General features: G+C 71.5%; 52 protein-coding genes, 1 tRNA gene and 2 pseudogenes (1 of these 55 running past the window's edge). 24 read left to right on the top strand and 31 right to left on the bottom strand.

Going from position 1 to position 52035, the window contains the following annotated elements; all coding sequences use genetic code 11:
• Window positions 1-128: 128 nt before the first annotated feature.
• Window positions 129-473, bottom strand: a complete 345-nt coding sequence (locus ACZ6BB_RS06705) for a GroES family chaperonin (RefSeq protein ID WP_005486682.1) — start codon at window positions 471-473, stop codon at window positions 129-131.
• A gap of 65 nt (window positions 474-538) precedes the next feature.
• Window positions 539-868, bottom strand: coding sequence for a DUF3618 domain-containing protein (locus tag ACZ6BB_RS06700; RefSeq protein WP_471614234.1), 330 nt, complete (start codon window positions 866-868; stop codon window positions 539-541).
• Between the two features lie 105 nt (window positions 869-973).
• On the opposite strand from ACZ6BB_RS06700, the gene bcp reads away from it, so the two are divergent.
• Together bcp and ACZ6BB_RS06690 are read left to right on the top strand one after the other, a co-directional pair.
• On the top strand, window positions 974-1441 hold the full coding sequence (gene bcp, locus ACZ6BB_RS06695) for a thioredoxin-dependent thiol peroxidase (RefSeq protein WP_318814923.1): 468 nt from the start codon (window positions 974-976) through the stop codon (window positions 1439-1441).
• Window positions 1442-1572: 131 nt separating this feature from the next.
• Window positions 1573-2213 (top strand): annotated as a pseudogene (locus ACZ6BB_RS06690) (HNH endonuclease signature motif containing protein).
• Here ACZ6BB_RS06690 and ACZ6BB_RS06685 read toward each other — a convergent pair.
• Window positions 2201-2635 carry a hypothetical protein gene (locus tag ACZ6BB_RS06685; protein ID WP_471614233.1) on the bottom strand — a complete coding sequence of 145 codons (435 nt, stop codon included), beginning with the start codon at window positions 2633-2635 and terminating at the stop codon, window positions 2201-2203. The pseudogene ACZ6BB_RS06690 and the gene ACZ6BB_RS06685 overlap by 13 nt on opposite strands.
• On the opposite strand from ACZ6BB_RS06685, the pseudogene ACZ6BB_RS06680 reads away from it, so the two are divergent.
• Window positions 2528-2818, top strand: a pseudogene (locus tag ACZ6BB_RS06680) (HNH endonuclease); the annotation flags it as partial. The gene ACZ6BB_RS06685 and the pseudogene ACZ6BB_RS06680 sit on opposite strands and share 108 nt — an antisense overlap.
• 83 nt (window positions 2819-2901) lie before the next feature.
• Window positions 2902-2984: transfer RNA gene (locus ACZ6BB_RS06675), tRNA-Leu, on the top strand.
• A 43-nt stretch (window positions 2985-3027) separates the two neighbouring features.
• Here the strand turns inward: ACZ6BB_RS06675 and rdgB are convergent.
• From rdgB to ACZ6BB_RS06645, 6 genes are all read right to left on the bottom strand, one after another.
• Window positions 3028-3630, bottom strand: a complete 603-nt coding sequence (rdgB, locus tag ACZ6BB_RS06670) for an RdgB/HAM1 family non-canonical purine NTP pyrophosphatase (protein ID WP_471614232.1) — start codon at window positions 3628-3630, stop codon at window positions 3028-3030.
• A gap of 34 nt (window positions 3631-3664) precedes the next feature.
• Window positions 3665-4063 (bottom strand): hypothetical protein, encoded by a 399-nt coding sequence (locus ACZ6BB_RS06665; protein ID WP_471614231.1) that lies wholly within the window; start codon window positions 4061-4063, stop codon window positions 3665-3667.
• Window positions 4064-4218: 155 nt separating this feature from the next.
• A complete protein-coding gene (rph, locus tag ACZ6BB_RS06660; RefSeq protein WP_471614230.1) occupies window positions 4219-4956 on the bottom strand; it encodes a ribonuclease PH in 738 nt (245 codons plus the stop codon).
• 84 nt (window positions 4957-5040) lie between these two features.
• Window positions 5041-5274: a PTS sugar transporter subunit IIB gene (locus ACZ6BB_RS06655; RefSeq protein ID WP_037729483.1), complete on the bottom strand. Its 234-nt coding sequence runs from the start codon at window positions 5272-5274 to the stop codon at window positions 5041-5043.
• Window positions 5275-5393: 119 nt separating this feature from the next.
• A complete protein-coding gene (locus ACZ6BB_RS06650) occupies window positions 5394-6668 on the bottom strand; it encodes an MFS transporter (protein WP_471614229.1) in 1275 nt (424 codons plus the stop codon).
• Between the two features lie 175 nt (window positions 6669-6843).
• Entirely contained in the window at window positions 6844-7683 is an 840-nt protein-coding gene (locus tag ACZ6BB_RS06645; protein WP_471614228.1) for a class I SAM-dependent methyltransferase, read from the bottom strand.
• Window positions 7684-8100: 417 nt separating this feature from the next.
• Here ACZ6BB_RS06645 and ACZ6BB_RS06640 point away from each other — a divergent pair, with 417 nt between their 5' ends.
• The 12 genes from ACZ6BB_RS06640 to ACZ6BB_RS06585 all read left to right on the top strand — a co-directional run bounded on the left by ACZ6BB_RS06640 (window position 8101) and on the right by ACZ6BB_RS06585 (window position 23978).
• Window positions 8101-10038 (top strand): RiPP maturation radical SAM C-methyltransferase, encoded by a 1938-nt coding sequence (locus tag ACZ6BB_RS06640; RefSeq protein WP_471614227.1) that lies wholly within the window; start codon window positions 8101-8103, stop codon window positions 10036-10038.
• A 133-nt stretch (window positions 10039-10171) separates the two neighbouring features.
• Complete coding sequence (gene botA, locus ACZ6BB_RS06635; RefSeq protein WP_005486703.1) at window positions 10172-10306, top strand: bottromycin family RiPP peptide; 135 nt, start codon at window positions 10172-10174, stop codon at window positions 10304-10306.
• A 63-nt stretch (window positions 10307-10369) separates the two neighbouring features.
• Complete coding sequence (locus ACZ6BB_RS06630; protein WP_471614226.1) at window positions 10370-11665, top strand: hypothetical protein; 1296 nt, start codon at window positions 10370-10372, stop codon at window positions 11663-11665.
• Window positions 11616-12950 (top strand): YcaO-like family protein, encoded by a 1335-nt coding sequence (locus ACZ6BB_RS06625; RefSeq protein WP_471614706.1) that lies wholly within the window; start codon window positions 11616-11618, stop codon window positions 12948-12950. Before ACZ6BB_RS06630 ends, ACZ6BB_RS06625 begins: the two co-directional genes overlap by 50 nt.
• Window positions 12947-14962, top strand: a complete 2016-nt coding sequence (locus ACZ6BB_RS06620) for a RiPP maturation radical SAM C-methyltransferase (RefSeq protein ID WP_471614225.1) — start codon at window positions 12947-12949, stop codon at window positions 14960-14962. Before ACZ6BB_RS06625 ends, ACZ6BB_RS06620 begins: the two co-directional genes overlap by 4 nt.
• Window positions 14949-15818, top strand: coding sequence for an alpha/beta fold hydrolase (locus tag ACZ6BB_RS06615; RefSeq protein ID WP_471614224.1), 870 nt, complete (start codon window positions 14949-14951; stop codon window positions 15816-15818). Before ACZ6BB_RS06620 ends, ACZ6BB_RS06615 begins: the two co-directional genes overlap by 14 nt.
• Complete coding sequence (locus tag ACZ6BB_RS06610) at window positions 15815-17236, top strand: amidohydrolase family protein (protein ID WP_471614223.1); 1422 nt, start codon at window positions 15815-15817, stop codon at window positions 17234-17236. Before ACZ6BB_RS06615 ends, ACZ6BB_RS06610 begins: the two co-directional genes overlap by 4 nt.
• A 79-nt stretch (window positions 17237-17315) precedes the next feature.
• Window positions 17316-18452: a cytochrome P450 gene (locus tag ACZ6BB_RS06605; RefSeq protein ID WP_471614705.1), complete on the top strand. Its 1137-nt coding sequence runs from the start codon at window positions 17316-17318 to the stop codon at window positions 18450-18452.
• A 7-nt stretch (window positions 18453-18459) separates the two neighbouring features.
• A complete protein-coding gene (locus ACZ6BB_RS06600; RefSeq protein WP_471614222.1) occupies window positions 18460-20418 on the top strand; it encodes a RiPP maturation radical SAM C-methyltransferase in 1959 nt (652 codons plus the stop codon).
• Window positions 20419-20537: 119 nt separating this feature from the next.
• The gene (locus ACZ6BB_RS06595; protein WP_471614221.1) at window positions 20538-21110 is read left to right on the top strand and encodes a DUF2087 domain-containing protein; all 573 of its coding nucleotides are present in this window, start codon (window positions 20538-20540) and stop codon (window positions 21108-21110) included.
• Between the two features lie 4 nt (window positions 21111-21114).
• Complete coding sequence (locus ACZ6BB_RS06590) at window positions 21115-22557, top strand: leucyl aminopeptidase family protein (protein ID WP_471614220.1); 1443 nt, start codon at window positions 21115-21117, stop codon at window positions 22555-22557.
• Window positions 22558-22727: 170 nt separating this feature from the next.
• Entirely contained in the window at window positions 22728-23978 is a 1251-nt protein-coding gene (locus ACZ6BB_RS06585; protein WP_471614219.1) for a PTS transporter subunit EIIC, read from the top strand.
• 74 nt (window positions 23979-24052) lie between these two features.
• Here ACZ6BB_RS06585 and ACZ6BB_RS06580 read toward each other — a convergent pair whose 3' ends face one another.
• Window positions 24053-24805 (bottom strand): MBL fold metallo-hydrolase, encoded by a 753-nt coding sequence (locus ACZ6BB_RS06580; protein ID WP_184893507.1) that lies wholly within the window; start codon window positions 24803-24805, stop codon window positions 24053-24055.
• A gap of 338 nt (window positions 24806-25143) precedes the next feature.
• Between ACZ6BB_RS06580 and ACZ6BB_RS06575 the strand changes: the two genes are divergently transcribed.
• Window positions 25144-25608 carry a type II toxin-antitoxin system PemK/MazF family toxin gene (locus ACZ6BB_RS06575; protein ID WP_471614218.1) on the top strand — a complete coding sequence of 155 codons (465 nt, stop codon included), beginning with the start codon at window positions 25144-25146 and terminating at the stop codon, window positions 25606-25608.
• 234 nt (window positions 25609-25842) lie between these two features.
• On the opposite strand, the gene ACZ6BB_RS06570 is transcribed toward ACZ6BB_RS06575, so the two are convergent.
• The 8 genes from ACZ6BB_RS06570 to clpS form a co-directional block, all read right to left on the bottom strand.
• A complete protein-coding gene (locus ACZ6BB_RS06570; RefSeq protein WP_471614217.1) occupies window positions 25843-26793 on the bottom strand; it encodes a PLP-dependent cysteine synthase family protein in 951 nt (316 codons plus the stop codon).
• 6 nt (window positions 26794-26799) lie between these two features.
• Window positions 26800-27078, bottom strand: coding sequence for a MoaD/ThiS family protein (locus ACZ6BB_RS06565; protein WP_351415199.1), 279 nt, complete (start codon window positions 27076-27078; stop codon window positions 26800-26802).
• A 112-nt stretch (window positions 27079-27190) separates the two neighbouring features.
• Window positions 27191-27286 carry a putative leader peptide gene (locus ACZ6BB_RS06560; RefSeq protein WP_309474684.1) on the bottom strand — a complete coding sequence of 32 codons (96 nt, stop codon included), beginning with the start codon at window positions 27284-27286 and terminating at the stop codon, window positions 27191-27193.
• Between the two features lie 109 nt (window positions 27287-27395).
• Window positions 27396-28463 (bottom strand): LacI family DNA-binding transcriptional regulator, encoded by a 1068-nt coding sequence (locus ACZ6BB_RS06555; protein ID WP_471614216.1) that lies wholly within the window; start codon window positions 28461-28463, stop codon window positions 27396-27398.
• An 85-nt stretch (window positions 28464-28548) separates the two neighbouring features.
• Window positions 28549-28971 carry a M67 family metallopeptidase gene (locus ACZ6BB_RS06550; protein ID WP_471614215.1) on the bottom strand — a complete coding sequence of 141 codons (423 nt, stop codon included), beginning with the start codon at window positions 28969-28971 and terminating at the stop codon, window positions 28549-28551.
• A 99-nt stretch (window positions 28972-29070) separates the two neighbouring features.
• On the bottom strand, window positions 29071-30516 hold the full coding sequence (locus ACZ6BB_RS06545) for an amino acid permease (RefSeq protein ID WP_471614214.1): 1446 nt from the start codon (window positions 30514-30516) through the stop codon (window positions 29071-29073).
• A gap of 452 nt (window positions 30517-30968) precedes the next feature.
• Window positions 30969-31571 (bottom strand): DUF2017 domain-containing protein, encoded by a 603-nt coding sequence (locus ACZ6BB_RS06540; RefSeq protein WP_471614213.1) that lies wholly within the window; start codon window positions 31569-31571, stop codon window positions 30969-30971.
• Window positions 31572-31582: 11 nt separating this feature from the next.
• Window positions 31583-31900, bottom strand: a complete 318-nt coding sequence (gene clpS, locus ACZ6BB_RS06535; protein ID WP_013003244.1) for an ATP-dependent Clp protease adapter ClpS — start codon at window positions 31898-31900, stop codon at window positions 31583-31585.
• Window positions 31901-32011: 111 nt separating this feature from the next.
• Here clpS and ACZ6BB_RS06530 point away from each other — a divergent pair, with 111 nt between their 5' ends.
• Window positions 32012-33340: a nicotinate phosphoribosyltransferase gene (locus tag ACZ6BB_RS06530; protein ID WP_471614212.1), complete on the top strand. Its 1329-nt coding sequence runs from the start codon at window positions 32012-32014 to the stop codon at window positions 33338-33340.
• Window positions 33341-33574: 234 nt separating this feature from the next.
• Window positions 33575-34162 (top strand): isochorismatase family protein, encoded by a 588-nt coding sequence (locus ACZ6BB_RS06525; RefSeq protein WP_471614211.1) that lies wholly within the window; start codon window positions 33575-33577, stop codon window positions 34160-34162.
• A gap of 22 nt (window positions 34163-34184) precedes the next feature.
• Here the strand turns inward: ACZ6BB_RS06525 and ACZ6BB_RS06520 are convergent, their stop codons facing one another.
• Both ACZ6BB_RS06520 and ACZ6BB_RS06515 read right to left on the bottom strand, forming a co-directional pair.
• Window positions 34185-34538: a hypothetical protein gene (locus ACZ6BB_RS06520; protein ID WP_471614210.1), complete on the bottom strand. Its 354-nt coding sequence runs from the start codon at window positions 34536-34538 to the stop codon at window positions 34185-34187.
• Between the two features lie 123 nt (window positions 34539-34661).
• Window positions 34662-37016, bottom strand: coding sequence for an immune inhibitor A domain-containing protein (locus ACZ6BB_RS06515; RefSeq protein WP_471614209.1), 2355 nt, complete (start codon window positions 37014-37016; stop codon window positions 34662-34664).
• A 466-nt stretch (window positions 37017-37482) separates the two neighbouring features.
• Between ACZ6BB_RS06515 and ACZ6BB_RS06510 the strand changes: the two genes are divergently transcribed.
• On the top strand, window positions 37483-37773 hold the full coding sequence (locus ACZ6BB_RS06510) for a hypothetical protein (protein WP_471614208.1): 291 nt from the start codon (window positions 37483-37485) through the stop codon (window positions 37771-37773).
• Between the two features lie 81 nt (window positions 37774-37854).
• Here ACZ6BB_RS06510 and ACZ6BB_RS06505 read toward each other — a convergent pair whose 3' ends face one another.
• Together ACZ6BB_RS06505 and ACZ6BB_RS06500 are read right to left on the bottom strand one after the other, a co-directional pair.
• Window positions 37855-38547, bottom strand: a complete 693-nt coding sequence (locus ACZ6BB_RS06505) for an RDD family protein (RefSeq protein ID WP_471614207.1) — start codon at window positions 38545-38547, stop codon at window positions 37855-37857.
• Window positions 38548-38658: 111 nt separating this feature from the next.
• On the bottom strand, window positions 38659-40278 hold the full coding sequence (locus tag ACZ6BB_RS06500) for an RDD family protein (protein ID WP_471614206.1): 1620 nt from the start codon (window positions 40276-40278) through the stop codon (window positions 38659-38661).
• A gap of 263 nt (window positions 40279-40541) precedes the next feature.
• On the opposite strand from ACZ6BB_RS06500, the gene ACZ6BB_RS06495 reads away from it, so the two are divergent.
• A complete protein-coding gene (locus tag ACZ6BB_RS06495) occupies window positions 40542-40955 on the top strand; it encodes an SsgA family sporulation/cell division regulator (RefSeq protein ID WP_471614205.1) in 414 nt (137 codons plus the stop codon).
• Between the two features lie 31 nt (window positions 40956-40986).
• Here the strand turns inward: ACZ6BB_RS06495 and ACZ6BB_RS06490 are convergent, their stop codons facing one another.
• Window positions 40987-42393: an FAD-binding oxidoreductase gene (locus ACZ6BB_RS06490; RefSeq protein WP_471614204.1), complete on the bottom strand. Its 1407-nt coding sequence runs from the start codon at window positions 42391-42393 to the stop codon at window positions 40987-40989.
• Window positions 42394-42485: 92 nt separating this feature from the next.
• Between ACZ6BB_RS06490 and ACZ6BB_RS06485 the strand changes: the two genes are divergently transcribed.
• Entirely contained in the window at window positions 42486-43883 is a 1398-nt protein-coding gene (locus ACZ6BB_RS06485; protein ID WP_471614203.1) for a tetratricopeptide repeat protein, read from the top strand.
• A 49-nt stretch (window positions 43884-43932) separates the two neighbouring features.
• Here the strand turns inward: ACZ6BB_RS06485 and hppD are convergent, their stop codons facing one another.
• Entirely contained in the window at window positions 43933-45087 is a 1155-nt protein-coding gene (gene hppD / locus ACZ6BB_RS06480; protein ID WP_471614202.1) for a 4-hydroxyphenylpyruvate dioxygenase, read from the bottom strand.
• A gap of 122 nt (window positions 45088-45209) precedes the next feature.
• Here hppD and ACZ6BB_RS06475 point away from each other — a divergent pair, with 122 nt between their 5' ends.
• A complete protein-coding gene (locus ACZ6BB_RS06475; protein WP_471614201.1) occupies window positions 45210-45722 on the top strand; it encodes an Lrp/AsnC family transcriptional regulator in 513 nt (170 codons plus the stop codon).
• Between the two features lie 15 nt (window positions 45723-45737).
• Here ACZ6BB_RS06475 and ACZ6BB_RS06470 read toward each other — a convergent pair whose 3' ends face one another.
• Together ACZ6BB_RS06470 and ACZ6BB_RS06465 are read right to left on the bottom strand one after the other, a co-directional pair.
• Window positions 45738-46538, bottom strand: a complete 801-nt coding sequence (locus ACZ6BB_RS06470) for a S16 family serine protease (RefSeq protein WP_471614200.1) — start codon at window positions 46536-46538, stop codon at window positions 45738-45740.
• Window positions 46539-46618: 80 nt separating this feature from the next.
• On the bottom strand, window positions 46619-47095 hold the full coding sequence (locus ACZ6BB_RS06465) for a MarR family winged helix-turn-helix transcriptional regulator (protein ID WP_471614199.1): 477 nt from the start codon (window positions 47093-47095) through the stop codon (window positions 46619-46621).
• 108 nt (window positions 47096-47203) lie between these two features.
• On the opposite strand from ACZ6BB_RS06465, the gene ACZ6BB_RS06460 reads away from it, so the two are divergent.
• Complete coding sequence (locus tag ACZ6BB_RS06460) at window positions 47204-48070, top strand: alpha/beta fold hydrolase (protein WP_471614198.1); 867 nt, start codon at window positions 47204-47206, stop codon at window positions 48068-48070.
• 49 nt (window positions 48071-48119) lie between these two features.
• Here ACZ6BB_RS06460 and ACZ6BB_RS06455 read toward each other — a convergent pair whose 3' ends face one another.
• The 5 genes from ACZ6BB_RS06455 to ACZ6BB_RS06435 form a co-directional block, all read right to left on the bottom strand.
• Window positions 48120-48761: an IclR family transcriptional regulator gene (locus tag ACZ6BB_RS06455; RefSeq protein WP_275458136.1), complete on the bottom strand. Its 642-nt coding sequence runs from the start codon at window positions 48759-48761 to the stop codon at window positions 48120-48122.
• Between the two features lie 303 nt (window positions 48762-49064).
• Window positions 49065-50858, bottom strand: a complete 1794-nt coding sequence (locus ACZ6BB_RS06450) for a DEAD/DEAH box helicase (protein ID WP_471614197.1) — start codon at window positions 50856-50858, stop codon at window positions 49065-49067.
• A gap of 159 nt (window positions 50859-51017) precedes the next feature.
• Complete coding sequence (locus tag ACZ6BB_RS06445; protein WP_471614196.1) at window positions 51018-51404, bottom strand: type II toxin-antitoxin system death-on-curing family toxin; 387 nt, start codon at window positions 51402-51404, stop codon at window positions 51018-51020.
• Entirely contained in the window at window positions 51404-51601 is a 198-nt protein-coding gene (locus ACZ6BB_RS06440) for an Arc family DNA-binding protein (RefSeq protein ID WP_013003224.1), read from the bottom strand. The genes ACZ6BB_RS06445 and ACZ6BB_RS06440 overlap by 1 nt, the downstream gene beginning before the upstream one ends.
• A 46-nt stretch (window positions 51602-51647) precedes the next feature.
• A protein-coding gene (locus ACZ6BB_RS06435) for an MFS transporter (RefSeq protein WP_471614195.1) crosses the window boundary here: on the bottom strand, window positions 51648-52035 show its 3' end. The gene runs 1079 nt beyond the window's last position; the window shows 388 of its 1467 coding nt (coding positions 1080-1467); its start codon lies off the right edge, out of view — the gene reads right to left on this strand; its stop codon occupies window positions 51648-51650.

Here is a 52035-nt window from a genome sequence, read left to right as displayed (position 1 = left end):
TGGGGTTTTCTTTTCTTTTCGACTCCCCTGACCTCCCTTTCTTTCTGTTCCCCCAAAAGACAAAAAAAACGGGTGGGGGGGCTTGGAACCCATCCCCCCCTCCCCCCCACACCTGTGAAGGCAATGATTCAGAGGTACAGGCCCGTGGAGTCCTCCGACCCCTCGAACCGGTCCGCGGCCACGGCGTGCAGGTCGCGCTCGCGCATCAGGACGTAGGCGACGCCCCTGACCTCGACCTCGGCGCGGTCCTCGGGGTCGTAGAGGACACGATCACCGGGCTCGACGGTCCGGACGTTCTGGCCGACCGCCACGACCTCGGCCCAGGCGAGGCGCCGGCCGACGGCCGCCGTCGCGGGGATCAGGATGCCGCCACCGGAACGCCGCTCGCCCTCGGCGGTGTCCTGCCGCACGAGCACACGGTCGTGCAGCATCCGGATGGGCAGCTTGTCGTCGTGCTGGGTCTTCTCGCTCACGCCCCGAACCTACCTGCTTCGTCCCTGTCCTCGTCCCCGTGTCCTGGTCCGCGTGGCGGTCCGCGTCAGGCCCTGCGGCGCCGGGTGCCGAGGGCGAGGAGACCGACGACGCCGACGACCACGAGGGCGACGGGCACGATGCGATCGACCCGGGGCGCCCCGTCCTCGTCGACGAACTGGCCCCTGACGTCGCCGACCACACGGTTGACCGAGACGTACGCCTTGCCGAGGGTGTGGTCGATGTTCGAGACGACCTTGGCCTTGGCGTCGCCCACGATCGTTCTGGGGTGCACACGGACGCCGATCTCGTCGAGCGTCTCGGCGAGGTTGTCGCGGCGGCGCTTGATGTCCGCCTCGATCTCGGCCGGGGTTCTGGTGTCCGAGGTCTCCGCCACCGCGCGGCCTCCCGTTGTCGGTTGTCGGTGAAATCTCTTCGTCGCGGACAGTCTGTCAGCTCCACCCGGCACCGCACCGTCAGGGCCCGCCATTACGCTGGACCGATGAGCGAGCGACTCCAGCCCGGCGACGTGGCCCCCGCCTTCACCCTCCCGGACGCCGACGGCAACGAGGTGTCCCTGTCCGACCACAAGGGCCGCAAGGTCATCGTCTACTTCTACCCGGCCGCCCTGACCCCCGGCTGCACCAAGCAGGCCTGCGACTTCACCGACAACCTGGAGCTCCTCGCGGACGCCGGGTACGACGTCATCGGCATCTCCCCCGACAAGCCCGAGAAACTCGCCAAGTTCCGCGAGAAGGAGTCCCTGAAGGTCACCCTTCTCGGCGACCCCGACAAGACGGTCCTCGACGCCTACGCGGCCTTCGGCGAGAAGAAGAACTACGGCAAGACCTACATGGGCGTCATCCGCTCCACGATCATCGTCGACGAGGAGGGCAAGGTCTCCCACGCCCTCTACAACGTCCGCGCGACGGGCCACGTGGCGAAGATCATCAAGGACCTGGGCATCTGAGCCACCCCCCTTCGCCGCCCGAGAACGGCTCGTACCGGAGCGCCCCGGTAGGAGCCGTTCCGCATATCGGGCGTGACGGTCGGATCACTCCGTACGAGCCACGAACGCGTGGCCGGAGCGCAGGGGATTCGATCGTGGCCAGTGCGTACCCGAAGGAGCGACTGGAGGAGGCGGCTCAAAGTTCGCAGACGCTATCGGAAGCCTTGAGGAGACTGGGGGTGGATCCGAAGAGTTCCACGCGGCGTTACCTCTTCCAGCGGATGAAGAATCTGGGTGTGGACGTCTCGCACTTCGAGCAGGAGGGCGTCAGGTGGACGCGGGGGATCCTTCAGGAGGCTGTCACGGCGTCGACGAGCATGTGCGAAGTCCTGCGGCGCCGCGGGCTTGAGGTCGTCGGCGGGCACCACACGCACATCAGCCGCCGGATCAAGGCGTACGACATCGACACCTCGCACTTCCAGGTGCGGACCCAGCAGGGCAAGGCATGGCGTCCCCGAACACCAGAGGGCCTGCTCGTCGAGCAGCGGAGCGGCCAGGCCCGACGCATCCCGAGCGATCGGCTCAGGTGGGCGATGACGGCCACAGGCGTACCAGAGCGATGCGCCATGTGCGGCACGGACCCGGTGTGGCGAGGGCGCCCGCTCCCCTTGGAGGTGGACCACATCGACGGCAACTGGCGCGACAACCGCATCGAGAATCTGCGCTGCCTGTGCCCCAACTGCCACTCGACGACGGCCGGTACCGGGGGCGCGGCAAGCCTCACACCTCATGAGCAGCGGTGCGCAATACACCCGGGATCGGATGATGGAAGCAGCAGCACAGTGCTCCGCGAACGAGGAAGTCATCGCCTTCTTCGGCACCCGGCCCTACGGCCGACTGCGCCGCCATCTCTTCCGGCGATTCGACCACTTCGGGATCGATGTGTCGCACATTCCCCATCGGAAGCGAACGCGCCCAGCGCCCGCCAGACCGACCGCCGACGAACTGCGCCGAGCGGTCGAGGGAGCGGCTTCCATCGCGGATGCGCTCCGCGCTCTGGGGAGAGAGCCTTACAGCACTACGTCGCGGGCCCAGTTCCGCTTCTGGGTGGCCGAGGAGGATGTCGACACCTCCCACTTCCTGGGGCAGGCGCATCAACGGGGTGGGCCGGGCACCGCACCTCGCAGGCGTGCCGAAGACATCCTGGTCCAGCATGACGGCACCCGTCGGACGAGGACGCACCTGCTACGCAGGGCCCTGCCGGAAGTAGGCGAACCCGAGAAGTGCGCCGAGTGCGGAAGCGGACCCGAATGGCTCGGGAAGCCCATGACCCTGGAGGTCGATCACATCAACGGGAACTGGAGCGACGACCGGCGCGAGAACCTGCGGTTGCTGTGCCCAAACTGCCACGCGATCACGAGCACATGGTGCCGAGGTGGGCGTCGGCCGCGGGCCTGGCCCGCTACCATGGCTGACATCCTGCGGCCGTTGCTGAATGGTATAAGCAGAGGTTTTAGGTGCCTCGGGGCATTTGCCCATGTGGGTTCGACTCCCATCGGCCGCACACACCGAGGGGCCGCCTGGCCAGGCGGCCCCTCTCCCATGCCTCAGCCCAGCAGCTCCCGCAGCACCGGCACCAGACCCCGGAACGCCTTGCCCCGGTGGCTGATCGCGTTCTTCTCCTCCGCCGTCAGTTCGGCGCAGGTTCGGGTGTCGCCGTCCGGCTGGAGGACGGGGTCGTAGCCGAAGCCGTTCGTGCCCACCGGTGAGTGCCGCAGTGCGCCCCTGAGCTGTCCCTCGACCACCCGCTCCGTGCCGTCCGGCAGAGCCAGGGCCGCCGCGCAGGTGAAGTGGGCGCCCCGGTGCTCGTCGGCGATGTCGCCGAGCTGGGCGAGCAGGAGGTCGAGGTTGGCCTTGTCGTCGCCGTGGCGGCCGGCCCAGCGGGCGGAGAAGATGCCGGGGGCGCCGCCCAGGACGTCGACGCAGAGGCCGGAGTCGTCGGCGATGGCGGGGAAGCCGGTGGCGCGGGCCAGGGCGTGGGCCTTCAGCAGGGCGTTCTCGGCGAAGGTGACGCCGGTTTCCCTGACGTCGGGGATGTCGGGGTAGGCGTCCGCGCCGACGAGGTCGTGGGCGAGGCCCGCGTCGGCGAGGATGGCCTTCAGCTCGGTGAGCTTGCCGGCGTTGCGGGTGGCGAGGATCAGGCGGGTCATGCCCACCAGTATCGCCACCCGCTCGCGGGGGCCGTTACGAGGTGCAGACCTTCGTCAGCTCACCCGCCGCGTCCGTGATGCCGCTGATGTCGGGGGTCGCGTCGCCGTTCTCCACGGCGGTACGTGTGTCGGTGACGGCCTTCTGGAGGGAGTCGACAGCCTTGTTGACGTCGGTGTTGTCGGTCTTGTCGCCGATCTCGTCCAGGTTCTTGTCGATGGAGGCGAGGGACTCCTCCAGCTGCGTGGGGTCGTCCGCCGCGTTCTGCACGGCCTGCTGGAGGTCGTTCACGCTCTGGGCGATGGCGTCGGCGGTCTGGACGCAGTCCAGGGCCTTGTTCACGGCGTCGCAGCCGGTGGTGAGCCCGGCTGTCAGGGCGACGGCGGCTAGGGCTCCGGCGATGGTGGTCGTGCGACGTCGGCGACTCGCGGCCATGGAAAGGTCCTCCTCCTGGTGGCAGGCCTGACGGCCCCGGGTACGGCTGGCGCCGTGTGGCCGGGCGCACGGTGGTGTGCCGTGCGCCCGTATGGACAAGGACGCGGGCGGGGCCGCCGTGGTTGCCGGCGGCGGCCGCGCTCTTGGGGCGCCCTTTACCTTTCGAGGACCGTATCAAGCGCCTTGCGCTGCAGGGCGGCCAGCTCCGTGCAGCCCGAAACGGCCAGGTCGAGCAGGGAGTTGAGTTCCTCGCGGGCGAACGGCTCGGCTTCGGCGGTGCCCTGGACCTCGACGAAGCGGCCGTCGCCGGTGCAGACGACGTTCATGTCGGTGTCGGCCTTGACGTCCTCCTCGTAGCGGAGGTCGAGGAGGGGGACGCCGCCGACGATCCCGACGGAGACCGCGGCGACGGTGCCGGTGAGGGGCTGACGGCCGGCCCTGATCAGCTTTTTGCCCTGGGCCCAGGTCACGGCGTCGGCCAGTGCGACGTACGCGCCGGTGATGGCGGCCGTGCGGGTGCCGCCGTCGGCCTGGAGGACGTCGCAGTCCAGGACGATCGTGTTCTCGCCGAGCGCCTTGTAGTCGATGACGGCGCGCAGGGAGCGGCCGATGAGGCGGGAGATCTCGTGGGTGCGGCCGCCGATCCTGCCGCGTACGGACTCGCGGTCGCCGCGGGTGTTGGTGGCGCGGGGCAGCATGGAGTACTCGGCGGTGACCCAGCCCTCGCCGCTGCCCTTGCGCCAGCGGGGGACGCCTTCGGTGACGGAGGCGGTGCAGAAGACCTTCGTGTCGCCGAAGGAGACGAGGACGGAGCCCTCGGCGTGCTTGCTCCACCCGCGTTCGATGGTGACCGGGCGGAGCTGTTCGGGGGTGCGGCCGTCGATTCGAGACATGGCGCTGAGCCTATCGGCACATACGGAGGGGGCCCCTCCCCCGGCGGTCCGGGAGAAGGGGCCCCTGTCGTGAGCGCGCGTGGCTCACATCATGTCCTCGATCTCCGCGGCGATGGGGTCGGCGTCCGTGCCGATGACGACCTGGATCGCGGTGCCCATCTTGACGACGCCGTGGGCGCCGGCGGCCTTGAGGGCGGCGTCGTCCACGAGGGAGGGGTCGCGGACCTCGGTGCGCAGGCGCGTGATGCAGCCCTCGACCTCTTCGATGTTGTCGAGGCCGCCGAGTCCGGCGACGATCTTCTCAGCCTTACTGGCCATGGCCACTCTCCCTGTCTTCCCCGGCGGAACGGGGTGCGGAACCGTACGCGGACAGTCTGCGGGACTGTTCGCAGATGGTCTACACCACTGGGGATCCGGTCGCCAAACGCACCCGCGGCTCAGCCCGGTTTCGACCGGGCGGCCTCGGATCCCTGGCCGGGCACGGTGGATCCGGTGCCGGGGGTCCCGGGGGCGGCCCGGTCCGTGTCCAGGTTCCGTAGGGCGGGCAGGGTCAGGATCGCGAGGGTGACCAGGCACCACGCGGCGGCGAGGAGCGCGCCGGTCTGCCGCAGGCCGATCCCGTCCACGGCGAGCCCCGCGGCGAGGGTGCCGAGGGGGACGGCGGTCATGGACACGGCGTTCTGGAGGCCGAGGACGCGGCCGCGCACCTCCTCCGGGATCCGTTCGGTGACGAGGACCAGGAAGAGGGCGGGCAGGGGGCCCGCGCCGGCCCCGGCCAGGACGGCGGCCGCCCACATGACGGGCACCGGGGGCAGGAGCGCGAGTCCGGCGACGCCGATCGTGGAGGTGAGCTGGGCGACGGCGAAGACGGTGCGGCGCGACCAGCGGGTGCCGAGGGCGGCGTAGAGGCCGGCGCCCGCGATGCCGCCGACGGCGAGGAGGGAGACGAGGACGCCGAAGCCGCCGGGTGAGTCCTCTCCCACGAGGTGGACGGGGAGCACCAGGTTCTGCAGGGGGGCGAGGACGGCGACGCTGCCGGCCGAGACCAGGGTGACGGCGGTGAGGACGCGGTCGGCGCGCAGGACGCCGAGTCCGCGGCCGAGGCCGGCGCGCAGGCCGGTGTCCTCGTCCTGGGTGGGGCCTGCGCTCCGGGCGCCGATGGTCTTGGGCAGGGCGAGGGTGACGAGGGCGGCGAGGGCCGAGCAGCCGGCGGTGAGCCAGAGGACGGTCGCCGGGTCGACGAGCATGATCAGTCCGCCGGCGGCGGCCGGGGCGAGGATCACGACGCCGCCGGCGATGCTCTCGCGGAGTCCGGCTAGGCGTTCCATGCCGATGCCGGTGGCTTCGGCGATGTCCGGTGCGAGGGCCTCCCGGGCGGTCATGCCGGGTACGTCGAAGACGGCGCCGGCGACTCCGAGGACGACGAACCAGACGACGGTGAGCCCGAGCAGGCCGTCGACGACGGGGAGCGCGGCGACGCAGGCCGCGGAGGCGAGGTCGGCGCCGATGGAGAGGCGGCGGCGGCCTGCCCGGTCGATGAGCACGCCTCCGGCGACGGCCGACAGCAGCATCGGCAGGGCGCTCGCGGCGGCGACGAGACCGACCGCGGCGGCGTCCCCGGTGCGCAGCAGCACCAGCCAGGGCAGGGCGATGGAGGCCACGGTGTTGCCCAGCAGGGACAGGCCGTGGGAGATCAGGTAGAGCGGCAGCATCGGGGCATTCTGGTCGGGGGGCCTGCGGCCCGTCGGATGGTGGCCCGGCGTCGGGGCCGGACGGCCGGGGGTGTCCCGGCGGTGTGACGTCAGGTGGTGCGGGCCCGGGCGGGGGCTCGCGGGGAACCCGCGGGGAACCCCGCGAAGGCCCTGGCGCTTCGGTGGCCCTGGTGTGTCAGTCCCGCGGGCCGAACGCGAAGCGGGAGATGTGGCCGATGCCGCGCAGCACGGGGAGGCGGGACAGGATCAGGGTGTCGACCCGCATCCGTAGCCGCAGCGCGCGCGGCAGGTGGCGCACGTCGACGCCGGCCGCGGTGGCGTACGCGCTGTCGGTCTCGATCAGCCGCAACCCGGGTACGGCGCGCTCCAGTTCGCGCGGGTCGTCCACGCCCCAGGCCAGCCGGGCGCCCGTCTTCCGGAAGAGGGTCAGGGAGCGGGTGGAGCGGACGGCGAACCGGGAGTAGGTGTCGAACAGTATTTCGCCGCGCGGGAAGCGGGCGACGAGGGTGCGCAGCATGCGGGGGCCCTCGTCGGCGGAGAGGTACATGCTGAGGCCCTCCGCGACCACGAGGACGGGCCGGTCCGTGGGGACCTGGGCCGGCCAGTCGGGTTCGGTGACGGAGGCGGCGAGGGTCTCGTGGCCGGGGCGGGCGGGGTAGAGCTGTTTGCGCAGTTCGATGACGTCGGGCTGGTCCAGGTCGAACCAGCGCACGCCCGGTCCGGGGGCGAGGCGCTCGTACCGGCTGTCCAGGCCGCAGCCGAGGTGGACCACGGTGCACTCGGGATGTGCGTCGAGAAATACTCGGACCCGCACGTCGAAATACCGGGCCCGCAGGGCGACGCCCACGGCGGATGCCTCCCCCATGCCGAGGCGGTCGAAGTCGTAGTCGATTCGGTCGACGAGTTCGGCCGCGATGTGGTCACCGAGCAGGGGATGTACGGACCGGGCGTCGAGCGCGCGGGCACAGAGCGGCGCGAGCAGCGTCTCCGCCGCGCCGGTCAGGGAAATCTTCAAGCGACCTCTCGCCTCTCTGCGCACAGAATCACGGTCGGCGGAAAACACTCTTCGACGGCACATGGGTGAGCGCATGGTAAAGCCCTCGGAAGCGTCTTATCTGCTCGACAGGACGGCCCGCTCCGGCTTCTTTTCCCACATGGAGCACATCATGGAACGAGAAGCACCATACACCGTACAGTGCAATCCCCCGAGCTGTCCACCACGCCTCCCACCTGCATCTATGCGGACCGCCTGGGGTGGCGCCCCCGGATCGAGGAGTTGATCACGAACAGGCCCGCACGCATCACCCCGGAAGTAGATGCCGGGCGAATGTTTTCGGTCAACCTATACCGATGCTTGGTGAACCGTTGACTCGCGTAATCCCCACTCCTACGGTGATTCGAGTTGCCGCAATCGGCTCCGGGGGTTGCTTTCGTGCCTACCGCCTCACACACCGCCAAAAACGTTTCCCTTGTTTCCATGCCTTGGAACAGTGTCATCCGTCCTTCGATTCAGGTCGGTATTCTGCGCTCGCTCGCCGAGAACGAGGGCTGGCAGGTGGACGCCCGATATTCCTATCTGGATTTCTATGGGCTGGCCCAGAGAATGCTCGGGTTCTCCGAGGAGAAGTGGGCGGAGGCTTATGAACTGGTCTCCGAAAAGCTCTATCACCTCTCGGTGGGCGACTGGATCTTCTCGTGCCGCCGGGGCGACGCCGACCGGCGGGAGGACTACTTCGCCCAGCTGCGGGCGCGGCGGGTCGACGACACGTCGATCGAGCTGGTCGACGCGCTGCGCGCGGTGGCGGACCGCCATGTGGAGCGGACGGCCGCGGAGTTGCTGGAGTCCGCCCCCGATGTCATCGGCTTCACCTCGATGTTCAGCCAGAACGGCCCCTCGCTGGCGGTGGCCGAGCGGTTGCGGGAGCTGGGCTACGGCGGAGTGATCGTGCTGGGCGGCAGCAACTGCGAGGGCTCCATGGGCCGCGCCCTGCTCGCCAACTACCCCGCCGTCGACGCGATCGTGGACGGCCCCGGCGAGGACGCCTTCGTCACCCTCCTCCACCAGGTCGAGACCGGCGGCCCACCGCGCTCCCACGGCCGGCTGATCACCCGCCTGCCCGCCGCCCCCGACAGCGCACCGGCGGCGCCGCTCAGCGCCGGCGCCGCCCTGGACGTCCCCACCCCCGACTACGACGGCTTCTTCGAGCAGTTGCGCGCCGCCGGACTGCACACCCTCGAACCCGAGATCACCCTGCCCGTGGAGTTCTCCCGCGGCTGCTGGTGGGGCGCGAAGACCCACTGCACCTTCTGCGGGCTCAACGGCGCGACGATGGCGTACCGCAGCAAGAACCCGGACGGGGTCGCCGACGAACTGCGTCATCTCATGGACCGCTACGGCGTCCTCGACTTCTTCGCCGTCGACAACATCCTCGACCTCAAGTACCTCGACACCGCCCTGCCGCTGGTGGAGAAGCTCAACACCGACCACTCGCTGTTCTTCGAGGTCAAGGCCAACATGGAATGGGCCGACATCCGGGCCGTGCGCCGCGCCGGCGTCCGTTCCGTGCAGCCGGGGATCGAGAGCCTGAGCACGGAGGGGCTGCGCCATCTCAGGAAGGGCGCCACGGCGTACCAGAACATCCGGTTCCTGCTGGGCTGCGCCGAGTACGGCGTACGGGCCGACTGGAACATCCTCACCGGCTACCCCCACGAGACACCGGACTCCCTGACGGCGCAGCTCGACGTCGTCGCGTCGCTGACCCATCTGACGCCGCCGCACATCACGCTGATCCGCTTCGACCGGTTCAGTCCGTACGTCGAGGCGCCCGAGAGCTACGGCCTCACCCTGACCAGCCCGCTGCCGGGCTACCGGTACGCCTATCCCGGTCTCTCGCAGGAGGACCTCTGGGACATCGCGTACCACTTCGAGGGCGACTTCACCGACGACCCCGCCAACGGTCCGGTGCGTCGCCGGCTCGCCGCACGCGTCCGGCTGTGGCGCGCCCATCACGAGTCCGCGCGCTTCTGCTACCGGCTCGGCTTCGACTCGCTCACCCTCACCGACGAACGACCCGGACTGCCGCCGCACACCACCACCCTGCGGGGCGAGGAGGCGCGGCTGTTCCGCGCCGTCGTCGGCGGTACCCGGTTCCGCGACCTCCAAGGGCAGGAGTGGCAGGGGGAACGCTGGGACCAGGCCCTGGACACGCTGCACGCCTGGCACAGGAAGCGGTGGGTCTACATCGAAGGCACGAAGGTCATCGCACTGGCGGTACGCGAGCAGCCCTCGGCCTATCGGACCCCACCGCCCAAGGGCACTCCCCGGCGGGCTCGTCCCCCCGTACCTCTCACGCTCACCGCTCGACCGTAAGGAGGCTGCCCTCACGCGGATCCGGGCCACCGCGTCCCCATCGAGGCAAGAGCGCTGGAACCGAAGGAAGCGCACAGCACCTTCGCACAGCGACCCGGAAGACGGACGAGAACACGGACGAAAGGACCACACCATGGGACCCGTAGTCGTATTCGACTGCATGACCGCGGACTTCCTCAACGACGACCCCAACAACGCGGAGCTGAGCGCGCTGGAGATGGAGGAGCTGGAGTCCTGGGGCGCCTGGGACGGCGAAGCCACCTCATGAGCGTCGGCCGGTGAGTAGCCGGCCGGTGTGAAGTCGGCGCGACGGACTACCGGGAGAGGGAGCATGCTCGAAGCGACGGCGACGGAGTGCGAGCTGCGCGAGGTCGTCCACCGTTCGTATCCCTCGGAGGGAACGGTGACGGTGCGGTGCACCGTGCGCCCCGCCGAGGGCGACGCCCGGGCCGACGGTTACGGCACCGCCACGACCGAGGCCGTGGCACGGGCGAAAGCCCTGTCGGAAGCCGTGGAGCGGCTGGTGGCGTGCACCCCCTTCACCACGGTCGCCCGTCCGCCGACGGCCTTCGCGGACCCCGGAACGGGCTTCGGCCCGGTCCCGCCGTTCCCGGCGGCCGGGGTACGCACCGCGCCGGACGGCTGCGCGGGCCGGGTGTACCGGCCGCTGACCGGCGGCGGACCGCGCCGGGTGCCGCTGTACTGGTCCTCGCCCTGGACGGCCGGCGAGGAGTTGCGGGCGGGCACGCTGACGGCCGCGGAGGCGCGGCTGTCGAGCACGGTGGGCTGGGCCGTCGCCCCGACACCGGAGGCGGCGCTGCGCGGCGCGCTGCTGGAACTGACCGAACTGATCGGCTACGGCGTCTTTCTGCACCGTCGGCTGGCGGGGCCCGCGCGACGGCCGTCGTCGGGTGACCGGACGCTGGTCGTGCCGCTGGGCGGCGTCGGCCGTACGCCGGCCGTGCTCGCCGTGGCGTACGGCCGCGGGCGGCTGATGCCGGCCACCGGGCTGGGCTGCGGGGCGACCCGGGGCGAGGCGACCGACCGGGCGCTGCTGGAGCTGGCGCAGGCCGAGACGATGTGGCGGTCGAACCCCACCGCGGAGCCGGCCGAGCGCTTCTTCCTGCGCCGCTTCGAGCGGTGGCCGCTGCTCGCGCGGTGCGCGACCTTGGACTTCGACCTGACGGACTCGAACGGCCCGCACGACCTGAACGGCCCGCCCGCCCCGAACGACGCGCCCGTTCGGAGGGACCCGGCCGGCCGCCCGGCGCCCTACGACGACGAGCCGCGTCCGGCGTCACCCCTGGAGGAGCTGGAGGCCGGCGGCATCAGTGTGTGGGCCGACTCCGGTGCCGTCGACATCTCAGGCCCGGACATCCCCAGGACCCGTCTCTGCTTCGCCCATGTGGTGTCGGATCCGCAGCCCCTCCTGGGCCTTGTCCGCGCAGGCATCCCCGTGTTCGACACGGGAGAAGTGAGGAGGACCCTTGACCCGTCCCGCCGATCCGCAGACCCGGCCGACCCCGCGGACCGAGCCGCTCCCGCGGACGCCCGCCGAGACCGCCGAGACCGATCCGCTGACCGCGGTCCTGCTCGACGGGGCCGCGAAGGAAGACGTTCCGCCTGAGCGCGAGACGGACCTCCGGCAGGCCCTGGCCTCCGTCGGGGACTGGCTGGCCGCCGAAGGGCTGACGGCCGACATCCGCAAGTACGGCATCGAGTCCGCGCCCACCTACGAGGTACGGCTGTCGGACGCGGCGGGCGCGCTCTGTTCCCGCAGTTCCGGCAAGGGGCTCGGGCACCGGAGCATGGCGAGCGCGCTGTTCGAGAGCGCCGAGCACTACCACCTGGACTGGCGCCGGGATCCCCGCGCGTCGGAGGCGGAGTTCCGGCCGGGGCGGGAGATCGCGGGCCAGGCCACCGCCCGGCGGTCCGCGCTGCTGCGCCGGCTCGGCGGCATCATGCCCGACGCGCCCGTGCTGACCCGGACCTACCGCCCGGTGGAGGAGGCCCTGACCGGGCGTGGGGACGACGGCGACGGCCCGGCCGGGCAGCCGCACCGGCACCCCGTGTTCCTGCGGGACGGGGGGTACCGCAACTGGCCCCATCCGGACGACGACCGGTCGTTCCAGCCGCTGTGGCACTACACCTCCAGCGCCGGTTACGCGGCGGGCGCCACCCGGCACGAGGCGCTGGTGCACGCCGTCAACGAGGTGATCGAGCGGGACGCCTGGTCGTACCAGCTGGCCCGGTCGTACTTCGGCCTGCCCGGCGAGGGCCCCGAGCTGCGGGTGGTCGACCACGGCACGCTGCCCGCCGAACTGCGGGAGCTGACCCGTACGGTCGAGGAGGTCCGCGGCTCCCCGGTCCTGATCGTCGACATCACCTGCGACACCGGCGTACCGGCCTATGTGGTGTGCGACGCGCTGAGCAGGGAGGACGTCCGGCTGATCGGCAGCGGGGCCTCACCGGTGCGGACGTACGCGCTGCAGCGGGCGCTGCTCGAGTACCTCCAGGTGCGCACGATGTTCGAGAACGGGCCGGTGGACGCGGACACGGAGGCCGGGCAGATCGGTTCGGCGCTGGCCCGCTATCCCCGTCATCTGGCCGCGGCCCGGTTCGACATCCACCGGCTGCCGCACGAGAGCCGGGCGTTCGAGGCGGACGACGGGCTGCCCGCGGCCACCGGGCCCGAGCGGCTGCTGCGGCATCTGGTGGACCGGCTGCGGGAGTCGGGCGTCGAGGCGCACCACCGCGTGCTGACTCCGCCGGGGCCGGTCACGGTCGTCGATGTCGTCGTGCCGGGGCTGGAGATGTTCGACAAGGCGCGGGCGGGCTATCCGGTGCTGCCGACCGGGCGTCTGGGCGAGCGGCTGCGACCGCGCGGGGACGGCGGAGGTGCGCGCCGGTGAAGCTCGCGCTCGTGGCACCGCCCTGGAACAGCCTGTACCGCCCGTCCATCCAGATCGCCACCCTCGCGGCGCTGGAGGGTACGGGGGACGGTGACCCGATCACACCGGTGTACGCGTATCTCGACTGGTTCGAGTACGCCGTCGACGCGCTGGAGTGCGATCCGGCGGAGTTCGTCACCGTCTACGACACGATCGGCGAGGAGCTGTACGGGCTCGGCGTCGGGGACTGGATCTTCGGCGGGGTGCTGGACGGCCATGGCCCCGGGGAGGAGGAGGACGCCCGCGGCAGCTACGCCGCCTTCCTGTCCGGGCACGGGGTGGCCGAGGAACTGGTGGGCCGGGTGCTGGCGCTGCGCTCGGTGGCGCCCGGGTTCGTCTCGGAGCTGGCCGGGCGGCTCGTCGCGACCGGCGCGGAGTGCTTCGGGTTCACCACGTCCTTCAGTCAGTTGGTGCCGGCGCTGGCCGTGGCGCGGGCCGTCAAGGACCACGTGCCGGGCCGGCTGGTGCTGCTCGGCGGGGCGAACTGCGACCGGCCCATGGGGCAGGCCGTGATGCGGGCGTATCCGTTCGTCGACGCGGTCGTGCAGGGCGAGGGCGAGGCGGCGGTGGCCGCGGTCCGGGCCGCGCGCGGCACCGCCGACCTCGCGGCGGCCCCGGGGCTCGTCCTGCGGCACGAGGGCGAGCTGCGGGTGTCGCTGCCGGCCGTGCAGCCGGCCGAGTCGGCGCCGGTGCCCCGGTACGCGGAGTACTTCGAGCGGCTGCGGACGCTGCCGCACCGTGCGCTGATCGCCCCGCACGTGGCCCTGCCGTTCCAGATGTCGCGGGGCTGCTGGTGGGGCGAGAAGCTGCAGTGCACCTTCTGCGGGGAGAACGGCAGCGGCATGGTCTACCGCAGCAAGCCGGGCGGGCAGCTGACCGAGACCCTGCGCCGGCTGACCGAGGAGCACGGTGTGTTCGACACGTACGCGGTCGACACGATCCTCGCCCGGAACGACAACGGTCTCGCCGAACTCGCGGCCGCGGAGGTCGACATCACCACGTTCTTCGAGGTGAAGGCCAATCTGGGGCCGCGTGAGGTGGGCGAGATGCGGGCGGCGGGCGTCACCATGGTGCAGCCGGGCATCGAGAGCCTCAGCAGTGGAGCGCTGAAGCTGCTGCGCAAGGGGGCGACGGCCTTCCACAATCTGCGTTTCCTGGTGCTGTGCCAGGAGCTGGGCATCGACGCCCAGTGGAACCTGCTGTCGGCGATGCCCGACGAGACGGCGGCGATGCTGGAGGAGCAGCTGCGGCTGATCCCGTTCATCACCCATCTCGCGCCGCCGTCGACGGTGAGCAAGGTCCGCGTCGACCGGTACAGCCCGTACTTCGAGAAGCCCGGCGAGTTCGGTATCGCGCTGGACGGGCCGGAGGCGAAGTACCGCTTCGTGCACGCCGGCCGGACGGCCGGTGAACGGGCCGAGCTGGCCTACTCGTTCGACCATGTGGAGCTGGCGGACCCGGACGAGACCTCGGCCGCGGAGATGCTCGCGCTGCGACGCCGGCTCGGGGCCCGGGTGGGCCTGTGGAAGAAGCTGCACGAACAGTCGCGGTTCTCCTTCCGGTTCGGTCCGAACATGACCGTGCTGTACGACGGCCGGCCCCATGTCGGCACCGGGCGGCATGTCCTGCGGGGCGGCGACGACCAGTTGTTCCGCTGTCTGGTGCACGGCGGGCGGCTGCACCAGGCCGTCGGCCAGGTCGCCGCGATGACGGGCCGGCCGGAGGAGTCGGTGCACGCGACGGTGCGGGAGTGGGCGGGGCGCGGCTGGATCCATCTGGAGGGCCGGCGCGGTCTCGTGCTCGCGGTGCGCGACGGCATGCGCGACGAGCTGGGACGGGCGGCCGAGCTGAGGGAGGCGGCCGGCGGACCGGAGCGGGCGGCCGGCGGTTCGCAGCGGGCGCCCGACGGTTCGCAGCGGCCGGCCGAGTCGGAGCCGGCCGGTGGAGCGGGGAGGGTCGGTGCGGGACGCTGACGGCACCCGGCGGGGTGCGACGGAGCCCTTCGAGGTGGTCTCCCGCGACGGTACGCCGATCCGCGGCTTCAGCAGGCCCGGACCGGGCGCGCCCCTCGTCCTGGTCCACGGGGTGGCGATGGACCGGCGGATCTGGGCGGAGTCGGGGTTCCTCGACGCCGTCCCGGACGCCCATGTCCTCGCGCTCGACCTGCGCGGACGCGGGGAGAGCGGGCGCGTGGGCACACCGGAGGGGCACGCCCTCGCCCGCTACGTCGAGGACGTCCGCGCGGTCCTCGACGGCTTCGGCCTCGCCCGGTACAGCGTGTTCGGCACCTTCTTCGGCGGGCGGATCGCCCTTCAGGTGGCCGCCGTGGACCCCCGGGTGGTCCGCGCGTTCTCCTTCTGCGCGCACGCCGAGCAGGTGGAGATCCCCGAGGACGCCGTCGAGGAGGAGGCGGTGGCCGTCGAGGGCCCGGGCGGGCACGCCTATCTGCACGACCACTTCACCGGGCGGGGCGCCCCGCCGTGGATGGTCGCGGCCTGCGCCCGCGTCGACCCCGGCGAACTGGGGGCGGCCACCCGGGGTCTGCTGCACGGCTCGGACCGGCGGACCGAGCGCGGTCACGCGGACCAGGAGCTGGTGCTGATCACCGCCGACGGGGACGCGGACCTGGCCCCCTTCCGCGCCGGGGAGCACCGGCTCGGCGCCCGGCTGTGGCTCGTCGAGGCCCCGACCCGTATCAGGGCGGCCGGACGCCTCGCGGAGACCGGCCGGCGGGTGGCGGACGTACTGGCCGGGACGGGACGCGGCGGCGACGAGCCGGGCGGGCCGGGGCCGGCCGAGGGGCGCACGAGCCGGGCGGGGGTCGTATGACGGCCACCGAGGACACCATGTGGCGGCGCCGCCGGGGGCTGCTGCCCGAGGGCGAGCCACTGGTGCGGGCGCTTGAGGAGCTGGCGGAGCGGGGGCGCGGGCATCGGCTGCGGGCGGTGTGTCTCGTCGACCCCGCCACCGGGCGGCCCGGTCCCCCGCACGACCTGACGGTGACCGACGGCACGGTCTCCGCGTGGACGCCGGCCCCGCCCGCCGCCGACGGGAGCCCGGCCGAGCCGTCCTCGTACGCCGTGCCGGGCTTCGTCGACTCCCACGCGCACGTCTCGTCCGCCGCCGACCTGGCCGGCCTGCTCGTCCACGGTGTCACCGGCTTCCGGCAGCTGTGGGGCGAGCCTGCCCATCTGTACGCCGCCGGTGTGCACCGCGCCCGGCACGCCGTCGTGCCCCGGCCCTGGGTGACCGCCGGGGTGGTCGACGGGCCCCGGTCGCGGATCCCGCAGGGGGTCACCGTGGTGGACGGCGCCCGGTCGGTCCGGCAGGTGGTCGAGGACGCGCTGGCCTTCGGTTTCGACGGCGTCAAGGTGTACGACGACGTCGAGCGGCCGGTGTTCGAGATCCTGGTCCGGGCGGCGGAGCGGGCCGGACTGCCCGTCGTGGGCCACGTCCCCGAGGCGGTGCCCCTGGATCTGGCCCGTCGCACGATGCGCACCTCCGAGCATCTGTACGGCATCGTGCCGAATGTCTTCCGGCTGCCGCCCGAGCGGCGCTGGGACGCGCTGGCGGCGGCGCTGCGCGACCGACCGGCACCCGGCGGGGCCCGCCCCGGCCACTTCGTCTGCCCCACCCTCGTCTGCTGGCGGGCCCGCACCGGTGAACGCCGGTACACCCGCCCTTCCCGCACGGCCCTCCAGGCGGTGGACGAGGGCCGCAGCCGGGGCTGGCAGGCGGCGGCCCGGGACGCCCTGCGGCTGGACCCCGGCGAGGCGCGCCGGCGTGGGGGGCTCGTCGACGAACTGGGCCGGATCGCCCGCGCGCTCGACGAGGCGGGCACCCCGCTGCTGGCCGGCACCGACTGCGGCAACCCGTTCGTCCTCGCCGGCCCCTCCTTCCACAAGGAGCTGGCCGAACTGTCCCGCGCGGGGCTCGGCTTCGGCGCCGTACTGCGGGCGGCGACCACCCACGCGTACGCGGCCATGGGGCGACGGGCGGGACCGGTGCCGGGCGAACCGGCCGACCTGGTCCTCTACCGGCGCCCGCCCGGAGGCGAGGTGACGGCTCTGGCCCGGCCCGACGCGGTGCTGGTCGACGGTGTCCTCCTCGACGGCACCGACCTCGACCGGCTGTGGGCGCTCCGGCTGGCCGCGTCCGGACTGGACGCCTCCGACTGGGCCCGGGGCGCCCTCGACCCGCCGGTCACCACCGGCCGACCGACGAAGGAGACAGCCCATGCAGGCTGACCGGGAAACCGACCGCACCGGGCCCGGGGCGGAACGCCCCGCGGGACCCGGCCCCGCCGGACGGGGGGCGAGCTGTCCCGTGGACTTCGACTTCTTCGCCGCCCCGCAGCAGTACCGTGACGCGGCCGCCGCGCACGCGGGTGAGCACGGCGCCTTCTACAGCGACCGGGGCTTCTGGGTGCTGACGACGTACGACGGGATCGTGGACGCCTTCAAGGACGAGGGCACCTTCACCGTCGGCCGGGTCAGCGCGGCGGAGGGCGCCGAGGAGGAGCGCTGGATCCCGCTGACCGTCGAGGGCCGTGAACACACGGCGTGGCGGCAGCGGCTGGGCGCCTGGTTCACCCCGCAGCGGGTGCGGGAGCTGACGCCGACGGTGCGGGCGGGCGCCCGGCGGCGCATCGAGGAGTTCCTGGACAAGGGCGAGGTGTCCTTCAACGAGGACTTCGCCCGGCCGTACGTCCTGGAGAACCTGATGACGGCGGTGGGCTGGCCGCCGGACGGGTTCGACCTGCTCCTCGCCATCGACCGGGCGATGATCGACTCCCGTTCGGCGCCGGATCCCAGGGTGGCGGCGTACGGCGAACTCGGGCTTCCGGCACTGGAGCGGTTCGCCCGTGAGCATGTCGCCCGGCGGCGCGCGGAGCCGGCCGACGATCTCACCACCGCCAGCTTCGGCTGGGAGATCGACGGCACTGCGGTCACCGACGACGACCGTGCCTCCCTGCTGTGCACGCTGTTCCTGGCCGGCGTCGACTCGACGGTCAACCACCTGGCCAACGCGGTCCAGCACCTCGCTCACCACGAGGAGGACCGGCGGCGGTTCCTGGCCGCGCCCGAGGCCCGGCCGCCGGCGGTGGAGGAGTTCCTGCGCGTCAACTCGTGCATGTACCCGGGCCGGCAGGCCGCGACCGGCGGCGCGGGCGGGGTCGCCGACCGGGGCGACACCGTGCTGCTTCCGCTCGCCCTCGCCAACCACGACCCCGAGGTGTTCCCGGAGCCCGGCCGGATCGACTTCGGCCGCCCGCGCAACCCGCACATCGCCTTCGGCACCGGGCCCCACCAGTGCCTCGGCGCGGCCTTCGCGCGGGCGCAGATCCTGGTGGCCCTGGAGGAGTGGCACGCCCTCGTCCCGGACTACGCCCCGCATCCCGGGCAGCGCACCACCGAGCCCCGTTTCCTGCGCAACTCCTACGACCTGAGGCTCGTCTGGTGAGGGCGCCATGACCGGAACAACCCCGACCGGCCCCGCCGCCCCCGGCCGCGTGGCCCTGGTGTCGATGCCGTGGAACAACGTGCGGCGTCCGTCCATCCAGGTGGGCACGCTGCGGTCCGTCGCCCGTGCCGAGCGGTGGCGGGTCGACTCGCACTACGCCTACCTCTCCTTCTACGGCCTGGCCCGCACGGCCCTCGGCATGCGGGACGCCGAGTGGTCGGACGCGTACGAGACGGTGTCCGAGGGGCTGTACCAACTGTCCGTCGGCGACTGGATCTTCGCCTGCCGCGACGGCGGGTCCGCGCCGCGCGAGGCGTACTTCCGGATGCTGCGCGCCCAGGGCGTCGAGGACGGGACGATCGAACTGGTCGACGCCCTGCGCGCGGCGGCGGACCGCCATGTGGAGCGGACGGCCGCGGAGTTGCTGGAGTCCGCCCCCGATGTCATCGGGTTCACCAGCACCTTCAGCCAGAACGGCCCGACGCTGGCGGTGGCCGAGCGGTTGCGGGAGCTGGGCTACGGCGGAGTGATCGTGCTGGGCGGCAGCAACTGCGAGGGCTCCATGGGCCGCGCCCTGCTCGCCAACTACCCCGCCGTCGACGCGATCGTGGACGGCCCCGGCGAGGACGCCTTCGTCACCCTCCTCCACCAGGTCGAGGCCGGCGAACCACCGCGCTCCCACGGCCGGCTGATCACCCGCCTGCCCGCCGCCCCCGACAGCGCACCGACCGCCCTCTCCGCGGGCCAGTCGCTGGAGGTGCCCACCCCCGACTACGACGGCTTCTTCGAGCAGTTGCGCGCCGCCGGACTGCACACCCTCGAACCCGAGATCACCCTGCCCGTGGAGTTCTCCCGCGGCTGCTGGTGGGGCGCGAAGACCCACTGCACCTTCTGCGGGCTCAACGGCGCGAGCATGACGTACCGCAGCAAGAACCCCGACACCGTCGCCGACGAACTCCGCCACCTCATGGACCGCTACGGCGTCCTCGACTTCTTCGCCGTCGACAACATCCTCGACCTCAAGTACCTCGACACGGCGCTCCCCCTGGTCGAGAAACTCGACACCGACCATTCCCTGTTCTTCGAGGTCAAGGCCAACATGGAATGGGCCGACATCCGGGCCGCCCGCCGCGCCGGCGTCCGTTCCGTGCAGCCGGGGATCGAGAGCCTGAGCACCGAGGGTCTACGGCTGCTGAAAAAGGGCGCGACCGCTTTCCAGAACATCCGCTTCCTGCTCGGCTGCGCCGAATTCGGTGTCCTGCCGGTGTGGAACATCCTCACCGGTTTTCCCCACGAGACCCCGGAGTCGATGCTCACCCAGATCGATCTGCTGCCCTCCCTGACCCATCTGGAACCACCCGACAACGACATCCTGGCCGTGCACTTCGACCGGTTCAGCCCGTACGTGGAACACCCGCAGGACTACGGCCTCACCCTGACCAGCCCGCTGCCGGGCTACCGGTACGCCTACCCCCGCCTCTCCCCCGGCGACCTGTGGGATCTCGCCTACCACTTCGAGGGCGACTTCGCCGAGGACCCCCGCAACACCGCCGTCCGCGCCCGTCTCGCGGCGGCGGTCCACCACTGGCGTACCCGTCACCACCAGGCACGTTTCACCTACCGGCTCGGCTTCGACGCCGTGACCCTCGCCGACCGGCGGCCCGGGCTGCCCGCCGGCACCACCGTCCTGCGCGGCGAGGACGCCCGGCTGTTCCGCGCGGTCGTCGGCGGCACCCGATTCCGTGATCTGCAGAGCCTGCCCCGAGGGGACGACCCCTTGGAGAAACTGCACGACTGGCAGGAGAAAAGGTGGGTCTACATCGAGGGCAGCAAGGTCATCGCCCTTCCGGTGCGGGAAACGCCCTCCGCCTATCGCACCCCGCCCCGCAAGGGAACTCCCCGCAGATCCCGAACCGCGGTACCGCTCACGCTCACCCCCGCGCATTCCGCACGGCGGTCTGGCTGAAATCGGCCCCGTACGGTGTTTCCCGATTGCGGTGACCGGGCGTCGGCGCGGTACTCGTAGAGGATCACCGTGCACAGCTCCCGTACAACGCCGCACCACGACCCGGAAGTTGACTCACCATGACCACGGCCCCCACCGAGGACCAGATTCCCGCCGAGGACCGGCCCCGCACCCCGGATCTGCCGCCGTCCTGCCGCGATCTGATCGGCGTCCTCGCCCAGACCGACCGGCGTGACGCCTTCGCCGCCCTCGCGCTCGGCGCGACCTCCGTGGCCGAGGTGGCGGAGCGGGCGGGGCTGCGCCCGGCGGCGGCCGCCGTCGCCCTGCGGAAGCTCGTCGACGGGCGGATCGCCGCGTACGACGCCGACGCGCGCACCTACCGGCTGATCGACGACACCTTCCGGCTGGCCGTCCAGGCGGAGGTACGGATCTCCGGACGGGGCGGCGGTGACGGCGCGGGGGCCTACTTCCGCAAGGGGCGGCTGACGTCGATCCCCGGCAAGGCGGAGATCCGCACCCGGGTCCTGACCGTCGTGGCCGACTCCTTCGAGGCCGGGGTCACCTATGCGGAGGCCAAGGTCAACGCGATCTGCGGGCAGTGGTTCGACGACTGGGTCACCCTGCGCAGGGCGCTCGTGGACGAGGAGCTGCTGCGGCGCGACGAGTCGGGCACCCGGTACGAGCGCGTATGACCGCATGACACGGGTCGTCGCCGAAGACGTCACCGCGGACACGGCGGGCGGGCCGGCCGACGTCGTCGCGTACGGCCGGCACACCGGCGCGGCCGCGGGCGCCTTCAGCCGCCGCCGGGGTTTCGTGGCGCGTCCCGGGCAGGTGGTCGCCGAGCCGTCCGCGGACGGACGCTCGGTGGTGCTGAACGTGGGCCTGGGGCCGGCGGGCGCGGCCACGGCCGCCACGTTCCGTACCGCGGCGGCGGCCGCGGTACGGGCCGCGGGACCCGCCCGCACGCTCCGGCTGGAACTCGCCCTGGCCGACGACGGCGGGGTCCCGGCGGCCGACCGCGCCCGGGCCGTGGCGGAGGGCGCGGTGCTGGGCCTGTACCGCTACGACGAATACCGCTCCGCCCGGGCCGCGAGCCCCCTGGCCGAGGTGGTCGTGGTGACCGGCGAGCGGCGGGCCGTCGCCGAGGGCCTGGCCGCCGCCGAGGCCACCTGCCTCGCCCGCGACCTCGTGAACTGCCCGGCCGGTGCCCTCACGCCCCCGGTGTTCGCCGACCGGATCCGCGAGCTGGCGCGCGCCACCGGCCTCGGCTGCGCGGTGTACGAGTCCGCCGGCCTGACGGAGCTGGGCCTCACGGGCCTGGCCGCCGTGGGCCGGGGCTCGGCGGAGCCGCCCCGGTACGTGGAGCTGGCGTACGACCCGCCGGAGGGCGAGCCGGTCCTCACCGTCGGGCTGGTCGGCAAGGGTGTCACGTTCGACTCCGGCGGGCTGTCCCTGAAACCGTCGGACGAGCGGCACGCGATGAAGGCCGACATGGCCGGCGCGGCGGCCGTCGTGGCGGCCCTGACGGCCCTGCCCCCGCTCGGCCTGCCCCTGCGGATACGCGGCCATCTGCCCCTCGCGGAGAACATGCCGGACGGCGGCGCCCTCCGGGTGGGTGACGTCGTACGCCATCTCGACGGCACGACGACGGAGATCACCCACACCGACAACGAGGGCCGGGTGGTGCTGGCCGACGTGCTGGTCCGCGCGACCGGGCCCGGCCCGCACCGCGCCGACCTGGTCATCGACGTGGCCACCCTCACCTCGGCCGCGGTGCACGCGCTCGGCACCCGGACCGGGGTCCTGTTCACGCCGGACGAGCGCCTGGCCCGGACGGTGCTGGCCGCTTCGGAGCGGGCCGGGGAGTCGTTCTGCCGGCTGCCGCTGCTCGCCCATGAGCGCCGCCATCTGCGGTCCGCCGTGGCGGATCGGGTGAACTGTTCGCACCGGCACGGGGACACCGTGCAGGCCGCGCTCTTCCTCCAGGACTTCGTCGCGGCCGGCGTCCGCTGGGCCCATCTGGACATCGCCGCGCCCGCGTACAACGACGAGGGCCCCTACGCCGAAGTCCCTTATGGCGGTACCGGGTTCGCGGTGCGCACGCTGATCGAGACGCTGCGCGCGCTCTGCGGGTAGTCCCGCGGCCGCGAGCCGGGACCCACGCGAGCCGTCCGTGAGCGGCCCGGGTTCGTCCGTGAGCGGCTCGGGATCCCGTCAGGAATCGAGGGTTCCTGATCCCGTCCCCCATCTGCTACAACAGGTCTACACCACTGAGTGGTGTAGACCACCACCCGATGGAGGAGTCCATGAGCACTGCCACCGCGCCAACGGCGGCCCCCGCGAAGAAGTGGGGATCAGGCCTGATGCAAGGCCTGCAGAAGGTAGGCCGCAGCCTGCAGCTGCCCATCGCCGTGTTGCCGGCGGCGGGCATCCTGCTCCGGCTCGGCCAGGCCGACGTCCAGGAGAAGCTGAACCTGCCCGACAAGGTCACGGCGGTCTTCGCCACGGCCGGTGGCGCGATCTTCGACAACCTGCCGATGCTGTTCTGCATCGGTGTCGCGATCGGCTTCGCCAAGAAGTCGGACGGCTCGACCGCGCTGGCCGCCCTGGTCGGCTTCCTGGTCTACAGCAACGTCCTGAAGGCCTTCCCCGTCACCGAGGCCAAGGTGCAGGCCGGCGCCGACATCGCCGCGACCTACAACAACCCGGGTGTCCTCGGCGGCATCATCATGGGTCTGCTGTCCGCCGTGCTGTGGCAGCGCTACCACCGCAAGCAGCTGGTGGACTGGCTCGGCTTCTTCAACGGCCGCCGACTCGTCCCGATCATCATGGCCTTCGCCGGTACCGCGATGGGCGTCTTCTTCGGTCTGGTCTGGGAGCCCATCGGTGGGGTCATCTCCGACGCCGGCGAGTGGATCACCGGGCTGGGCGCGGCTGGTGCCGGCCTGTTCGGCCTGATCAACCGCGCGCTGATCCCGATCGGCATGCACCAGTTCGTCAACACGGTCTCCTGGTTCCAGATCGGCGACTTCACCAACGCCGCCGGCACCGTCGTGCACGGTGACCTGAACCGCTTCTTCGCCGGTGACCCGACGGCCGGTCAGTTCATGTCGGGCTTCTTCCCGATCATGATGTTCGGTCTGCCGGCCGCCGCGATCGCCATCGCGCACTCCGCCCGCCCCGAGCGCCGCAAGGCCGTGATGGGCATGATGATCTCGCTCGCGCTGACCTCCTTCGTGACCGGCGTGACCGAGCCCATCGAGTTCTCGTTCATGTTCATCGCCCCGCTGCTGTACGTGATCCACGCGGTGCTCACCGCCATCTCCATGGCGGTCACCTGGGCACTCGGCGTCCACGCCGGCTTCACGTTCTCCGCGGGCGTCATCGACTACGGGCTCAACTGGAACCTGGCCACCAAGCCATGGCTGATCATCCCGATCGGCCTGGCGTTCGGAGCGATCTACTACGTCGTCTTCCGCTTCGCCATCGCCAGGTTCAACCTGCCCACGCCGGGCCGTGAGCCCGAGGAGGAGGTGGAGGACCTCACCAAGGCGTGAGAGCGGCGGCCGAACGGCGGCGGGCCCCCGGAGCGTGTCGCTCCGCGGGGCCCGCCGCCGTTCACGTACCGGACTCAGATCTCGTACGACACCCTGGGCACCGCCAGCTCCACCGGGCCGTCGTACACCGCGCGGGCGTCGACGAGGTTGACCTGCGGGTCGGTCCACGGCGGGACGTGCGTGAGGACGAGACGGCGGGCGCCCGCGCGGGCGGCCGTCTCACCTGCCTCGCGGCCGTTGAGATGGAGGTCCGGGATGTTCTCCTTGCCGTGCGTGAAGGCGGCCTCGCACAGGAACAGGTCGGCGTCGCGGGCCAGTTCGTCCAGGGTGTCGGTGACGCCGGTGTCCCCGGAGTACGTCAGGACCCGGCCGCCGTGCTCGATCCGGATGCCGTACGCCTCGACGGGGTGGGCGACCCGTTCCGTGTGGACGGTGAAGGGGCCGATCTCGAACGTGCTCGGCTTGACCGTGTGGAAGTCGAAGACCTCGCTCATGGAGGAGGCGGACGGGGTGTCGGCGTAGGCCGTGGTCAAGCGCTGCTCGGTGCCCTCCGGTCCGTAGACCGGGATGGGGTCGCAGCGGCCGCCGTCATGGCGGTAGTAGCGTGCGACGAAGTACGCGCACATGTCGATGCAGTGGTCGGCGTGCAGATGGCTGAGGAAGATCGCGTCGAGGTCGTAGAGACCGCAGTGGCGCTGCAGCTCGCCGAGGGCACCGTTGCCCATGTCGAGGAGCAGCCGGAAGCCGTCGGCCTCTACGAGGTAGCTCGAGCAGGCCGATTCCGCGGACGGGAACGACCCCGAGCAGCCGACGACGGTGAGCTTCATGAGAGCTGGAACCTCCGCGCTGGCGTGAAGTCGTGACAGTCGTGTCGTGTCAGTCGTGACGTGCAGACGGGTTGCGGATTGCAGATTGCAGTTGGCGGGGTTGCGAAGTTCGGGCGTGGGTGCAACGAGATTGGTGCGGTCCGTTGAGCGTAAGGCGCGAAAGGGTGGGTCGCTCCTCCGCCAGGGGCCGTTGTGGGCGAACTCACCTGTGGTGTCACCGGTTCGGCTGGTCATAGGGCCGTTGGGGCGGGCGTGGGCAGGGGTGAGGCGGTGTCCATGAGCGCGGGAGTGCGCGCCGGGGCGGGTGTTGCGTGGTGCGCGCCGGTACCGTCGTCGCTATGGACACGTCATGGTGGCCGGCGCTCGCGGTGGTCGTGGTGCTGGCCCTGCTCGCCGCGGTGGTCGACGGGTGGGGACGTTCGCGGCGACCGCCGCGCCGAGGTGGGCGGACGCGGCCGCCGGGGCGCCCCGAGCGGGTGCGCGGGCCGGTGCCGAGACCCCGGCCCGCCGAGATCTGGTGGGCGAGCGTGCCCTTCGAGGACGGGCCCGGGGAGAAGGACAGGCCGTGTCTCGTGCTGGCCGTGCGCGGGGGCCGCGCCCGCGTCGCCAAGATCACCAGCCGGTACCGTGCCGAACGGCCCGGCGTGATCCCGCTGCCCCCGGGCGCGGTCGGTGACGCCCGGGGCCGTCCCAGCTACCTGGAGACGGGCGAGCTGCGGGAGGTGCGGTTGCGCGACTTCCGCCGCAAGGCGAGCGAGGCGGACCCGGCCCTGTGGGCCCAGGTCCGCCATCTGTCGAAGTGAGGAGCGGCCGGTTGTTCACCTGCGGGTGAGCGGGGCCCGATCACGCAGTTCCCCCACGGCCCTGCGGGCCCGAAAAGCACGGGGCGCGGCCCCTGCTTCTCAGGGGCGCGGGGAACTGCGCGAGAAGCCCCACCGGACCCGCACCCGACACCCGCACCCCACCGACACCCGACCCGCACCCGACGAACGCCCCCGGCCCCCACCCGGCCAACGCCCCGCCGCGCGCCTACGCGCCTACGCCCAGAGCTGCCCCTGCAACGTCTCGATCGCCTCTTCCGTCGTCGCCGCCGTGTAGACACCCGTCGACAGGTACTTCCAGCCGCCGTCGGCGACGACGAACACGATGTCGGCCGGCTCGCCGGACTTCACCGCCTTGTTCCCGACCCCGATCGCCGCGTGCAGCGCGGCCCCCGTGGAGACGCCCGCGAAGATCCCCTCCTGTTGCAGCAGCTCACGCGTGCGGGTCACCGCGTCGGCCGAACCGACGGAGAACCGGGTGGTCAGCACGGACGCGTCGTACAGCTCCGGCACGAACCCCTCGTCGAGGTTGCGCAGACCGTAGACGAGGTCGTCGTAGCGCGGCTCGGCGGCGACGATCTTGACGTCCGGCTTCTGTTCGCGCAGGAAGCGGCCCACGCCCATCAGGGTCCCGGTGGTGCCGAGGCCCGCGACGAAGTGCGTGACGGAGGGCAGGTCCGCGAGGATCTCCGGACCGGTCGTCGCGTAGTGGGCGCCCGCGTTGTCCGGGTTGCCGTACTGATAGAGCATCACCCAGTCGGGATGCTCGGCGGACAGCTCCTTGGCCACGCGCACGGCCGTGTTGGAGCCTCCCGCCGCCGGGGACGGGATGATCTCGGCGCCCCACATGGCGAGCAGCTCACGCCGCTCCTGGGAGGTGTTCTCGGGCATGACGCAGACCATGCGGTAGCCCTTGAGCTTCGCCGCCATGGCCAGGGAGATGCCCGTGTTGCCCGAGGTGGGCTCCAGGATCGTGCAGCCCGGCGTCAGACGTCCGTCCTTCTCCGCCTGCTCGATCATGTGCAGGGCGGGCCGGTCCTTGACCGAACCCGTCGGATTGCGGTCCTCCAGCTTCGCCCAGATGCGGACGTCGGCGGACGGCGACAGCCGCGGCAGGCACACCAGAGGGGTGTTGCCCACCGCGGCCAGCGGGGAGTCGTAGCGCATGGGTGATCAGGCCATGCCGCCGGCCACAGCCGGCAGGATCGTCACGTTGTCACCGTCGGAGAGCTTGGTGTTGATGCCATCCAGGAACCGGACGTCCTCGTCGTTCAGGTAGACGTTGACGAAGCGGCGCAGCTCACCGCCGTCCACGATGCGCGCGTGGATGCCCGTGTGGCGGCTCTCCAGGTCGGTGAACAGGTCGGCGAGGGTGGCACCGGCTCCCTCCACCGCCTTCTGACCGTCGGTGTACTGGCGGAGGATGGTGGGGATGCGGACCTCGATGGCCATGGTGTGCGGCTCCTGTCGGGAGTGGTGGTCGGTGGCGCGCGGCAGCGCGAAGTGCGTGGTCACACAGGTGAGGGCGCCGCGGCTCACGGCCGTACGGCGGCAGGGATCGGCGTCAACAGATGGCGCTGGCGAGCCTGCACAGGTCGACGTGCAGCCGCGCCACGAGCAGTGCGCCCGGCGTCTTCTCGCTCACGTCGTCAAGAACCATGGGCTCATCGTATCGATTCCCGGTCCGGGTCCCGGAATGTGATCCCACATGCCGGACGGATTCGGGCCGGAGAATGAGACCGAGGGCCCCGCACCTCTCGGACACGAGGTCAGGCCGACTGCCGGAGGACCAGCCGCGTGGGGGTGACCACCGAGGTCGGAGGGCTTCCCGCCCCCCGCTCCCCCGCGCCCGCCAGGTCCTCCGTGTGGCTGAACAGCAGCCGGGCCATCAGCCGGCCCATGCCCTCGATGTCCTGGTGAACGGTGGTGAGCGGCGGGTCGGTGTGCTCGGCGATGGGCGTGAGGTCGTCGAAGCCGACGACGGCCACGTCGTCCGGCACCCGGCGTCCGCGCTCGCGCAGCACCTGGAGCGCGCCGGAGGCCATCAGGTCGGAGGCGACGAAGACGGCGTCCAGGTCGGGGCAGCGTTCCAGGAGCGCGGTCATGGCGGTGACACCACCCTGCCGCGTGTAGTCGGAGTGTTCGATCATCTCGGGCGGCGCGTCCGGCAGGAGGTCTTGGTAGCCGTCCAGGCGGTCGAAGGCGGACGCCTCCCGCTCGACCGGCCCGGTGATCGTCGCGACGCGTTCCCGGCCCAGCGCGAGCAGATGGCGGACGGCCTCGCGGGCACCGCCCCGGTTGTCGGCGTCGACGTACACGCGGTCGTGGACGGGTTCACCGTCGCGGAGCATCGGCCGGCCGCCGAAGACGGCGGGCAGGCCGAGCCGGTCGATCATGCCGGGCAGCGGGTCGTCGGCCCGCAGGGAGAACAGCAGGGCGCCGTCGACGTGGCCGCCGCCCAGGAAGTCGCCGACGCGCGGATACTCCTCGGGCTCCTCCAGGAAGAGGAGGACGGGCTGGGCGCCGTGGGCGACCAGCTCCTTGCGGATGCCCCGCAGGTGCAGGTCGAAGAAGGGGTCGATGAAGAGGCGGTTCTGCGGCTGGCTCGCGACGACGGCGATGGCGTTGTTGCGGCGGGTGACCAGCTGGCGGGCGGCGGAGTTCGGCACGTAGCCCAGTTCGGCGATGACCTCCCGGACCCGTTCGACGACCGCCGCGCGCACCTTGTCCTCGCCGTTGATCACCCGTGACACGGTGGACTTGGACACCCCCGAGCCGCGTGCGACGTCGTCGAGCGTGGGGCGCCGGCCGGGCAGCCGTCGCGTCTGTCGAGTCAAGACCGTCTCCGTGGCGGGCAGTTGTGGGCGTACGTGCGTGCGCGTGCGTACGAACACCGTAGCCGCGAACTTCCTGCGCCGTCGGTCAGTACGCCGCCACGATCCGCACCTCCTCCTCGGTCACCTCGCCCTCGACGATCCGGAACGAGCGGAACTGGAACTCGCCGAGACCGTCGGTGTCGGCGGTCGAGACGAGGACGTAGTGGGCGCCGGGCTCGTTGGCGTAGGAGATGTCGGTGCGGGACGGATGGGCCTCGGTGGCGGTGTGGGAGTGGTAGATGACCACCGGTTCCTCGTCGCGGTCGTCCATCTCGCGGTAGAGCTTGAGCAGGTCGCCGGAGTCGAACTCGTAGAACGTGGGCGACATGGCCGCGTTCAGCATCGGGATGAACCGCTCCGGGCGGTCCGAGCCCGCCGGTCCGGCGACGACGCCGCACGCCTCGTCGGGGTGGTCCTTGCGCGCGTGGGCGACGATCTGGTCGACGAGGTCCTGGGTGATGGTCAGCATGGTCGCCAGGATAAGCAGAAGGGCTGTTCCGTACCGGGGGGTGGTACGGAACAGCCCACATGCCGGGACCAGGGCCTCGCGGACCCTGGCGTGGTCCGGTCAGCCGACCTTCTCGAACTCCGTGTCGCGGCGCTCGGTGACCTCGGGGTTGCGGCTCTTGAGCACGGCCCAGCCGACGCCCAGGGCCGCCGCCCAGCCCGCCATCACGTAGAGGCAGACGCGGGAGTCGGCGTCGTAGGCGATGAGGCCGGTGACGAAGAGCAGGAAGACGATGGCGACCCAGCTGCACTTCGCGCCGCCGGGGGCCGGGAAGGACGAGACGGGCAGGCGGCCGGCGTCCACGGCTCGGCGGTACAGGACGTGGCTGATCAGGATCATCAGCCAGGTCCAGATGCCGGCGGCGGTGGCGACGGAGACGACGTAGCCGAAGGCCTTCTCCGGGACGATGTAGTTCAGGATCACACCGATGCCCATGAAGAGCACGGAGACGGTGATGCCGAACGCCGGGGTCTTCGTCGACGACAGCTTGCTGAAGACGCGCGGGGCCTCGCCGTTGTCCGCGAGGGTGCGCAGCATGCGGCCGGTGGAGTACATGCCCGAGTTGCAGGAGGACAGGGCCGCCGTCAGCACCACGAAGTTGACGATGGCGGCACCCGCCGGGATGCCGATCTTGGCGAAGGCCGCGACGAAGGGGCTCACGCCGGGCGCGAACTCGGTCCACTTCACCACGCACAGGATGACGGTGAGGGCACCGACGTAGAAGAGCGCGATCCGCCAGGGCAGGGTGTTGATGGCCTTGGGGAGGGTCTTCTCGGGGTTCTCCGACTCACCGGCCGTGACACCGACCAGTTCGACGGCGAGGTAGGCGAACATCACGCCCTGGAGGGTCATCAGGGACGAGCCGACGCCCTTGGGGAAGAAGCCGTCGAAGGCCCACAGGTTGGAGACGGCGGCCGTGTCACCGGCGGCGCTGAAGCCGAAGGTGAGGACGCCGAGGCCGATCACGATCATGCCGAGCAGGGCGGTGACCTTGACCATCGAGAACCAGAACTCGATCTCGCCGAAGAGCTTCACGGAGATCAGGTTGGCGCCGAAGAGGACCACCAGGAAGACCAGAGCGGTCACCCACCGCGGGATCTCCGGCCACCAGTAGTTGACGTAGATCGCGGCGGCCGTGAGTTCGGCCATGCCGGTGACGACCCACATCAGCCAGTACGTCCAGCCGGTGAAGTAGCCGAAGAACGGGCCGAGGAACTCGCGGGAGTACTCCGCGAAGGAACCGGAGACCGGGCGGTACAGGAGCAGCTCGCCGAGCGCTCGCATGATGAAGAAGATGATGACGCCGGCGAGGGCGTACATGAAGATCAGGCTGGGTCCGGCCTTGGCGATGTTCGCCCCGGCTCCCAGGAAGAGGCCGACGCCGATGGCGCCGCCGATCGCGATCATCTGGACCTGACGGCTGCCGAGCCCGCGCTCGTACCCCTCTTCGGGTGCGTCGCCGCGCACGGCTTCGTCGCCGTTCTTGTTGACCTGAGCGGAGGTCATGTGTTGTGCGCCTTTCTCCACGCTGGGCCGATCCGGGCCGTTCGTCGGCCCCGGATCGGGTTCCGATCCCCCCGGATGTGATGGAGCTGAGCGGGCTCAACCGCCGAGCCCGCTCGTGCCTGGCCGACGGTCGTCGGCCGGTGGCGCACCCGAGCGGACATGGGTGTCGTCCGTCGAGCGATCGTGCAGATCTATCACGGTCGCAGTCTTGATCCACCGAATGTTCTGTGGCGCACAACACAGGGAGAAGCGGACAAAGAACACCCGCGAGGGCATCCCTCGCGGGCGTGGTGACGCGATCGTTATCCGGATTTGAGTGTCCTCTGAGCGAACGCTGAGCGTCCGTGGAGAAGACGTGGAACGCCCGTGCGGCGGGCATGGAGAGGCCCCGGAACCTCCGGGACCTCCCGGGACCTCCCGAGACCTCGCGGGAGGTCAGAACAGCGGCACCCTCAGGGCATGAGCGTCGTGACGAGCGAGTCCTGGAGGCCGCCCAGCCACAGGTACGCCATCACCATCGGCTTGCGCGGGTCCTCGTCCGGGAGGCGATAGAGGAGGTCGGTGTCCTCCTCGTCGACGACGTCCAGCCGGGAGCCGATGGCGAGCCGCAGGTCGTTGAGACAGCCGAGCCACTGCCGGGAGTCCTCCGCGGACAGCTTCAGCACGGCCCCGCCCTCCCCGGCCGCGGCCAGCGCGTCCAGGGAGTGGATCACCGCGAGGGCCTTCTCGCGCTTGCCGGCCCGCAGATCGTTCTCGGTGAAACGGCGGAACTCCGAGGAGTACGCCCGCTGCTCCTCCGCCTCCCGGGCCGTCGGGGTGCCCTCGGGGTCGCTGTAGGCGTCCGGGAAGAGCCGCTGCAGGACGGGGTCCTTGGGCGGCTCGCTCGGGCCCTCGGCGAAGAGTTCGGCGAGCGGGTCGTCGTCGGCGTCCTCGGCGGGGCCGGGGCCGATCAGCTCCAGGAGCTGGACCGCCAGCGAGCGGATGATGGAGATCTCGACCTCGTCGAGCGCGACGGCCGCGCCGCCGCCGGGGAGCGCTTCGAATTGTCCAGGCATCAGGTGCGTCGCTACTTCCGGTCCTGCTGGAGGGTGGCCCACAGGCCGTAGCCGTGCATGGCCTGTACGTCGCGTTCCATCTCCTCGCGTGATCCGCTGGAGACGACCGCGCGGCCCTTGTGGTGGACGTCGAGCATCAGTTTGTTGGCCTTCTCCTTCGAGTACCCGAAGTAGGCCTGGAAGACGTACGTCACGTAGCTCATGAGGTTCACCGGGTCGTTGTGGACGATCGTGAGCCACGGCACGTCCGGTTCGGGTACGGCGAAGGTCTCCTCCGCCGACTCGGTCTTCTCGATCTCCATGGGAACGGCTGCCGTCACACCGCCCATGCTGCCACCACAGGGGGGTGCCCGCACAAATGCGGCCCTCCGACCAGGGCACACGGGAAACGGCCATCCAGAAATCGTCAGACTGACGAAATGGGAGTACGATCTCTTGCCATGAACACAGCGGACCTCGGTTTGCCGGTCGACGTCCCCTCGACCGCGCTCTTCACGGACCAGTACGAACTCACGATGCTGCAGGCCGCCCTGAAAGCGGGTACGGCCGAGCGGCGTTCGGTGTTCGAGGTCTTCACCCGGCGGCTGCCCGAGGGACGCAGGTACGGCGTGGTGGCCGGCACCGGACGGGTGCTGGACGCGGTCGAGAACTTCCGTTTCGACCCGGCCGTCCTCGGCTTCCTGCGCGAACACTCCATCGTGAACGCGGAGACCCTCGACTGGCTCGCCGGCTACCGCTTCTCCGGAGACGTGTGGGGGTACCAGGAGGGCGAGGTGTACTTCCCGGGCTCGCCGGTCATGCGGGTCGAGGGCACCTTCGCCGAGTGCGTCCTGCTGGAGACCGTGATCCTCTCCATCCTCAACCACGACTCGGCGATCGCGGCCGCCGCCTCCCGGATGTCCAGCGCCGCCGGGGAGCGCCCGCTGATCGAGATGGGCGCCCGGCGCACGCACGAGCTGGCGGCGGTGGCCGCCTCGCGCGCCGCGTACATCGGCGGTTTCACCTCCACCTCGGACCTGGCCGCCGGCTTCCGCTACGGCATCCCGACGGTCGGCACCAGCGCCCACGCCTTCACCCTCCTGCACGACCGCGAGCGTGACGCCTTCCAGGCCCAGGTGGACTCGCTCGGCCGGAACACCACGCTGCTCGTCGACACGTACGACGTCGCCGAGGCCGTCCGGACCGCCGTGGAGATCGCCGGGCCCGAGCTGGGTGCCGTGCGCATCGACTCCGGTGATCTGCTCCTCGTCGCCCACCGGGTGCGCCAGCAGCTGGACGAGCTGGGCGCGCGGGACACCCGGATCATCGTGACCTCGGATCTCGACGAGTACGCCATCGCCTCGCTGGCGGCGGCGCCCGTGGACGCGTACGGCGTCGGGACGCAGCTGGTGACCGGCTCCGGTCACCCCACCTGCTCGATGGTCTACAAACTCGTCGCGAGGGCCGAGTCCGCGGACCCCGCGGCCCCGCTGGTGCCGGTGGCGAAGAAGTCCAGCGGCGGGAAGACGTCCCTCGGGGGCCGCAAGTGGGCGGCCCGGCGGCTGGACGAGCACGGCGTGGCGGAGGCCGAGGTCATCGGCACCGGGCCGGTCCCCGAGGAGCTGCGGGAACGCGAGCTGCTCGTCCGGCTGGTCAAGGACGGCCAGGTGCTCTCCCGGGAGCCCCTGGACGTCGTACGCGCGCGGCACGTGGCCGCCCGGTCGAACCTGCCGCTGTCGGCGACGCAGCTGTCGCGCGGGGAAGCGGTTCTCCCGACGGAGTACGTCTGAGCCTCGGGCGGGCGCACGCTGGGGGGTAGGCCGGAGTGAATCTGTCCGGCGCGCTCTCCCCCGAGCCCCCGAGCGCCCGCTTGACCGGTGCGTGCTCCGGTCCGCGCACCGGGCGAGCGCCGGATGCCCCCTCCCGAACGGCCCCCGGAGTCTCTAGGCTCGGAGGTTCGTAGTCCCCAGCCCGGCCGATCCCACCCACCCCGAAGCACCGAAGAGTCTAAGGACACCGACACCATGCGCCGCGCCTTGATCGTCGTCGATGTACAGAACGACTTCTGCGAGGGAGGCAGCCTCGCGGTGGCCGGTGGTGCCGATGTGGCCGCCGCCGTCACCGAGCTGATCGGCCAGGCGGCCGGCCCGGGCTACCAGCACGTGGTGGCCACCCGTGACCACCACATCGCTCCCGGTGGCCACTTCTCCGACAACCCCGACTACGTCCACTCCTGGCCCGCCCACTGTGTCGCCGGGACGGAGGGGGTCGGGTTCCATCCGAACTTCGCCCCCGTGATCGCCTCCGGCGCTGTCGACGCCGTCTTCGACAAGGGGGCATACTCCGCGGCGTACAGCGGCTTCGAGGGCGCCGACGAGAACGGCGTGACCCTCGCGGACTGGCTGCGCGCCCGCGACATCACCGAGGTCGACGTCGTCGGCATCGCCACGGACCACTGCGTCAGGGCCACCGCCCTGGACGCCACCCGGGAGGGCTTCCGCACCCAGGTGCTGCTGGACCTGACCGCCGGGGTGGCCGAGGAGACGACGGAGCGAGCCCTGGAGGAGCTGCGGGAGGCGGGCGTGGAGCTGTCGGGCAAGCCGGTGGTGTGAGCCCCGGGGGTCACCGCCCGGGTCACACGGGCACCGTGGGCCTCCGCAGCAGCGCTCTGATCGGGTGCCACAGCTCCGGGGCCGTGGCGGCCGGGCAGACCTGTGAGGTACGCCATATCAGGCCGTCGGGATGGTGCAGTACGGCCGTGATCTCGTCCGGGGTCGGGGGCGCCGCGTTGCCGCGGAGGTAGACCGCTCGCATGCCCAGGTTCCGGAGCCGGGTCAGGGCCCTGGCGCGGTTCGCGGCCAGGACGAGCACCCGTACGGAACCGTCGTCCTGCGGCACCCAGGTCGTACCCGGTGCCGCCGCCCCGGACAGGTTCAGGGCGACGACGACATTGCCGTCCGGCAGTTTGCAGAAACCTCCTGCGGCCATGCAGGTCCCACCCCCGTGCGTGTCGGTGTCAATAAGGAAGTCACACCACGCACCTAAACACGTCCGGCCGCGACCCGCCAAGGGGGTCACGGCCGGACGCACTCTGACCTGCGAAAACGCGATCTACTTCACCGCGGGGCCGACCTTGACCGACATCGTGGAGCCGTCCTCGGCCTCCTTGACGATCTCGATCTTGGTGTTGGTGTCAGTGATCTTGACACCGGCCAGCGGGGTGGCCGCGTCGTAGTAGGTGTTGGTCCGGTCGTTGAACACGGACACACCCGCGGACGACGGGATGGTCGTCAGGACGTCGGCCTTGTGCAGCTTCAGACCGTCCGTGCGGTAGAGGCTGAACGGGGAGTCGTACGCCTGGATCCGGCTGCGCATCACCGTGCCGTCGGCCCACTTCAGCGCCGCCGGGTGCGAGTCGACCGGCAGGACCAGACCCGCGCCCGGGTGGACGCTGGTGTTGTTGTCCGCCTGCGAGGTGTCCCACTTCCAGATCAACAGACCGTTCTGGTACGGGAAGTGCTCCACCCAGTCCGGACGCGTGGTCGAGAAGCCGAAGTTGTACGGGCCGACCTTCAGGGTCTCGTCGTACGACACGTACTGACGGTTCTCGGCGATGTAGTACTGCGCGTAGTCGTCCGTGATCGACGCGCCCACGCGGGAGAAGCCCTTGGCGGTCCAGGCCGCGTCCGCGCTCTCCGCGTTGTCCGAGAAGAGGACGGAACCGTCGGCGGTCAGCGCGATGGAGTCGGCCGCGAAGCCCTTCGGGGCCACGCCGCCGTCCGTCTGGTAGCGGAAGCGGAGGTCGAACTTCTTGCCCGCATAGGCGTTCAGGGAGTACGACAGCTTCTTGTACGCGGCGGAGGAGCCGGTCAGCGCGGGCTTGCCGCTGGCGTCGCGCGGGATCGCCGCGCCGTCCACCGTGCCGTCGACGGCGGTCCAGTTGGCGCCGCCGTCGGTCGACACCTCGGTGTAGAGGTAGTCGAACTCGGCCTCGATGTCGTACCAGCCGTCGAGGGTGAGCGCGGCCGAGGACTTGCCCGTGAGGTCCACGGAACGGGTCAGCGTGTTGGAGAGGTTGTCACCGCTGCCGCTCCACCACTGGGTCGAGCCCTGCGCCGGAACGACGATCTCGGTGGAGACCTCCTTCTTCGGCAGCTCGACCACGAGGGCCTGCTTGTCCTTGGAGTTGTACTCCGCGACCCCCAGCTTGTGACGCGACTTCGTCGCCGCCTTCGCCGTGTCGTAGTCCAGCCAGCCGAGCTGCAGCTTGTCCCAGGCGGTCATGTCGCCGGGCAGGTCGCCGATGGCGTCCTTGCCGGTGCCGAGCCACGAACCGGCCGACATCAGCGTCCAGAAGCCGGTGGAGTTGTCGCCGCCGGCGGTGTCGTAGTGGTCCGGCAGACCGAGGTCGTGGCCGTACTCGTGGGCGTAGACCCCGAGGCCGCCGTTCTCCGGCTGGACGGTGTAGTCGCCGACCCAGATGCCGGTGTCACCGATCTTGGCGCCGCCGAGCTTGTTGCCGGCCGGGCCGGTCGCGCCCGCGTCGGTGCCGAACGCGTACCAGCGGTGGGCCCAGATGGCGTCCGTGCCCTGCGCGCCGCCGCCGGCGGACTCGTCCTCACCGGCGTGCACGACCTGGAAGTGGTCGATGTAGCCGTCGGGCTCGTTGAAGTCGCCGTCGCCGTCGAAGTCGTAGCGGTCCCACTGGTCGAACTCGGCGACGTCGGCCTTGATCTCCGCGTCGGTGCGCCCCGCTGCCTTCTGCTGGGCGACCCAGGACGTGAGACCGTCGCTGACCACGTTCCACACGCTGGAGCAGTTGGTCTGCCCGCACTTGTTGTTGCCGTAGCGGGCCTCGTTGTACGGGACCTTGACCCAGTCGGAGACTTCACCCTCGACCGAGTAGCGGCCCGAGGACTGCTTCTCGTAGTACTTCTTCACCGACTCGTCGTTCTTGCCGGTGCCGAAGTAGAGGTCCTGGAAGTACTTCTGGTCGTAGTCCGCCCGCCAGGCCGTGGAGTTGTCCTTGGCCCGGTCCGGCTCGGCGATGGTGTTGTGCAGCGGGCCGGGCGTGCCGCCGTAGCGGCTGTCGACCTGGTCGCCGAACTCGACGAGGATCGTGAAGATCTTGTCGGTCTTCTCGCGGCCGAGCTCGACGTACTTGCTCTTGCCCTTCTTGCTGTCCAGCTTCACGACCTGCGAGCCGTCCCGGTCCTTGACCGTGGCGTCGCCGGATATGACCTGCTGCAGGGCCTCCTCGCGCTGGGCCTCCCGAGTTTTGCTCAGGGGTCCGTCGAGGTCGTGCTCGCCGGCGTGCTCGTGGTCCGCCGGGTCGTGCCGGTCCACAGCCGCGGCCGGTGCGCCGTCGGCGGCCTGCGCCACCGTGAAGGCCGACAGGGTCGCCGCCGCCGTGGCGACCGCGACACCGATGGCCGCAGCTCTGGACGTCCAGGGTCTACTGGTCACTTGAGGTCCTCCCCCGCGTCCGTTTCGCGCGGAGAAGGATGGTCCTGGGTGGAGGAGTCCGCGCGCGGTATACGCGTGTAGTCAAGTGACGCCATTCGACCGGAGTTTCGACTGAAAAAACAGATCTTGACTTGGACAGGTCAATTGCATTATCGGCGTCTACGGGAAGCGCTTGTTCGTTATGCGTCCGTTACGTGCAGCACTCAGACACCTCTCGAACAGGCGCGCATATGCGTCCACTTGCCGGACGCCATGAACCCGTGCGCCCCCTGTGCACCCGGCGCCGTGTGTCAGGTCACGCTTACCTGTCGTTCCACTCGGGCACCCTGGCGAATAGAGTCGATTGGCGGAGCGCCGGAAGTCGGTGAAAGCCAAGTCGGCAGCCTGCTTCACCTTTGATTCGTATCCGCACCCTCCCCATCATCGTGAGAGGCACGGGGAGACTCCACCCGAGGACACGATTGCCATGCCTCGTCCGACGACCGCACAGCTCGCCTACGGTTCCTGCACCGTGATCTTGTCCACCCTCGCCATGCTGCTGCTGTCCCAGACGAGTTCCGGCACGGGCATCGCGGTGATCGCCGTGGCCGCCCTGGGCCTGGGCCTGCTCGTCTCCCTGACCGTGCCGGTGTCCAAGCAGCCGGTGCCCGGTACCGCGGTGCGCCGCGGCCGTGCGACCGCCGCGCCCGCGCCGGTCCCCGCGGCCGCGCGGGCCGAAGCGGTGCGGGAGCCGGTGCACGAGCCGACGGGTTCCTGAACCGGCACGCGGTGACAGTGCGCTGAAACGTTGCGGCGGGCCCGTGTGCGCGCGGTCCCGCCGTCGCCGCGGACCGGGTGCTCAAGCGGTGCTGACCACCACGGTCTTGGCCGCCTTGTCGTGCAGACCCTGCTTGTACGGCTTGTCGAAGAAGCTCCAGCCGCCCGCGATCGCCGTCCAGATGCAGGCGCAGCAGAAGGCGAAGGGGATCCACAGCACGGCCGCGCGGATCAGCGAGGTCTGCGTGGAGGGCGTGGAGCCGTCGTTGAGGTCGGCCACCCGCAGCTTCAGCAGCTTCTTGCCGAGGGTCTGGCCGTTCCTGACGGTGAAGAACGTGTCGTACGCGATGTAGAGGACGGCCGCGAGCGCCTCCTGGGCCAGGGACTTGCCGAACTCGAAGTCGTCCGAGTCCACCGTGTACTGGCTGATCCTGAACGCCCACGCCAGCAGCCAGACCACGATCCCCACCAGGATCATGTCGATGATCCGCGCCAGCACCCGCTTCCCGCTGTCGGCGAGCGGCGGCATTCCCACGAGCGGATCGTTGGGGTACTGCCCGCCTCCGTAGGGGTCCCCGCCGTAGGGCGGGGGCTGACTCCCGTACGGGGGCGGTTGCTTTCCGTACGGGGGCTCCTGTCCGCTTCCCGGCGGCGGCTGCTGGGGCGGCGGGTCGTACGGGGAGCCGCCGCCCTGGTGCGGCGGGGGCGGCTGCTTCCTGAACCGGTCGTCGTCCGGGGACTGACCGGAGCCGAAGGGCGGCGGTTCGCTACTCATGGCCCGAGTCGACCCCGAACTCCCGGACTCCGCATCCGGCACGGGGCCGTACGGGGTACGGGTCCACGTACCCGGCGCGCGGGCGGCCCCGGCCGGGCCGCGCCTGCCCCGCTACCCGCCCGCCACGAAGGTGTGCGCCGCCTTGTCGTGCCAGCACTGGCGCCACGGCTTGTCCCACACGCACCACAGGACCCCGATCACGCCGATGCCGAGGAGCCCGGAGACGGTGTGGACGAGCCAGCGGCGCAGGGAGCGCCCGAACGACGGGGGTTCGTGGCCCTCGATGTCCCGGACGTCGAGGCCGAGCAGCTTCTTGCCGAGGGTGCGGCCCCACCTGGCGGTGGGCAGCACCTCGTAGAGGGCGCTGACCAGGAACAGGACACCGAGGACGATGCCCAGGTAGACGGAGGTCGTGCCGTCGACCAGCCAGACCGTGACCCGCTCGCCGGAGAGTTTGGCCGCGTCGATCTTCTCGTCGATGTGGTCCATCGCCTTGGTGCCGAACGGCACGGCGGCCACCGCCGTGACGCTGCCGACGACGACGCTGTCCACGAGCCGGGCGGCGAACCGTCTGCCGAGCCCCGCGGGCCTGGCCTCCGCCTGCCGCCGCGCCGCCGCCTGGAACGGGTCCTCCACCACCGGCTTCCACGGCGCGACCGGCTGCTCGGCCTCGCCCCCGGCCAGCCGGTGCACCTGCTGCGCCCAGGAGGGCTGCCCGCCACCGAACCCGACGGCCATGGGAGTGTCGGGCGACTGCGGAGCGACGGCGGCCTGCTGGGGCACGCCGGGCGGGGGCGGGGCGATCTGCGGATCGGGTACGGCCGGTGAAGTCGCCGGGGCCTGCTGCGGGAAGGCACCGCCGAACGGGGACTGCGGCGGCTCCGCCTGCGGCGGGGCCGGAGCCACCGGGGCGGCGGCCGGGGCCACCGCCGCCGGCGCCTGCGGGGCGGTGCCCGACTGCGGGCCCTGCTGCGGAGGCTGCGACTGCTGCTGCGGGCCGGACGCCGCGGGAGCGGCGGGCTGCGGGGCGAGGCCGAGGGCCTGCTGGGCGGCGACCTGGGCGGGGGTCAGGGGCACGCCCCCGTCCGGCTGCCCCGGGCTCGTGGAGGAAGGACGGAAGGTCATGGTGCCGTCGGACCGCGGGGGTTCCGCGTTCTCGGCGCTCTGCGGACGCCCGGACGGGGTGGGGCGCCGGAACACCACCGTGCCCGGTGTGGCCCCGGCGTCCTCGCCGGCGTCCGCCGGCGGGATCGTCGCCGTGCCGTCCGTGCTCGCCGTACGCCCGGGGTCGGCGCCGTCGGCGGGGCCGCCGCCCGCGTCCGCGACGAGGGGCACCCGGGGGTCGCGCGGGTCCGGGACGGACGCCGAACCCCAGGACACCCGGCGGTCCTTGTCGCCGCCGAAGCCGGTCTGGCGGGAGCGGTCGGCGCCCCACGCGGAGGCGGGCTCGGGGCGGGAGCCGTGCAGGGCGTTGTCGGAGGCCGGGCGGGCCTGTTCGCCGTCGGCCGCGGGGTCCTCGTCGAAGAAGTGCGGGCCCGTCTCCTCCACGGCGCCGGACGGACCGGAGCCGGGCGGCGGGGCGATCGGCCTGCCGTCGGAGGGAGCCGGACGGCTCGTACCCGGCACCCAGGCCGCGCCGTTCCAGTACCGGACGTATCCAGGAATGGACGGGTCCGGGTAATACCCTTCGCGGGGCCTGTCGTCGCCGGGGGCCGGGGTTGGGGCACTCATGTCCGTCGTCCCGTATCTGCTCGTGGGTTGGGTGGAGGCGTCCAGATCTACCAGACGGCGGCCCGGTCCATGACCGCTGCCTCCGGACCCGCCCCATTCACGCACGGATCTGGTACGGGCCGGCGGGGACGCCGGTCGCCGGGAGCCGGTCGGCGGACTCGTCGGAAAAAGTTTCGCGAACCCGCGTAATGCCCGGGGGTCCTCAGCCCTCTCACTCGTACGGGCCCGCGCCGAGGGCCCGCCACGAGAGAGGAACGATCACCATGCGGCACACCGTCGTGGAGCGCGAGCTGGAACTCGGACTCGTCCTGTCACCCGAGCGCACCCTCCCCGTACCGGCCAAGCTCGGCTTCCGCAGCGACGACCCGTACGCGGTCCACATCACCTTCCACATCAACTCCGACCGTCCGGTGCACTGGACGTTCGCACGGGAGCTGCTGGTGGAAGGGGTGTTCCGGCCGTGCGGGCACGGGGACGTGCGGGTCTGGCCGACGAAGGTGTCGGGCCGGAGCGTCGTCCTGATGGCGCTCAGCTCGCCGGACGGGGACGCGCTGCTCGAAGCCCCGGCCGCCGCCGTGTCGGCCTGGCTGGAGCGGACCCTGCGGGTGGTGCCGCCGGGTGCGGAGTTCGACATGCTGCGCATCGACGACGCCCTGGCGGAACTCCTCGCCCGGTGAGTCGTACGGGAAGGGGCTCGGGTCGCGCGGGTCAGAACAGCTTGCCCGGGTTGAGGATGCCCAGGGGGTCGAAGGCGGACTTCACCGCCCGCTGCATCTCCGTCCCCACCGGGCCGAGCTCCCGCGCCAGCCATTCCTTCTTGAGGATGCCCACACCGTGTTCGCCGGTGATCGTGCCGCCGAGTTCCAGGCCGAGGGCCATGATCTCGTCGAAGGACTCGCGGGCGCGCCGGGACTCGTCGGGGTCTGCCGCGTCGAAGCAGACGGTGGGATGCGTGTTGCCGTCGCCGGCGTGCGCGCAGACCCCGATGGTGAGGTCGTACTTCTCCGCGACGCGCTCCACGCCCTCGATCAGCTCGCCGAGCTTCGAGCGAGGCACGCACACGTCGTCGATCATCGTCGTACCCTTCACCGCCTCCAGCGCGGTGAGGGACATCCGCCGTGCCTGGAGCAGCAGTTCGGACTCGGCCGCGTCGTCCGCCGGGACGACCTGGGTGGCGCCCGCGGCCTCGCACAGCGCCCCGACGGCGGCGAGGTCGGCGGCCGGGTCCGGGGTGTCGAAGGCGGCGAGGAGCAGTGCCTCCGTGGTCTCCGGCAGTCCCATGTGCCCGAGGTCGTTGACGGCCTTCACCGTCGTACGGTCCATGAGTTCGAGCAGCGAGGGGACGTGCCCGCCGGCCATGATCCGGCACACCGCGTCGCACGCGGCGGCGGCCGACGCGAACTCCGCCGCCAGCACCAGCTGCTGCGGCGGCCGCGGCTTCAGGGCGAGGATCGCCCGTACGACGACGCCGAGCGAGCCCTCGGAGCCGACGAAGAGGCGGGTGAGGTCGTAGCCGGCGACGCCCTTGGCGGTGCGCCTGCCGGTGGACATCAGCCGGCCGTCGGCGAGCACGACGTCCAGGCCGAGGACGTACTCGGCGGTCACCCCGTACTTCACGCAGCACAGGCCGCCGGAGGCCGTGCCGATGTTGCCGCCGATCGTGCACATCTCCCAGCTGGACGGGTCCGGCGGGTAGGAGAGGCCGTGTTCGTTGACCGCGCGGGAGAGGGTCGCGTTGACGACGCCGGGTTCGACGACGGCGATACGGTCGACGGGGTTGATCTCCAGGATCCGGTCCATCCTGGTGAGGGACAGGGCGATACAGCCCTCGGAGGCGTTGGCTCCGCCGGAGAGACCGGTGCGGGCGCCCTGGGGGACGACCGGTACGCGCAGTTCGGTGGCGACGCGCATGACGTGCTGGACCTGTTCGACGGTCCGGGGCAGCACGACGACCGCCGGGACCCCCGCCTCGCAGAAGCTCGCCATGTCGTTGGCGTACGAGGCCGTCACGTCGGGATCGACGAGGACCGCCTCCGTGGGCAGCCCGCTGCGCAGACGGTCGACGAGGTTGCCGGCCGTCTCGTCGGCCGGGGCTTCGATACGGCTCATGATCACAGGTTCGCATCCACGGCCATCGGTGTGAACCCGTCGACGCGAGGCTTCCGGGGTACGGGATGTGGTCGTCGTATTGACGCACAGTGAGCGGCATGTCTGTGGAGAACGAGGTGCGGGCGGCGCTGCGCCGGGTCGGCGGATGGGTACGGGGGCCGGGGCGGGGACGCGGAGTGGCGGCGGCTCTCGTCGGGTGCCTGGTGCTCGGGACTGTGCTGATGGGGGTGGAGCCGGACGGGGACGGCAGCGGGGGCACGCGGGCCACCCGGGTGGTGGGTGCGGCCGGGCCCGGGGCGCGGCGGACGGGGGCGGCGATGGTGGCCGGGATGCCCGTCGCGCTGCCCGAGGTCGCGGCGGCCGTCCGGGAACGCGAGGCCCGGGTGCGCGCCCGTCCGCGTGACGACGCCTCGTGGGCGGTGCTCGGCGTGGCGTACACCGAGCGGGCCCGGCGGACCGGCCGGGTCGCCGACTATCCGAAGGCCGAACGGGCCCTGCGCACCTCGCTGCGGCTGCGGCCCGCCGGGAACACGGCCGCCCTCGAAGGGCTGGCCGCCCTCGCGAACGCCCGCCGCGACTTCCGGGCGGCGAAACGCTGGGGCGAGGAGGCCGTTCGGGTGTCGCCGGCGCGCTGGACCTCGTACGCGCTGCTCATCGACGCGTACGACGGGCTCGGCCGGTACAAGGCGGCCCGCGCGACCCTGGACCGGATGCTCGCCGCGCACTCCGGGCCGGCGGCACGGGCGCGGGCCGCGCAGGTCTACTGGGACCGGGGGGCGCGCGAGGACGCGGCGGCGGCGCTCTCGGACGCGGCGGCCTCGGAGACGACGGCCGCGGGGCCGACGGCCGCGGGTGCCCTCTGGTGGACGCGGGCCGGCGAGCTGGCGTGGGAGCGGGGGGAGGCGGAGGAGTCGCTGCGGTACTGCGCGGGCGCGCGCGGCGAGCCGGACGCCGACGCCTGCCGGGGGCGGGCGTTGGCCGCGCTGGGGCGCACGGCGGAGGGTGTGCGCGCCTACCGGGCGGCGCTGTCGCGGCGGCCGTCGGCGCGGGTCGCGCTGCGGCTGGGCGAACTGTACGAGTCGCTGGGGCGGACGAGGGAGGCGCGCGAACAGTACGGCGTGGTGCGTGCGCTGGTGACGCGGTCCGCCGCGGCCGGGGTGAACGAGGCGCTGGTCCTGGGCGCGCTGGAGGCGGACCACGGGAATCCCCAGGTGGCGGTGCGGGTGCTCCGCGCGGAGTGGGGGCGGCAGCCGAGTACCGGGGTGGCCGACGCGCTGGGGTGGGCGTTGCACCGGGCCGGGGCGGACGAGGAGGCCCTGGTGTTCGCGCGGCGGGCGACGGACCGGGCGCGGGGCGGCGAGGTGCGCAGTGCGGTCCGCGCGCATCACCGGGGGGTGATCGAACAGGCGCTGGGGCTGGAGGCACCGGCGCGGCGGCACCTGGCGGAGGCGCGGCGGTTGAACCCGTACGTCTCGGTGGGCGGGCGTCTCGCGTGAGGGGGCGGGGAGTTCGCACCCGAACCCCCGACCCCTGAGGCGCGCGCCCTCACAAGTTGCCGCGCTTCTCCTGCTCCCTCTCGATCGCCTCGAACAGCGCCTTGAAGTTGCCCTTCCCGAAGCCCATCGACCCGTGCCGCTCGATGATCTCGAAGAAGACCGTCGGCCGGTCCTGGACCGGCTTGGTGAAGATCTGCAGCAGATACCCGTCCTCGTCCCGGTCCGCGAGGATCTTGAGTTCGCGCAGGGTGTCGACGGGGACCCGGGTGTCGCCGACCCACTCCCCGAGCGTGTCGTAGTACGAGTCGGGTGTGTTCAGGAACTCGACCCCGGCCGCCCGCATCGTCCGTACGGTCCGCACGATGTCGTTGGTGTTGAGCGCGATGTGCTGGACGCCCGCACCGCCGTAGAACTCCAGGTACTCGTCGATCTGTGACTTCTTCTTGGCGACGGCGGGCTCGTTGATCGGGAACTTGACCTTCAGGGTGCCGTCCGCGACGACCTTCGACATCAGCGCGCTGTACTCGGTGGCGATGTCGTCGCCCACGAACTCCTTCATGTTCGTGAAGCCCATGACCCGGTTGTAGAACTCCACCCACTCGTTCATGCGCCCGAGTTCGACGTTGCCGACGCAGTGGTCGATGGCCTGGAAGGTGCGGTGGGCGGGCGGCTCGACGATGGGGTCGGCGGCGACGTAGCCGGGGAGGTACGGGCCGTCGTAGCCGGAGCGGTCCACGAGGGTGTGCCGGGTCGTGCCGTAGGTGGCGATCGCGGCCAGCACGACCGTGCCGTGCTCGTCCTTCACCTCGTACGGCTCGGCGACGGAACGCGCGCCGTGCTCGATGGCGTAGGCGTACGCGCGGCGGGCGTCCGGAACCTCGATGGCGAGGTCGACGACGCCGTCCCCGTGCTCGGCGACGTGCTCGGCGAGGAAGTGGCCCCAGGGGGTGGTGGGTTTCACGACCGAGGTGAGGACGAAGCGGGCCGAGCCGTTCTCCAGGACGTAGCTCGCCGTCTCGCGGCTGCCGGTCTCGGGGCCGGCGTAGGCGACGAGACGCATGCCGAAGGCGGTGGAGTAGAAGTGAGCGGCCTGCTTGGCGTTGCCCACGGCGAAGACGACCGCGTCCATTCCCTTGACCGGGAAGGGGTCTGCCTGCCGGGCGGTGTCGGGGACGCGCTGTGTGTGCGCGGAGGTGGCTGCCATGGCCGCAGACTCCTCCCGTATCCACAAGGTGCGCAACACATCGCGTTTTGGCTGGACAATCTGTTCAATAGAGAGGGCAGGTCTCTGCTTGTTCTGTACAGGGTGACCATCCGGGAGGGCCGATGGCGATCGATCATCTGGACGGGCGGCTCATAGTCCTGCTCGCGCGCGAGCCGCGGATCGGGGTGCTGGAGATGTCACGGCGCCTGGGGGTCGCGCGGGGCACGGTGCAGGCACGGCTCGACCGGCTCCAGTCGAACGGGGTCATCCGCGGCTTCGGGCCCGAGGTCGACCCGGCAGCACTCGGCTACCCGGTGACGGCGTTCGCGACGCTGCAGATCAGACAGGGGCAGGGCGCCGACGTACGGGCCCATCTGGCGACCGTCCCGGAGGTGCTGGAGCTGCACACGACGACCGGCAGCGGGGACATGCTGTGCCGGCTCGTGGCCCGTTCCAACGCCGATCTGCAGCGGGTGATCGACCGGGTCGTCGGCTTCGACGGCATCGTCCGGGCGGCCACGGCGATCGTCATGGAGAACGCCGTCCCGCTGCGGATCATCCCGCTGGTGGAGCAGGCGGCGCACCGGACGGCTCCGGACCCGGCGGTGACGGAGGGACCCGGGCGGAACGGGTGAGGGCCGGCCCCTCGGTCAGCAGCTCGGGACCTTGCCCTTGCCCGTCTCCAGCGCCACAAGCGAGCCGACCGCGCCCTTCAGCGTGGTCACGGGAATGAGCCGCAGCCCCTCGGGCAGTTCGCTCTGCGCGTCGGCGCACTCGGCCCTGGGGACGAGGAAGACGGTCGCACCGTCGCGGCGGGCCGCCTGGGTCTTCAGCGCGACCCCGCCGACGGGACCGACCCGCCCGTCGGTGGCGATGGTCCCCGTGCCGGCGATGACCCGGCCGCCCGTGAGGTCGCCCCCGCTGCCGTCGCCGTCGAGCTTGTCGACGATGCCGAGGGAGAACAGCAGCCCCGCGCTGGGGCCGCCGACATCGGCGAGCCGCAGGGTGACGTCGATGTCGCCGGAGTCCTCGCCGAGGTAGGCGAGCGCCGCCTCGGTGGCCGTGTCCTGGGACTCCTTCATCTCGGCCTGGTTGTGCTTCTGGATCTGCTCGGTGGTGTCGCCGCTGGGGTAGACCGCGTCGCGCGGCATGACGGCCTGGTCCGTGCGGAACCAGCCGTCGAGCACGTCACCGAGTCCGACACGGGCGTCCGGGCCCGTCGCCTCGATCGTCGTCATCCGCAGCTGGCCGCTGGTCCTCCGGGCCTCCGCGCCGCTGATCGTGATCACCGGCTCCCCCTTGTTCTCGCCCAGCACGTTCGCCGTCATCCCCGGCTGCGCCACGGAGAACGGCAACGGCGCGAACGCCACCGTGACGAGCAGCCCCGCCACGGGCAGGGCGCATACGGCTACGGCCACGGGACGCGAAAGGAGGGAGAGACGTGAGAGCACGGGGTCAATCTACGTGAGGGGCGGTTCCGGCCAGGGGGCGGTGGCACCCGGGGCCCGGGGAGGGCACGGGGCCGGTGCCCTCAGTTGACGTCCACGTCCTCGAAGAGTCCGAGGAGATGCGTCAGCACCCGTACACAGGCGTCGACGTCGGCGCCCGTCAGATCGCCGCCCGCCTGCCGCAGCAGCCCGCGCTCCCGGGCGACCAGTGCGTCGATGGTCGCCCGGCCGGTGTCGGTCAGCCGGATCAGGGAGGACCGCTGGTGCGCCGGGTTCGCGATGGCCTCGACGAGGTCCCGGCCGGCCGCCTCGTTGACCATGCGCTGCACGAACTGCCTGCTCAGCGCCAGCGTCCGGCCCATCTGGGGCACGGTCATGGGGCGTCCGCCCATGCGCAGCAGCTCCAGCACGGCCCGTACGCCGACGGGGAACCCCTCCTTGCGTTCCTTCAGCTCCAGCGCGCGGGTCGTCCGCCGGTAGAGGGGGCCGAGGACGGCGAACACCTCGGACAGCCGCCCGGCGAGCAGATCGGGCGGCAGCGGCTCATCGTTCTCTGTCACGGGCCCATTCTCCGTTCTTGGTCACGCGGGCGGTCACGCTCGGGCTCCACCACGAGCAGAATGACAACCTGGTTGTCACTTCCTCCCCAACATGACACCCTGGTTGTCATGACCGATGCCTCGCAGGTACCCCTGCGCACATTCCCCTCCGACGACGGCCCGCTCGCCTACCAGGACGTGGGCACGGGCGCCCCGCTCGTGCTGCTGCACGGCGGCTTCACGGACCACCGCATGTGGCGCGACCTGGTGCCCGCCCTGGCGGCCGGCCACCGCGTCATCGCGCCGGACGCCCGGGGGCACGGCGCCTCCGCCAACGCGAGCGGGCCGTTCCGGTTCACCGACGACCTCGCCGCGCTGCTGCGCCACCTGGACACGGGCCCGGCCGTCCTGGTCGGCCTGTCGATGGGCGGCGGCATCGCCGTCGACACGGCACTGGAGCACCCCGACCTCGTACGCGCCCTCGTCGTCAGCGGCGTCGGGACCAGCGAGCCCGAGTTCACCGACCCGTGGACCAAGGACAGCACCGCCCGGTACTACGGCGCGCTGATGTCGGGGGACATCGAAGGGTGGCTCGACATCGCCGGCGAGGTCGTGGCGGGCCCGCATCGCAAGGTCGAGGACGTGGACCCCGAGATCGTGCGGCGCGTACGGGAGATGAGCCGCGCCACCGCGGCCAAGCACACCCTCGGCGAGACGGACTGGAACGTCCCGGTGACCGACACCTGGGCCCGCGCCACCACCATCACCGTGCCCACCCTCGCCGTCAACGGCGCCCTGGACGCCCCCGACCTCATCGCCATGGCCGAGCGCCTGACCAGGACGGTCGCGGGCGAGGGCCGGGCCGTCTCCATCGAGGACACCGCGCACTACGTCAACATGGAGAAGCCGGACGCCTTCACCGCCCACCTGCTGGACTGGCTCGGCTCACTGGACGGCCGAGTCGACGGAACCGAGGAAGCCGGCCGAACCCGCTGAACCGGGCGGCCGGTCGAGACGGCGGGGAGGCGCGCGTCACCGCAGCGCGTCACCGCAGCGCGTCGGCCACCTCTCGGGCCGCGTCCATGACACGCGGCCCGACCCGCTCCGGCACCGCGTCCGCCAGCATGACGACCCCCACGCTGCCCTCGACCCCGGACACCCCGAGCAGGGGCGCGGCGGCCCCGCTGGCGCCGGCCTCCAGCTCACCGTGCGTGAGCGCGTACCCGGGCCAGTCCCCCGGCTGCTGCCGGCCGGACAGGATCGCCCGCCCCGCGGCCCCCCGGTCCAGCGAGTGCCGGAAGCCGGCCCGGTACGCCACGTGGTAGTCCGTCCATGTCGGCTCGACGACGGCGACGGCCAACGCCTCGGTCCCGTCGACGAGCGTGAGATGGGCGGTCGCGCCTATGTCCTCGGCCAGCGACCGCAGCGCGGGCAGCGCGGCCTCCCGCACCAACGGATGCACCTGCCGCCCGAGCCGCAGCACGCCCAGCCCGACCCGGGCGCGTCCGCCGAGGTCACGGCGTACGAGGGAGTGCTGCTCCAGGGTGGCGAGCAGGCGGTAGACGACGGTTCGGTTGACCCCGAGCTTGTTGGACAGCTCGGTGACGGTCAGTCCGTGATCGGTGTCGGCCAGCAGCTTGAGGACACGCAGTCCCCGGTCGAGTGTCTGAGAGGTCTCCGCGGTCACGACACCCACTCCTTCTTGGGTGAGGCGGCAACCCCTGTCACGGCTGATGCGTCACCGGTCCCGTCGGCGCCGCGCCACAGAGGCCGCCGATCGGCTGAACCCGGATCATCCGGGCAAAGTCGCTTCACGGCTGCGCTCCGCGGCGGCGCTGCCACGGGGCGTATGCGTAGCGGGACAGTAGACGAGCCGGTTCGCTGAGCGGAAGACTCCGTCCAGAATCCGGGCAGTGACCGGTACGGACTACTTGTATTTGTTGTGAAATGTGCGGGCGCGTCACGCGGGCCACGGCGCGCACGCTCCGGATCACTTCATCCGGGTGGCCCACTCCTGCACCTTGGCGATGCGCTGCCGCAGCTGCCCGGCCGTGGCCTCGGCGCTCGGCGGTCCGCCGCACACCCGCCGCACCTCGGTGTGGATGACGCCGTGCGGCTTGCCGCACTGATGGGAGTACGCGCCGACCATGCCGTTGAGCTGTTTGCGCAGCTCCAGCAGCTCCTTGTGGGTGACGACGGGCCGCCGGTCGGCGGGCAGCTCCACCAGGTCGGCCTCGGAGTCCGGCTTCTTGCGGCTGTGCGCGATCTGCCGCGCCTGCCGCTTCTGGAGCAGCAACTGCACCTGGTCCGGCTCCAGCAGACCCGGGATGCCGAGGTAGTCCTGCTCCTCCTCGCTGCCGGGATGGGCCTGCATACCGAACTCGGCGCCGTTGTACATGACCCGGTCGAACACGGCGTCCGACTCCAGCGCCTCGAACGGCAGCATGTCCTGGTCGCCGGTGTCCTCGTCCTGCTCCCGCTCCGCCTCCGCGAGGAGCTTGTCCTCCTCGGCGTACGGGTCCTCCTCGCCCTCCTTCTTCGGCTTGTCGAGGGCGTGGTCCCGCTCCACCTCCATCTCGTTGGCGAAGGTGAGCAGGTCGGGGATGGTCGGCAGGAACACGGACGCGGTCTCGCCGCGCCGCCGGGACCGTACGAAACGTCCGACGGCCTGGGCGAAGAAGAGCGGGGTGGAGATGGTGGTGGCGTAGACGCCCACGGCCAGCCGGGGCACGTCGACGCCCTCGGACACCATCCGCACGGCGACCATCCAGCGGTCGGTGCCGTGACTGAACTCGTCGATACGGTTCGAGGCGCCGGAGTCGTCGGAGAGGACGACCGTCGCGCTCGTCCCGGTGATCTCACGGATCAGCTTGGCGTAGGCGCGGGCGGAGTCCTGGTCGGTGGCGATGACGAGGGCACCGGCGTCCGGGATGGCCTTCCTGACCTCGGTGAGCCGCTGGTCGGCGGCGCGCAGCACGCTCGGCATCCACTCGCCGCGCGGATCGAGGGCCGTACGCCAGGCCTGGCTGACCGCGTCCTTGGTCATGGGTTCGCCGAGGCGGGCCTCGATCTCGTCGCCCGCCTTGGTCCGCCAGCGCATGTTGCCGCTGTAGGAGAGGAAGATGACGGGCCGCACGACGTTGTCGGCGAGCGCGTTGCCGTAGCCGTAGGTGTAGTCGGCGGACGACCGCCGGATCCCGTCCGCCCCCTCCTCGTACGTCACGAAGGGGATGGGGTTGGTGTCCGAGCGGAAGGGCGTGCCGGTGAGCGCGAGCCGCCGGGTGGCGGGCTCGAACGCCTCCAGGCATGCCTCGCCCCAGGACTTGCTGTCACCGGCGTGGTGGATCTCGTCGAGGATGACGAGGGTCTTGCGCTGCTCGCTGCGGTTGCGGTGCAGCATGGGCCGTACGCCCACACCCGCGTACGTGACCGCGACGCCGTCGTACTCCTTGCTGAGCGGCCCCGCGCTGTACTCCGGGTCCAGCTTGATCCCTATGCGTGCCGCGGCCTCGGCCCACTGCTTCTTCAGGTGCTCGGTGGGCGCCACGACCGTCACCTGCTGCACGACGTGGTGGTGCAACAGCCAGGACGCGAGCGTCAGCGCGAAGGTCGTCTTCCCGGCACCCGGGGTCGCGACCGCGAGGAAGTCCCGCGGCTGCTCCTGGATGTACCTGTCCATCGCCCCTTGCTGCCAGGCACGCAGCTTGCTGGCCGTGCCCCATGGCGCGCGGCCGGGGAAGGCGGGAGAGAGGTGGTGGTTCGAGGAGGTGGCGGTGGTAGTCACGGTCTCCGGTCTGGGGGTCGAGCGGCAGGCGGGTAGCCCCGGACGACTCGCGCAGCGACGCGGACACCCCGGCTACGTATGACAACCGGGCCACCCTACCGGCGGCGGTACCGCGTCAACGCGCGTACGACGCCGGAGCACAGCGGGATGGGACCCACTTCACATCGCCTCGTGCAGCCCCCTCAGTCGCCGGGCGATCATGCCGACTTCCTCAAGGCTTCCGGCGGCCACTTCGATGACGAGCTTGTAGGACTCGTCCTGGTCGACATGGAGCATCTCGGTACCGTTGAAGTCGAGGAAGACGACAGTGCACATCCACGCCATACGTTTGTTGCCGTCGACCAAGGGGCGATTGACGGCGAGCGACTGAAGCAGTCCCGCAGCCTTCTCGAAAAGGTCCGTGTACGCCTCCACGCCGAACATCTGGGACTGCGGACGATGGACAGCGGAGCTGAGCAGACCCAGGTCACGCACGGCAACCCGCGTCTGCTCTCCACACGCCAGCTCCGCCAGGTCCAGAACCTCCTGGACCGTCAGGTACTTCACTACTCCCCCAGCCTGCGCAGCAGATCGGCGTGGCCCGCCGCATACTTGGCCCCCAAGCGGCGCACCGTGGCCCGGTCGGCCTCCTGCTCCAGATACCGATCGATCGCCTGAAGCACTATGGCGTGCATGCTGCGCCCCTCCTCCTCGGCCCGCAGCTTGAGCGCTTCCTGCTGGTCGTCTCGCAGACGAAGATTCATAGCCATACCACCTTGGTACCACCATCGGTACCAAGGTGGTACCAATTCATGAGTCCCGCAGCCGCGTGGTCACCCACGCCCCCACCAGTGCCACCCCCGCCATCGGCAGGAACACCGCGACGAAGGCCGCCGGGTGGGAGGCGGCGCCGGCGGTCGTGGTGGCCGTGTGGCCGACCGCGCCGCCGCCCAGCGCGGCGAAAGCGGCGCCGCCCGCCGCGAGGAGCAGCGCGTTGGTGAGACCGTCGGAGATCTGGAGCGCGGCGGAGTTGGTCCCCGCCTCCTCCGGCGCGGACAGCTGCAGCAGAAGAACGCTGGTGGAGGAGATGACGAGCCCCATCCCGAAGCAGCCGAAGGCCCACGCGACGGCCACGGTCCACACCGGGACCGATTCGGCCAGCACTCCTGGCAGCGTGGTGATCGCCGCCGCGACCAGC

The sequence above is a fragment of the Streptomyces sp. NPDC041108 genome, assembly GCF_055592645.1.
The sequence above is the reverse complement of the archived record's forward strand: the minus strand, read 5'-3'. Positions and strand labels throughout refer to the sequence as shown.

Bases quoted from the DNA above. Each gene is read 5' to 3' on its own strand.
- ACZ6BB_RS06500 (WP_471614206.1), bottom strand. From the start codon at position 40,278: ATGAGTGCCCCAACCCCGGCCCCCGGCGACGACAGGCCCCGCGAAGGG.
- ACZ6BB_RS06590 (WP_471614220.1), top strand. From the start codon at position 21,115: ATGACACGGGTCGTCGCCGAAGACGTCACCGCGGACACGGCGGGCGGG.
- ACZ6BB_RS06510 (WP_471614208.1), top strand. From the start codon at position 37,483: ATGCCTCGTCCGACGACCGCACAGCTCGCCTACGGTTCCTGCACCGTG.
- hppD (WP_471614202.1), bottom strand. From the start codon at position 45,087: ATGGCAGCCACCTCCGCGCACACACAGCGCGTCCCCGACACCGCCCGG.
- ACZ6BB_RS06545 (WP_471614214.1), bottom strand. From the start codon at position 30,516: ATGACCTCCGCTCAGGTCAACAAGAACGGCGACGAAGCCGTGCGCGGC.
- ACZ6BB_RS06525 (WP_471614211.1), top strand. From the start codon at position 33,575: ATGCGCCGCGCCTTGATCGTCGTCGATGTACAGAACGACTTCTGCGAG.
- ACZ6BB_RS06650 (WP_471614229.1), bottom strand. From the start codon at position 6,668: ATGCTGCCGCTCTACCTGATCTCCCACGGCCTGTCCCTGCTGGGCAAC.
- ACZ6BB_RS06540 (WP_471614213.1), bottom strand. From the start codon at position 31,571: ATGCCTGGACAATTCGAAGCGCTCCCCGGCGGCGGCGCGGCCGTCGCG.
- botA (WP_005486703.1), top strand. From the start codon at position 10,172: ATGGGACCCGTAGTCGTATTCGACTGCATGACCGCGGACTTCCTCAAC.
- ACZ6BB_RS06520 (WP_471614210.1), bottom strand. From the start codon at position 34,538: ATGGCCGCAGGAGGTTTCTGCAAACTGCCGGACGGCAATGTCGTCGTC.
- ACZ6BB_RS06630 (WP_471614226.1), top strand. From the start codon at position 10,370: ATGCTCGAAGCGACGGCGACGGAGTGCGAGCTGCGCGAGGTCGTCCAC.
- ACZ6BB_RS06495 (WP_471614205.1), top strand. From the start codon at position 40,542: ATGCGGCACACCGTCGTGGAGCGCGAGCTGGAACTCGGACTCGTCCTG.
- ACZ6BB_RS06475 (WP_471614201.1), top strand. From the start codon at position 45,210: ATGGCGATCGATCATCTGGACGGGCGGCTCATAGTCCTGCTCGCGCGC.
- rph (WP_471614230.1), bottom strand. From the start codon at position 4,956: ATGTCTCGAATCGACGGCCGCACCCCCGAACAGCTCCGCCCGGTCACC.
- ACZ6BB_RS06440 (WP_013003224.1), bottom strand. From the start codon at position 51,601: ATGAATCTTCGTCTGCGAGACGACCAGCAGGAAGCGCTCAAGCTGCGG.
- ACZ6BB_RS06570 (WP_471614217.1), bottom strand. From the start codon at position 26,793: ATGCGCTACGACTCCCCGCTGGCCGCGGTGGGCAACACCCCTCTGGTG.
- ACZ6BB_RS06460 (WP_471614198.1), top strand. From the start codon at position 47,204: ATGACCGATGCCTCGCAGGTACCCCTGCGCACATTCCCCTCCGACGAC.
- ACZ6BB_RS06505 (WP_471614207.1), bottom strand. From the start codon at position 38,547: ATGAGTAGCGAACCGCCGCCCTTCGGCTCCGGTCAGTCCCCGGACGAC.
- ACZ6BB_RS06595 (WP_471614221.1), top strand. From the start codon at position 20,538: ATGACCACGGCCCCCACCGAGGACCAGATTCCCGCCGAGGACCGGCCC.
- rdgB (WP_471614232.1), bottom strand. From the start codon at position 3,630: ATGACCCGCCTGATCCTCGCCACCCGCAACGCCGGCAAGCTCACCGAG.
- ACZ6BB_RS06530 (WP_471614212.1), top strand. From the start codon at position 32,012: ATGAACACAGCGGACCTCGGTTTGCCGGTCGACGTCCCCTCGACCGCG.
- ACZ6BB_RS06550 (WP_471614215.1), bottom strand. From the start codon at position 28,971: ATGCTGACCATCACCCAGGACCTCGTCGACCAGATCGTCGCCCACGCG.
- ACZ6BB_RS06585 (WP_471614219.1), top strand. From the start codon at position 22,728: ATGAGCACTGCCACCGCGCCAACGGCGGCCCCCGCGAAGAAGTGGGGA.
- ACZ6BB_RS06485 (WP_471614203.1), top strand. From the start codon at position 42,486: ATGTCTGTGGAGAACGAGGTGCGGGCGGCGCTGCGCCGGGTCGGCGGA.
- ACZ6BB_RS06685 (WP_471614233.1), bottom strand. From the start codon at position 2,635: ATGCTGGACCAGGATGTCTTCGGCACGCCTGCGAGGTGCGGTGCCCGG.
- bcp (WP_318814923.1), top strand. From the start codon at position 974: ATGAGCGAGCGACTCCAGCCCGGCGACGTGGCCCCCGCCTTCACCCTC.
- ACZ6BB_RS06665 (WP_471614231.1), bottom strand. From the start codon at position 4,063: ATGGCCGCGAGTCGCCGACGTCGCACGACCACCATCGCCGGAGCCCTA.
- ACZ6BB_RS06600 (WP_471614222.1), top strand. From the start codon at position 18,460: ATGACCGGAACAACCCCGACCGGCCCCGCCGCCCCCGGCCGCGTGGCC.
- ACZ6BB_RS06655 (WP_037729483.1), bottom strand. From the start codon at position 5,274: ATGGCCAGTAAGGCTGAGAAGATCGTCGCCGGACTCGGCGGCCTCGAC.
- ACZ6BB_RS06565 (WP_351415199.1), bottom strand. From the start codon at position 27,078: ATGGCCATCGAGGTCCGCATCCCCACCATCCTCCGCCAGTACACCGAC.
- clpS (WP_013003244.1), bottom strand. From the start codon at position 31,900: ATGGGCGGTGTGACGGCAGCCGTTCCCATGGAGATCGAGAAGACCGAG.
- ACZ6BB_RS06610 (WP_471614223.1), top strand. From the start codon at position 15,815: ATGACGGCCACCGAGGACACCATGTGGCGGCGCCGCCGGGGGCTGCTG.
- ACZ6BB_RS06560 (WP_309474684.1), bottom strand. From the start codon at position 27,286: ATGGTTCTTGACGACGTGAGCGAGAAGACGCCGGGCGCACTGCTCGTG.
- ACZ6BB_RS06575 (WP_471614218.1), top strand. From the start codon at position 25,144: ATGGACACGTCATGGTGGCCGGCGCTCGCGGTGGTCGTGGTGCTGGCC.
- ACZ6BB_RS06580 (WP_184893507.1), bottom strand. From the start codon at position 24,805: ATGAAGCTCACCGTCGTCGGCTGCTCGGGGTCGTTCCCGTCCGCGGAA.